The following is a 56,979-nucleotide window of genomic DNA, read 5'->3' on the forward strand; positions in this document are numbered from 1 at the left end:
ACTTCCGAGAACATGACAGAAATCATTTGCGAACAGCAGCCGGTACATACAAATGGGCCGACTACCAGAACGTTGCACGCACCCCAAAGTCAGCATCGAGCCTCACCCGGCCATTGTGATTTTGCGCTGCGCGCGCACGCAGCGCAACAATACGACATGAACGAAAAACTCAATGCCGCACCGTTGGGAAAGAGAGGTATTACGTTCGGCGCAGGTTGGTCATAGTGATACGAACCACATTCTGATGGGACGCGATTTTGACCAGTGTATGCAATCATCTGGCGCTGCATTTCACAACGTTGTCTTCTTCTTGCTTGCGCAACACTTAAGATGGTTCGGAGCAGCTTGTTAAGCAAGGAATATCCACTTCAACCACCCATATCAATGGCGGCCTGAGCGCTATGTGGCAGCACAAACGGGGCCATACCGACCGGCGTCTTGTTAACTTGAAGCCTGCACCCATATGCTCGGGAGAGGATGCTATCCGTCATAGCCTCTGTGGGATGTCCCTCCGCAAGAATACCCCCTTCGGTCATAACCAAAACATGATCGGCGAACATACCAGTCAGGTTCAAATCGTGCATGACGGCGACAACTCCCCCACCTGCACGCGCAAAGGTGCGCGCGATGGTCATGACCTGCAGCTGATGCGCGATATCGAGAGATGAGACGGGTTCGTCTAAAATCAACCAACGCGGCCCATCCGCAGTTGTGGGTTCCCAGATCTGAGCAAGTACGCGGGCCAATTGCACGCGTTGCTGCTCACCGCCCGACAGTTCTTGATAGTACCGATGTGCATAGCTCTGCAGGCCCACCCGCGCCAGAGCCGCTTGGGCACGGCCCTCATGCTCACTGCCCAAGCCAGAAGTGAGGCCGATCCGAACCACTTCAATTGCGGTGAATGGGAAGGCCAAGGTTGAAGCCTGTGGTAGAACCCCTCGCATTGCAGCAAGTTCCCATGGCTTGGCCTGCGCCACTTCGGCACCGTTCAACTGAATGCTGCCGTTGTAAGGCAAATCGCCACAGATCGCCTTTATTAACGTGGATTTACCAGACCCGTTTGGACCAACGATGGAGGTCAGCGCGCCGGACTGCAAGTCCATCTCAAGACTGTGCAAGACTTGTTCACGCCCATAGTTCACGGACAGCGCGCGGACGTTGAGCGTCATAAGTCCACAATCCCGCGCTGCCGCAAAAGGATCCATAGAAAAACAGGTGCGCCAAGGACTGCCGTCACGATGCCTATGGGCAGTTCCGCTGGTGCAATGATAACCCTTGCAATCACATCAGCGAGAATAAGAAGCAGCGCGCCCAAAAGGCCTGCATTGATTAGAAGCGGACGGTGATCGGGGCCGGTACCCAGGCGCAGAAGATGCGGCACCACGATGCCTATGAAACCGATGCCGCCAGACACAGCAACTGCTGCCCCTGTGGCTGCCGCAACTGTAAGAATGGCAAGGTTTTTTACACGTTGCACGTTTAGACCGATATGCGCCGCCGTCGCTTCACCCAAAGCTAAACCATTCAATCCGCGTCCGAGGACGCAAGCGGCAAGAACCGAGATAAGAATGATAGGCCCTGCCGCCACAACCTTGATCCAACTGGCACCCCCCAAAGATCCGAGCCCCCAAAAGGTCAGGTCACGCAGCTGTCGGTCATCAGAAATGTAGACAAGAATTCCGGACAGTGCACCAGCCAGTGCTCCAAGCGCGATCCCGGCCAGCAGCATGGTCGCGACCGAGGTACGCCCATGCAGTGTCGAAACTCGATACAAGACCATCGTGCTGGCCCAACTGCCCAGAAACGCAGCCACCGGAACCAATTGATCTCCTACTGCAGCGGCAAACCAGATCGGCGCCAGGCCTGCCAAAACAATTGCTGTGATCGCACCCAGCCCCGCACCGGCGCTGACACCCACGAGACCAGGGTCAGCCAGGGGGTTGCGGAAGAGGCCCTGCATGACAGCGCCGCCCACAGCCAGAGCAGCGCCAACCAACATGCCAAGGACGAGGCGCGGGGCGCGAATGTCCCACAGCACGATGGCCTCCATCTGGCTGAGCGTCTCACCCCGGGCCAGTTTCAACAAGGCGGGCCCCAGTGCGACATCGGTGGCACCGACCGTTAAGCTGAAGACACCTGCGACAAGCAGCGCACAGGACAACCAAACATGCAATTGCCGGGCGCGCGCAACACGGCTGTGAGGTATATGACCCGCAAGTGACATGCGCCTAAGATGGGTAAAGTGCTCGGTTCAGAGTAGTGACCGCATCCGCAGTGCGGGGCCCAAAGCCGAGCAGGAAGAGACCATCCATACGTACAACGTTCTTTGTTTTGGCCGCTGGTGTAACCGACAAGGCTGGAAGGCCAAACAACTCTTCATCTGTTGCGGAATGGTCGCCGCTACGATCCATCATCAGTATTACGTCGGGGGCTGCAGCGCTCACTGCTTCGTCAGACAAAGGCTTGTAGCCTTCAAAGCTGGTGACGGCATTCACCCCCCCAGCCATCCGGATGATACCATCTGCACCCGTGTCTGTGCCGGATGCCAGAATGCGCCCGCCTTGCGTGGACAGGATGAACATGACACGTGCTTTGTCATCACTGCGCTGCGCAGCCCTGTCGAGTGCAGTATCAAGCGCGGCTCGGGTTTTGCTGGCCAAAGCAGTAGCCTGATCCCTTACACCAAGCGCAGCGCCCACTGTTTCAATTTTTTGCAATATGGCGTCTGCATCATACCCTTCCGGTACTTCTGCGAATTCAACCGAAGCCGCACGTAGGATATCGATCACCTCGGGCGGCCCGGCGCCTTCAGCTGATACAATGAGGTTTGGCGCAAAGGACAAAACGCCCTCGGCAGACAGGCGTCGCATATACCCAACATCTGGCAACCGCTGGGCCTCAGCCGGGAATGTTGAAGTTGCATCACGCGCAAGCAAACGGTGCCCTTGCCCCAAAGCAAAAATGATTTCTGTAACATCGCCCCCGATGGCAATGACATCTCTTGCTTCCGTCGCCGCCCAAAGGGGTGATTGAGCAGCTCCCATCGCAAGCGATAAACTCACAAATGTACGACGGTCCATCACGCAGGGACCTCTTGGAGACCGTTGACGATAGCGCGGAAAGCTGGACGGCTATCCCTCCCTTCTTTGGGCACGCCGAAAATCTGGAAGATGAGTGACCCATTTTTGTCAAATGCCTCAACTGATGTCGCGGTCCCGCGTTGCGTCGGCTTATCGACAGCCCAAACCTCCGACACGTGATCGCGACGCAGATGCAAGTTGAAGCCCGGATCCATCACGTTCTGCCAGGGGCTCATGGGTCTCAGCGTATGTAACGCACCCGTATGAATCTGTATGCAACCGCGATTGCCTACAAACAACATCACTTCGGTGCCGGAGCTTTGCAGATTGGTGAGCAGTGCATCTACTGCCTCTGGCGCGAGTTTCCGGACAAATGGGCGGCCAGCAGCCCGATAGGCACCAAGGCGGTTCATCTTGAGTTTGGATACAAGGCGCAGGAACTGATGCGTGTCCGTCATCCGCCTCCATTCCTTGCGCAGGACGTCGACCTTGTCCTTCGCAATCTTGGCAGGTTCGGCGGGCAGGCGTTGCGTGAATTGTTCTTTTGTAGATTGATTGTCGGATGCCAGCGTTTCCGTCATCTTCTTGAACGCGTCGTGGTTTGATCCGCCCCGCAAAATGATTTTGTGCACCGCGTCACCGGCGCCATCAAACACCTGAATGCTGCGCCGTGGGCCTGAGTCGCTGTCCCGCTCAACCATAAAGGCGTGCCTCCAGTAGCTGGGAAAGATACGCAAATCAATGTCTTCGGTCAGGATCATCGCAGCGTGCTGGCCCGGGTGATAGTTGTCGTAGATACCTACTTTCTCATGCACACATGACGCATTGCGAGTGAGTGCCATCACCTCGCTCAGCTGTGTCGCCGCGTTCATGATGACATCCGGATGCGCGTCAATGCGGGTCACACCCATACCGCAATATGCAGCAACCAATGCCGCTTCGCTTATTCCAAGTGTTTCGGCAAAATCCCGTTCTCTGAGTTGAGGTGACTCAGCGCGGCGATCACGGATGTCTTCCGGAGAGAGTGTCACATCTTGCACGTCGCCTAATCCCGCTCAAATAGAAGAGTACTTGCATACGGCTGGGCCAGATGGCGTGGCTAGGGTGCAGTTCTTGATTAAATTAGTCGGATTGTCGTCACGGCGCAATGGTATGACGCAAAAATTCTTTACTTCTTTTGTCGGGATATATATCCATGACGCCGACGCGCGCCCCACCCCCGATTTGGCAGGCCCCGTGCTGCCAATTGGGATGGAAAGTGGGGAATTCTATGCAGAGACGCATTCTTGGGGGCGTGGCAATATTGGCCGCGTGCGCAAATTCAGTTCAAGCGCAGGAAGAGCCATTTGAATTGCCGCCTTTGGTCCTCGGCACTGCTCTCAGAGATAACCGTAACATCCTTGATACGCCGGTCGCCGCGACGGTGATTGAGGGTGAAGAGCTCGAAGAACGACAAGCGGATACTTACGAAGAACTGATAGGTGATGTCCCCGGGGTTCTGATTGGGGGCGGTCCGCGCGGGGTTGCACAAGAACCGAACATCCGCGGTTTTCAAGATGAACAAGTTGTGTTGCGGCTGGATGGAGGACGGTTGAACTTCAATCGCGAACACAGCGGCCGCTTCTTTTTTGATCCTGATATTGTGCAGCGTGTCGAGGTGGTCAGAGGCGGCGGATCGACATTGTTTGGATCCGGAGCGATTGGTGGTGTTATTGCAGTTGAGACAAAAGATCCGTCCGACCTACTGCGCCCAGGTCAGACCACCGGCGCGCGCCTGCGCTTTGGCTATACAGACAACGGTGAAGTCTACAGCCCCAGTACGACGCTCTATGGAGATTACGGCGCCTTTGATGTGCTGGCGTTTCTAGGTGGACGTGAGGCAGGCACGGATCAAGATGACGGTGATGGCAACAACATACTGCGATCAGAGGTGGATGCATTCAACGGCTTGTTGAAGTTCGGATTTGAACCGAACGAAGATCAGCGGTTCGAACTGAACCTTTCCTACTTTGAAGATGATGGGCGTATCCCGCCAAACGCCAATACCATTGCCAATCTTGATCCGGACAGTGGGAATGATTCTGACCGTTCGTCCGAGATCTTTACCTACAGGCTGTCTTGGGATTGGAACCCAGACAACTCAGACCTGATCGATCTGTCTGTATTGGTGTACGGCAATACGCTTGAGATACAGGATGACCGCGTCCGGGATGGCCGCGCCGACTTTACTGAATATGATACGATTGGCTTTGAGGTTGTGAACCGGTCTCGGTTCGACCTCGGCGTCCCGGTCAGCTTGGTATACGGGGTCGAGGCGTTTCGCGACGAGCAGACTGGGACGCGCAACGGTGCAGCAAGAACACAGTTTCCAGATGCAGAAGCGACCACTATTGGTGCGTTTGCTGAAGCGACATTTGGTGTAACGGACCGTTTAGACCTTATCGCCGGCCTCCGTTTTGACAGCTATGACCGTGATGTCGATGATCCGGCATTGGCAGATGTGGATGACGATTTCTTCTCGCCCCGCATTGGGTTCAGTTTCCGACCGAATGACAACTGGCAGGTTTTCGGCAATGTCGCACGCGCGTTCCGTGCGCCGACCCTAACCGAACTCTACAATGATGGGGTGCACTTTGCCTTTGATGAAATCCCGCTTGGCCCACCGGGAACTCCACTAACTGAAATCACGAATAACTTTGTGCCAACTCCGGACCTGGAACCGGAGGAATCGACGCAAATCGAGATTGGTACACGTTTCGAGAAAGCGAATATGTTCCGACCGGGTGACGTGTTGCGCTTTTCGGCAAATGCCTACTACGCCGATGTCGAGAACTTCATCGACACGGTGGTGACAGGACCGGATTTCTCGCGCCTTGCACCACCCAATCCGACCACGGCGTTGGGTGACACGTTCCAAAGGAATGTGGACGCCGAGCTGTATGGCTTCGAGGCTGAGGTAGATTATGACGCGGGCAATTGGTTTGGCGGCTTGGCACTGTCCCTTGCGGAGGGGAAATCGAAAGAGCCAGGCGACGAACTGGGATCAATTCCGCAGTCTCGTCTGATCGCGACACTCGGTTATCGCCCGACAGCAGATTGGACCGTCGGTGGTCGTGTGACCTTTGCCGGTGATCAAAATGATGTGGCTGCAGGAGGGCGTGCGGGAGATTCATACACAGTGGTGGATTTGTTCGGGTCATGGGCACCGTCACAAGGACCATTTGAAAATGCAGTATTCCGCGCAGGCATCGATAACATTTTTGACGAGCAGTATACGATTTTTCCCAATGAGCTGCCGCAGCCGGGGAGATCAGTTAAGGTGTCGGCGACGTTTGAATTCTGAATTTGAACCACATGCCGATCGGGAGGGTGGGCAGCACCTGCTCTCCCGTCCTCATTTCGTTGCGCAGTTGCCAGGTGGCTCAACTTCTGCAGTTGAAGTATCTTATTAATTCTGTCAGGTATTATTTACCCAGCTGGAGGTACGATGCTGTCCTGCCCGGTAGAACTGCGATGCGAAGCCGTTGAGCGTGCTTCGAAACCGAAAGCTGGACAAATGACGATTCTAAACGACTTGCTGCGCATAGATGCAGCTGCACGTGAATACGGGTGCGGGTTGAAACCCGGAATGCGTGAGGCCCTTGCGGCTGATCTTCGGTGGCCAAGCAAAAGGGCCGCGCCTGTTCCTGTTGCGCCAGTTGATCCTGACGGCTTCTCGGAAAACGTGGTGCGGTTGGGACCATCCCCAGAGACGCGGGAGGAGAAACAGGCATGAACTTGACGGCACATGTGGCCGGTCGAAATGACCTTGATGCCCACAGTCTTGGCCTGGACGAATTTGAGCGGGGGCTGTTGGCGGTGTCCCGCTATTTCTTTCTTTGCCGTGCAGAACCCGACCGTCAGGCGTGGCAAGTTGCTTTTTCCGTCGCGGTCGAACGCTGGGGGCCGGATATCGGTTTGCCGGTGGCCTTTGCGGCATCCAAGCTGGTGCGAGCGCTGGCCGATTTGCGGCCGGATTTTGACAGCCTTGATCCATTTGAAACCGAGGCCCGAACTCGCGTGAGCAGTGACGAAGCGATGATGATGCGGATGCTTCATCACATGCGCCGCGATCAAACGTCCGATGCAAGAGATGCCGTAGATGCCCTGACGCGCGGCTGGATGGACCCGCATGTGATCCGTGCTGGTTTGGCGCTGGCATCGCGGTTCGCGGCCGGAGTGTCGGAGCGTCGACGCCCCGCGCTACGTTTGGTCCGATAGGCGTCTTTTGCTTCTTGCCGGGTCGGCCTACGCCGCAAACAGTTTCAAGATATGCCCTTTTTCAGAGATGCATTTAGGTGCGGCACACAGGTTGTCCGCGCAACAGGGTTGGCCGCATGGTCTGGCGGACTGGGAGCAGATGTTTCGCTTGGGCCACGGGCGTGTGGCGCTGCTCAACGGTCAGGTCGTGGGAACTACTCTGTGGTGGCTGCATGATCGTGCTGCGACCCTTGGAATGGTGATTGTAGATCAAACGCAGAGAGGACGGGGGATTGCCGGCAGCCTTGTAGCGGACGCGCTGGATCGTATCGGCGATTTGCCCGTGATGCTGACTGCCACAGATATGGCCAGGTCCGGCTACGCTCGGCTAGGTTTTAGAAAAACCGGGATGGTGGACACCTTTCGCTCGATCCCCAACGTTGTACAAAGCCCTGATGCCCGTATTGATGCATTATTCGACGATGACGTCCTTGCGCTGGACGCCTTAGCGCGCGGATGGGCCAGGGAAGCTGTTCTGCGCAGCTTCATGGCACATGGGGCGATCTGTTGGGCTTTGAAAAAGGCGGGGCGTCTGGTGGCGTTTGCTCTGGACCGAGAGTTGGGTTCGGCGCGGATTATTGGCCCACTTGTTGCCCCAGATGTCGAAACAGCTGAGGCTTTGGTGCGTCACTGTATTTCGGTGCATCCCCGCGTTCAGGTGCGCATCGATAGTAATCCTGTGCTGGGCTTGAGTGACCGATTGAGTGCCCTAGGCTTGAATAAAGTAAGCTGGGGAACGGTGATGGTGCGCGGTACCACACGAGCGAAGCCGAACGGCGCGCCAATCTTATTTGGACTCGCGAGCCAAGCGTTCGGTTGATCAAATGGCTTTAGTGCAGTGTCGCAGAGCTGGACACGCAAGTGGGTCCAGCCAAGCAGGGACGTTAGTCCCTTTTGACCTGCAAAAAGTATGACAGGTAAGAAGGGCGCTGTCCTGGCGACGATCATACTGATTTTCGTGCCGACCCAAAAAGCTTGCCAACCGTTTCGGCTGATGCGTCATCATAGGATGACTACCGTTTGGTTCATTTCGCAGTAACGTTGATCAAACATGGATAGATGTCGGATTTCTGTCATCTGGGCACGTTTGACTTTGCCAGCTTAGTCGCAAGATCCACGGATCAAATCGGAGTCGTCTGCAACCGGCATCAGCATGTCCATCAACGCAAAACATGCCGACACAGACGGCCCGTCGTCGATTGCATGGGAGACCTGTCTGACCAAGAGTGTCCGAGCCGCATCGTGCCCTGCCAATGAAGCGCGCTCAAGATACTGCAAGCCCTGTTCCTTTGTGCGGGTGTCGCACCCGTGTTGGTACATCCGTTTGCCAAGATGAGCCATCGCCTCGACGTCTCCATTCTCTGCCAAACGTTGTACCGGGTAGTCAGCAAAGCCATTGCAGGATTGGACTTGAGCACCCGTTAGAGGCCATTTCATTGCGCTCGCGATCACAAAGATTGTGATCAAGAGCATCATACGCTTCGCCACCGACCTGGAGGTGCGATTCAAACCACCGAGCAGCATCCGCTCTGGATGTTCCGAGGTGTTTTTCGGCAGGACCAGTTGTGGGATCCTTAAGGAGCACCTGGAAACTGTGTTTGAAGCCAAAGGGGTCAGGCGACCCACAGAACTGGCTGCGATTGCAAAAGGTGCGCGTGAATACCCAAGCCTCGTTCGACGCACATGTGTTGTCCCCATTCCTTGCTCCTATGCAGATGCAAATGGGGGGTGCCTGGCGATCGCTGAGAATCCCCTTGGGAACAAGTGAGCATTTCCGCGCCGCGCAAGCAATGCCCCAAGACTTGTCACATTGGGGCTTCACCTTGTTTCGAAAATCGTTAATGAACAGCGCAGATGCAGGGCATCTGAATTCATTCACATTGAGTACCCAGCTGGTTGCAAGGCGCTCACTCTTTTTCTGGGAGTGGCCAAATGGGGCGCATATCTACACAAACTATTACCGGGGTTCTGGTCGCAGACCAACGCAAGGATCAGGTGCTGCTTTTGCAAGACCTGGACGGCGATGGAACCGCGCGGGGACAGGGCGAAACCACAGTCTTTTTTGATATGGACAATGCCAGCGGGCTCGACACACCAACGAACAACGTGTTCACGGTCCATCAGGCCGATGATAAATCCGTCTATATCGGCGACGGAACCACAGACGCGATCTATCGCTTGGTCGACAACAACGCCGACGGCGACGCACAGGACGCAGGCGAAGCGGCAGTCTGGTTCTCGGCAGACAACGCAGGCGGCCTGTCGACGGTGACGCCCAATGGCATTGCCGAAGGCACAGATGGCGCGATCTACATCTCAAACGCTGGCACGACATCGGCACCGCAAGACGCGATTTACCGGACGGTCGACCTGAACGGAGACGGCGACGCGAACGATGCCGGAGAGGCGACTGTGTGGCTCGATCTTCAGACTGTGATCGATACATCCGTGCCCTTCGATCTCAGCTTTGACGGTGACGTGGCCTATCTCAACGATTTGGCGGGAACTGGAACAGATGTCATCTATCGCATCGAAGACACAAACGGTGACGGCACCATTCAGACGGACGAGGTCACCAACTTCATCTCGGGCGACATGAGTTTCGGCGCGCCCGTGGACATTTCCAGCGCCGTGTCGGTCGATGGCTCGCTCTACACTCTCACATGGTTCCCGGACGGGGACGAACAGCTGAAAATCTACCGCCTCAATGATCTGGATGGGTCGGGTCAGATCGACAACGTGTTTGAAGCGGTCGAAGTTTGGAACGCAAGCGCCATGCCAGACGGCATTGCGGCCGAGATCGGTTTCTCTCTGGCGACAGATGAGGATGGCGGCCTGATCCTTACGGCCAACAGCTTTGCCGGGGATGCGAATGTGGTCCAATTGACGAACCTAAACGGCGACGGAGATTTCTTTGATGCCGGCGAAACGGCGATCTTCGGATCGGACCAGTATGACGACCAACTGATCCGCCCACGCGCAGTCGAAGCCTACGAAGGTGAAGCCCAGATTGTGGCCAGCACCGTGGGCGCGGGCAACCACTTCTCCGTCTTCCTCAGGGACGGTGTCCTCTACAGTTCCGGCGAAAACGTGGTCAGCCAGTTGGGTAATGGAACCACCGGATTTGACGTGAAGGCACCGTTGCCAGTTTCTTTACCTGAAGGGTTTGATGCTCAAATCACCTCTGTTGCGGGCGGACTGCTGCACACCACCTTCTTGACCGATGACGGCGATGTGTACGCCTTTGGCTTCAATAACCGCGGCCCGCTGGGTGTCGGGGACGAAGAGGCACGCACTATGGCTACAAAAATTGATGCGCTGGACAACGTTGACGTCATAGGAATCGAAAACGGCAATGGCACATCCTTTGCCATCGCGGCGGATGGCACGCTTTACGGCTGGGGCAGCAACACGAACGGACAGCTTGGTACAGGGGATCAGGAAGAACGTCTTGTTCCCACCGAAATCAGCGCATTATCCAACGAAACCGTCGTTGCTGTATCCGCAGGCGTGACCCACACGCTGATCCTGACGGCAGATGGTGAGGTCTATGGCTTTGGCGGCAACAACGACAATCAAGTCAGTCCGTCTGAAGACCGCCGCGTGACTGAACCAACACTTATCGAAGGGTTGCCGGAAAACATCGTGGCGGTCTCAGGTGAAGGGCGCACGTCTTACGCAATCACCTCCGATGGCCGCGTCTTTGGCTGGGGCGAAAGCCGCGACGGGCAGTTGCTGCAGGGCGAAGACAACGGCGATGGCACGTTCACGCCAAATCCCGAAGATGTGGCTGAACCGATTGAGCTGACAGGATTGCCCGAAGGTGTGATTGATATTCAAGGCGGCGCGCGGTGGTCTGTCGCGCTGACCGAGGATGGCGATGTCTATGCTTGGGGCCCGAATGACGAAGGCCCAACTGGCGGGTTGGATGGCGATCCGGCAGCAGAAAGCGATGTCAGCTTCTTGCCGACGCTGATCGTCGAACTTGATGATATTAACATTGTCGAAATCCAGACCGGCCCCAACTCGATCATCGCAGTAAGCGATACTGGCGCGATCTTTACGTGGGGCTCCAACTCGGATGGGCGCCTTGGCTTCTCCTCGGATGGCTCTGTATATACCCCGCGCCAAGTGGACTTTGACGCCGACGCTGCGCCGTTCCTGCTGTCTGCCGTTCCATCAGACAATGGCCGTGATGTGGAAAATGACGCGGCGCTCACGCTGACGTTCACGGAAGAGGTAGAGGTGGGCGAAGGTCTGATTACGCTGGTCAATCGCGATACGGGCGAACGGATCGAAATCGACGTTACCGACAGCCGTCTGGTCAGCTTTGATGGTGACACCGTGACCGTCACGCCGCCCTCTCACCTTGACACCGACGCAAGGTACGCGGTCGAGATCGAGGACGGCGCGTTTTTGGACGATCAAGGGCAAGCCTTTGAGGGCATTGATGAAGGAGATACATCAACCTTCAACTTCACCACCTCCGAAGAGGCGGCAGAGTCGGAAGATCGCTATCGCGGAACCTTCGACGACGATCTGTTGCGCGGCGGCGCGGACAATGACCGCATCAATGGACGTGCAGGCGACGATCTGATTTCGGGTGGCGAAGGCAACGACCGTCTCAGCGGGGGCTGGGGCAATGACGAACTGCTTGGAAACGCGGGCCGTGATCGCCTGAACGGTGGCTGGGGCCGCGACACGTTGGATGGTGGCATGGACAATGACCAGCTGAATGGCGGTTGGTCAGACGACCTGCTATTCGGTGGTGAGGGCGACGACCGGCTGAACGGTGGCTTTGGGGACGACACTCTGGATGGTGGTACTGGCGACGACCGGATGACCGGCGGCTTCGGTACCGACACTTTTGTCTTCAACGGTGGAGATGATCTGATCCAAGACTTCGAAATCGGTTTTGATTGGTGCTTCTTCAGCCGCCCCTCCGATCAGATCGTGATAGACATCGAAGGCGCTGACGACTTTGACGATATTGTCGTCAGCGCAAGTCAGTCAGGACGTTCCGTGACATTTCAGTTTGGTGAAGAAGACAGCCTGACGTTGCGCAACATTAAATTGACGGATCTGGACGCCGACATGTTCAGCTTCGTCTGACAAACAAAAGGCTGGAGCCGCATGCGCGGCTCCCGTCTGCAATTGGCTACTGTGCTCTGGTAACGTGAGTCATGGTTGATTTCAGGCTTCCCAAACAAAGTGCATCAGACAAAAACACTGGTGCTTCGAAAGATAGAAATTACAGCCCTCACAGAACGTGGGACAATCGAGTTAACAAAGGCTGGTTTTACTGACTATTCTGCAGTCAGGCTGCCGTTCATCTATTTTCTGCAATTTTCAACGTTACTTTTCGGATAAGGCAACGGGTCACTGAAGTGTTCTGTAAGTCGGTCATTCCCAATCCATTGGCAAGCAAGCCTGTGTAACTATTGCTCCAATGTCTGCTTAACCTACTCATCACCGAGTGTTCCACACACCCAGCGAAAGCCCGATTTCCGCCCGCCCTTTTGGGGATGTCGTCCCTACGCGCCTGCGACCCTGTCGAATTGTGTTGCACTTGCTGCCCCCAACCCTTGTCAGGAGCAGATTTCAAAAAACAAACGCCCTAAGATGCGCCAGTTGGAAAAATGTCTAAATCTCACGTTGTTAAAGATCAGTTTGGCGACACCTCTCAGGAGCGGTCATTCAACCAGCCTGCAGCAAGGGTCCGGTTTTGAGCCCATCTTGCAAAATTGCTGTAACGCAGCGAATGTCCGAATGAAGAGTTTGGAGGTCGGACGATGATTTTGGAAATTCGCCACTACACGCTTAAGGCGGGGCGACGAGAAGAGTTCATCGAGTTCTTTGAAAAAAGTAACCGGCAGGCGCTTCGTGACGCGGGAATGCTGGTCTTCGGACCGCTTCGTGACCTCGAACATCAAGACAAAGTTCATTGGATTCGAGCCTTTGCGTCAATCGAAGAGCGTGAAAGGCTGAAAGGCTCGTTTTACGATGGCCCCGTTTGGAACAAAGAAATTGAGCCGGTAGCGATGTCTATGATTGATCAGATGGTGGCAGAACTGACGGAAACGACAGCAGATTTCCAAACCTTTGACGGCAGCAAAGCTCTAGCGTGATGCAGTCATTTCAGTTTGAAAACTAAGTGACTACTCAGTCCGCGATGCCGTTAGCCTTCAGACTGCAGATATTCCGCAGACAACCACTTCTACTGAGATAGATCGGCTTCCAGCAAATCTCAGCTGCCATATTCTACTTTTGCAGAATTTCATGAGGCGGCCTATGATTTTCAAAGCAAATTCAGAAACCTAGGTTCAATGCTATGATGGGTCATCCAAAGTTAGCGGCACTTGCGGTCTTGATCAGTGGCAACCGAGTGCTTCTCGTCAACAGGCGCAATGAACCCGACGCGGGACTGTGGGGGTTTCCGGGAGGGCATGTCGACTTTGGCGAAACCGCAATGGAGGCAGCTTCCCGAGAACTTCAGGAGGAAACTGGCATTATCGCGCGGCCGCTGCGGTATCTCACAAATGTGGATGTCATTGTCCGCGATGCAGAGGGCGGCATTCAGTTTCATTTCCTTCTTGCAGCTGTGAAGTGTGAGTACCTTTCAGGCCATCCAAAGGCTCAAGATGATGTAAGCGATGCGCAGTGGCAACCGATTGAAGATGTTTTGTCCGGCAACCTTGAATGCAGTGAACATGTCGATGATGTCATTCGGATTGCGACGTCTAAATGATCTGTCCTTTGCCACCACAAAGGTCCTAAGCTTTTTTGCAAACTCGTTTTGGAGGTTTCGATGATTGGTGAAGTGAATCTGTTGGCCATAATGCTAGCCGCACTTGCCGCCAGCCTGAGCCCCGGACCTGCGTCGCTGGCCATTGCTGGGACGTCGATGGCACGTGGACGTAATGCGGGTCTTTTCCTGACCGCAGGGATCATGGTTGGATCGCTGGCCTGGTCTATTGCCGCCGCACTTGGTCTGGGAGCAATTATGCTCGCAAACGCTTGGGTGTTTGAAGTCATTCGCTACGCTGGCGCCGCTTACCTGATCTTCCTGGCTTGGAAGTCCGCGAAGTCTGCATTGTCCAAAAAGGTAATTATAACGAAGACCGTTGGCGGTGGTCCAAAAACCCTGATCGCGAGAGGGGCAGCTCTTCACATCACAAACCCCAAGTCGATCTTGTTTTTCGGGGCGCTCTATTCACTCGGCATGCCGCCTGATGCAAGTGCCGTCCAGCTGGCGATTGTTGTGGCCGCCGTAGGTGTGCAAGCGACGGTTGTCTACGCAGGTTATGCGATCCTCTTTTCCGCGCCCTCAATGACACAACTCTATGTGCGGTTGCGCAAATGGTTTGAGGGCGTTTTTGCGGTAGGTTTTGCATTTGCAGGCTTCAAGGTCATCACCGCGCGCTTGCAGTAAAGTTGTCGAACAGTTGGTTCAAAGGCCACCCGCGACCGTCAGAGTCGTCCCCGTGACGAACTTCGATTGGTCTGAAGCCAGCCATAACGCCGCTTCGGCAATGTCTATTGGATCGGCAATGCGCCCCAGCGGTGTCATCGCGGCAATACCAATGACCCGGTCGGGATTGCCATTTGCCGCATGTATCGTTGTGTCAGTCGTACCAACTCTGATTGCATTCACGCGGATACTGGCAGAGGCGAGCTCTTTGCCCGCCCCGATCGTTAGCGTTTCAATCGCGCCCTTTGATGCCGCATAGTGAACGTACTCATGCGCACTGCCAAAAACGGCGGCTTGCGATGACATGTTAACAATTGTGCCGCCCGCACCACCATGCGCCGTCGACATGCGCTTGATTGCTTCCTGAATGCAATAAATCGGACCAAAAACATTCGTTTCAAAGGTTTGAGACAAAGCCTCGGAGGAAAGATCTTCCATGAGTGTAGAACTGCCGATGATACCCGCATTGTTTATGAGACAGGACACGACCCCAAGGCCTTCATCGCATCGCTTAAAAAGGTCCGCGACACCCTCTTTGCTTGAAACATCGGCCTTTGCGATCAATGCCCGTGCACCAGAAGCTTCGCAGTTATGCGCAACGGCCTGTGCACCTTTTTCGTCAGCCAGATAGTTAATGCAAACATCATAGCCGTTCTTAGCAAACAGCCTTGCGACCTCTGCACCGATCCCTTTGCTGGCTCCTGTCACAAGAGCAATGCGCCTGTCCGCCATAGCTAACCCTTTTCATCATCTCTGGACTGAAGCAGCTCGACCTCAACAAAAGCACATTCGAAGTCGTTACCGTTGATCACATCATGTTCCACACCGATTTCGCGAAAATAAGGGACACCATTTCGCATCTCGGCTTTGACGCGTTCACAATGGCCTAGATCAATTTCCAAAAATCCATCAAACAGAGGGATGACGACATAGTCATATGCATGTCGGTGCCAACCAGTGTTGTCGCCGCGTTGTTTAAACCGCCATTCCGTTACGCGAACACGATCATTATCAATCGTCACAGTTGGTGTAGCTGATCCTTTATCAGAGCACATTCTGGTTCCTTACTTTTGTTTCATCGCAGCGCGCGAATAGTTCGGCCTGCAAACTCCCGATTTTGATGGTAAACGCCCCGGTAATGGGCGCGAAATCAGAAACCTCCTCCGGTGCATGGATCATTGCAGGCGATGCACTAGCCGCGAGGCTCACCGCAACATAGTTTGTGATGCAATGGACAAGCGGCTCTTTCGCGTGCAGCGATGTTAAAGTGGGGTTGGGTGTCACGCTTTCTTTCCTTTTCTCAACAAACGGAAAGACGCGACAGGCATGTTAAGCCTGATGTTGCCTCCCTCCGCCGGCATTATCCGGTTCAGGTTCGAAGGGTGCATCTCAGCCTTGTGGCGCCCCTGACAAAAGTGAGCGTACGCCTAAGAGAAGCGACGTCAAACATTTATTGGTTTGCTGATCTGCCCAAGCCTCTGATCCATCGACATTCTTGAGTGCATGCCGCCGTTGGCCATTGGGGTTGCAAACGCTAGGCCTCTAGGTGGCGAAATCTGACTGAGCGCCCAGAGTGACGGATGCTGCTATTTGCATGAATGACAGCTTTCGCTGAAAGCAGGCTAAAGAGCGGGATCGCTCAGTCGTGAAAACATCTCGCTGGGTCGCTGACGGATGAGAATATGTAACCGCAAACGACGAGCCTCTGTGCATTCTAGAGGGAAATGAAATGTGGAACTCATCAAAATTCGGCAAGCGGCTGGGAATTGAACATCCAATCGTACAAGCGCCTATGATTCTTCAGAAACCGCTCGTTGCGCTCGCTTCGGCAGTATCCAACGCAGGGGGGTTGGGATCGTTAGGATGCGCTGAGATGTCTGTAGACGAGCTTGGCCAGCGTATCGCCGAAATGAAGCATTTGACGGTCAAACCCTTTAATCTAAACTTCTTTCTACATAGCCAACCAACATTCGATCCCGATCTGGACAAACAAGCCCGTGCGCTTGTAGCTCCGTTCTATCAAGCCCTTGGATTGGACCTTCCTGACAACGCCTCGGGGACAGAAGCAGAGACGTTTAACACCGGCAAGCTCGACCTGCTGATTGAACAAGTGCCCGCGATGGTCAGCTTCCACTTCGGTTGTCCCAATCCCACGGATGTCGACAAACTCAAAGGCGCAGGCATTGTGGTTGCGGCGACTGCAACGACAGTCAAAGAAGCAATTGTATTAGAACGCGCAGGTGTTGACGTCGTCGTGGCACAAGGGTGGGAAGCGGGTGGTCACCGAGGGTCCTTTGTCTCAGACTACGAGGATGTCGGCATTGGCACCCTTGCTCTTGTTCCGCAAGTCTCTGATGCGGTTGATTGCTTGGTAGTCGCGTCGGGAGGCATTGCAGACGGGCGCGGAATTGTTGCTTGCCGTGCGTTGGGCGCAGATGGTGTATGGATGGGCACAGCGTTCCTTACCTGCACTGAAACGCCTATCTCTGACGTTCACCACAACGCACTCATGGTCGCGGCGGATGAAGACACCCATTTGTCACGGGCATTCTCAGGACGGCCTTGTAGGGCGCGAAGGACACGCTATTCCACACAGCTGGCCCAAGGGCGGCCAGAGTTTCCGGCATTTCCACTGATGTACAACTACAGCAGCCCGATCAAACGTCATGGAATTGCCGAAGAAGATTTGGAGCATCAGTTTTTGCTGTATGGCCAAGCCGCTGCTTTGAACAAGGAGAGGAGCGCAGAACAGCTTATCAAGGCGCTAGTAAAAGAAGTACAGGACTTGGTTACTACAGCCTCAATTTAGCATCGGTGGGTCGTTTCCTCGAACTCCCAAAAGCAGTCATTGGCGCAGGCGCAGCGAAAGCTCAGTTTGTCCCGCGCAGCGGTCACTCAAGAGCCGAAGATGAATGTCCGCTTCGGGGCCGGTAGCGTCTGTCTGGCCCCGTGTTTCTGCGCCATCGACTTGGCGTTTATCTGATAAAATTTCCGGCGCTGGCGGGCGTATTCCGAGCGCATAATGTGACTGGATTTGGTTGTTTTGTCTAAGCCAGAGATTGATGGCGAGCTGGGCTTGTTTGGCGCTGTGGAGCCACTCTGCATTCGGAACTTCCCAACGTTGGCCCAGTAGAAGCGACCCGTCTTATAGATTTGGAGCGGCATGCCTCGACTCCTTCAAAAATCTTGTCGATCCCCCAGCTCCATATGCCGCTAGATCGTCCCCTTCGAACACCAGATGCCGGAACCATCATCCGAAGCCTTATCCGCAATAAACATGATGATCTGCTTGCGCGTCGCACTCCCAAACTTCTGTTCCGCAAATGCATTTGCCATCCGACAGCTCATCGGAAGCCCCCAAAAGCCGCGAGCACGTGCGAATTTTGTATAGGTTTTATAAGAAGTTTTGGTCGTTTTCGGAGAATTCGGCGGAAAACGAAACGGGTGTTTCTGCACGCTTCCGCAGAACCCCTTGCAAATAAGCCATATTTCTCAGGCGGTTTTGGCGACCCCGGCAGGATTCGAACCTGCAACCTGCCCCTTAGGAGGGGGCTGCTCTATCCAGTTGAGCCACGGGGCCTTGTCGGACTCAACTACTGTTTCGAACGCATCTTGTCACCCTTTTCAACAAGCTTCGGGTTGTCCAAATGCTTGAATCTTGTTCTGTTTTGAAGGTAACTCAGGGGAAACATAGAAAGGACCGTCCTTGACTGATCGCCCTGCCCGCCCGCTGACGCTGCGCGACGTATCGGCTGCGTCCGGCGTGTCTGAAATGACTGTAAGCCGCGTATTGCGCAATAGAGGCGATGTGTCTGAAGCGACACGGAAAAAAGTGCTCGAGGCGGCAAAAACGCTTGGCTATGTCCCAAATCAGATCGCCGGTTCACTGGCTTCGCAACATGTCAACCTCGTGGCCGTCATTGTGCCATCGCTCAGCAACATGGTGTTCCCCGAGGTTTTGACCGGCATCAACCAGGTACTTGAAGATACACCACTGCAACCCGTCTTTGGCGTCACCGACTACATGCGCGACAAAGAAGAGCGTGTTCTGTACGAAATGCTATCATGGCGCCCGTCCGGCGTCATCATTGCTGGTCTTGAACACTCGGACGCCGCGCAGGCTATGCTGCGCAATGCCGGTATCCCGGTGGTTGAGATCATGGATACCGATGGCAATCCTGTGGACAACATGGTCGGCATTTCACACCGGCAGGCCGGGTTGGACATCGCCAAAGCCATCCTGAAGCAGGGGTATTCCCGCATCGGTTTCATGGGCACGTCCATGCCGCGTGACCACCGCGCGCGCAAACGGTTCGAAGGGCTCACCGAGGGCCTCGCCAAAGCGGGGATCGAGATTGAAGCCCGCGATTTCTACGAGGGCGGGTCTGCGCTGGCCAAGGGTCGCGAGATGACCAAAGCGATGTTGGATGCCAACCCGGATCTCGATTTTCTGTACTACTCCAATGACATGATTGGGGCGGGCGGGCTGCTCTACCTTTTGGACGAAGGGATCGACGTGCCCGGGCAGATTGGTCTGGCTGGCTTCAATGGCGTTGAGTTGTTGCAAGGGCTTCCACGTCAATTGGCAACCACGGACGCCTGCCGCCTTGAGATTGGGCGCGCTGCAGCCGAGATCATTCGTGATCGGAATGCCGAAGGCGCCGACCCTGCCCCCAAGCACATCACGCTAACGCCAACCATTTCCTATGGCGACACACTGCGCCGCGCATTGCGGACGTGACGCCGTTCACGCTGACCAATACGCAGGCACGGCGCGTCTTTCTTGATCGTCATGCCCTTTCAGAGACACCCGGTGGACCAGCGCACGGGGCTGCCCTGCATGATCTGATCACGCGGCTTGGATTTGTCCAGCTCGACAGTATCAACACCGTTGCCCGCGCGCATGATCTGATCCTGTTTTCGCGCAAGCCGAGGTATCGCCCCAAGAACTTGAAGACCCTTTATGAACGCGACCGCCGCCTGTTTGAACACTGGACACATGATGCAGCGGTCATCCCGGCGTCATTCTATCCCTACTGGCATCTGCGCCGCGAACGGGACACCGCCCGGCTACGCGAACGGTGGAGCGAATGGCGCCGCGATGGGTTCGAGGAAAAATTTCAACCGGTTCTGGACCAGATCCGAGAGCACGGCCCTTGCTGCTCTGGCGACGTGGGCGACGGCGAAAAACGTGGTTCGGGTGGCTGGTGGGATTGGCACCCGTCCAAGACAGCCCTTGAATACCTTTGGCGCAGTGGGGCCCTGCAAGTCGTCAAGCGAGAGGGCTTTCAGAAGTACTACGATCTGACCGAACGGGTACTTGATGCCCATACCATCGGAAACGCCCCGGATACCGAAGAAACCATCGACTGGTGTTGCCGCGAGGCGTTAGACCGGCTGGGTTTCGCCACGCATGGTGAGTTGGCCGCGTTCTGGGATCACATCAGCCCGGCAGAGGCAAAGGACTGGTGCGTATCGGCGCTGGCATCTGGGCGGATCATACAGGTGCAGGTGACCGGCGTGGATGGTACGACCCGTCCGGCATATGCATGGCCCACATTGCCGGACGACTCCTCCTTGGAACAGGTTCCGACGTCCCGGCTGCGCGTCCTCAGCCCGTTTGATCCGGCCCTGCGCGACCGTAAACGGGCTGAGCGTCTGTTCGGTTTCGCATACCGAATCGAGATCTTTGTGCCTGAACCGAAGCGGACCTATGGCTACTATGTCTTTCCGCTGATGGAGGGTGATCGCATTGTCGGTCGGGTCGATATGAAAGCCCATCGTGCCGACGATATCTTGCGCGTGCGCGCGCTGTGGCCGGAGCGCAAGGTGCGTTGGGGCAAGGGACGGCAAGCCGCGTTCGAGGCCGAGCTCGACCGCATCATCAAGCTGGCGCGCGTCAGTCAGATCGCCTTTGATGATGGCTGGCTGCGCGCGGCGCTTTAGCGTTGCGCCCATGGCTCAAGCCTCTAACGTGCACGCCATGACAACCTTGAGCACATATAGTCCGAAGGTCCGTTCTGTCGGACTTGATGGTGTGCTTGTGACCTTTGGCGACACGGCCACAGACGAGGCAAACCGCGCGGCCATCGCCTTTCGCAGCGCAGTGGATGCACAGGGCTGGTCCGAAGTGTCAGAAAGCAGCAGCACGTTGGTGTCAGCCTTCTTTCGCATAGATCTGGCCGAACATCGGTTCGAGCAGCTTTCGGATCGGTTGCAGTCTGTATTGGCTACCCGAGATTGGTTCGCTGCATCCTTGCCTGAAGGACGCGCTTTATGGACTGTTCCAGCGGTGTTTGGCGGCGCGCGCGCACCGCAGTTTGACGAAGCAGCAGAAGCAGCCGGACTAAGCAAAGTTGACGCACTGCGCGACCTGACTTCGACCCGGTTGCGTGTCCTGACGCTCGGGTTCGCTCCGGGCCAACCCTATCTCGGCACATTGGGCGACGCGTGGAACATTCCCCGGCAAAAGGAACTGACGCTGAATGTCCCCGCTGGGGCACTGGTTGCGGCGGTCCGCCAGATATGCCTGTTTGCCAAGGACACACCGACGGGGTGGCGACATGTTGGGCAATCGGCCTTTGCATGTTTCCGTCCCCGCGGGGACACACCCTTTCCCTTAGCGCCCGGGGACGAAATCCAGTTTGCAGACATTTCTGCGGTCGAGCTGTCCCGCATTGAAGACACCGTAACGAACGGATCAGGCGGGGCGATCCGGACGGAGTTGGCATAGTGGCCGCGCTGCATGTCCGCCAAGCTGGCCCCGGCGTTGCGGTACAGGATCTTGGCCGCACCGGGTTTCTGTCCAAGGGGCTGACACGTGGCGGTGCCGTGGACAGGTTGGCCGTGCATGAGGGTGCCGCGCTGCTGCGCCAAAACCCCGACCTTGCCGTTCTGGAAATGGTCGGTACAGGTGGCACGTTCGAGGCAACAGAGGACATGCGCATTGCTCTGACAGGCGCAGAGATGACGGCCCATATTGACGGCGCGGCGGTTGCATGGAACGCCAGTCATGCGCTTGCAAAATCAAGCGTCCTGAACATCGGCCCAACACGAACCGGGACCTATGGGTACCTGCATGTCGGTGGGGGATTTGATACTAAACTGATGCTTGGATCACGCGCGACACACCAGTCCTGTGGTCTGGGAGACCTGGTTACGGCGGATGACACCCTGCAGGTCGGGGCGGACCGCGGTGGTGACGCTGGTCTTACTCTGCCGCGCGACACCCGCTTTGACGGTGGCTCCATACGTATTGTTCCCAGCATGCAAACTTCTGATTTTGCGCAGGAAACGCGGGAGAGCTTCGAAGCGACCACATTCCGCCGTGACCCACGCGCCAATCGCCAAGGCATCCGTATGGACAGTGATGGCGACGGGTTTGCCACGCCCAAGGCGCTGAGCATTGTAAGCGAAGTCATCGTACCGGGTGACATTCAGATCACGGGTGACGGCACCCCGTTTGTCCTGATGGCGGAAAGCCAGACGACCGGGGGCTATCCGCGTATCGGGACCGTATTGTCCTGTGACCTGCCGCGCGTGGCTCAAGCGCCTGCAGGGGCCGCCTTGCGGTTCCAGTTTGTGAGCCTTGAAGAGGGTGCCGCAATCGAAGCGCGTGCACGGGCCGCGTGGGCTGCATTACCCAAGGCCGTGACCCCCTTGGTGCGCGATCCGGCGACATTGCAGGACTTGCTCAGTTACCAGTTGATCGGCGGCGTGGTCTCCGCCACGGATGCCCCATTGGACAAAGGATAAGGATATGGAAGTCGACCTGAACGCCGATATGGGCGAGAGCTTTGGCCCTTGGAAAATGGGTGACGACGCGGCCCTATTGAACACTGTCACATCAGCCAATATCGCCTGCGGGGCGCATGCAGGTGACCCGGACGTGATGGCGACAACAATGGGCATCGCGCTGGAACGTGGCGTTGGCATAGGCTCGCATCCGGGCTTTGCTGACATTCAGGGGTTCGGGCGGCGGAGAATTGATATGCCGTTGAAATCACTTCAGAATTCCATCCGGTGCCAAGTGGGGGCGACGCTGGGTATGGCCAACGCCCTTGGGGCGAAGGTGCGCCATATCAAACTGCATGGCGCCTTGGGCAACATGACGTCCGAGGACGAGGACATGGCGCGGGCCTGTTATGAGGCCGCTCTTTCCGCGCATCCTGACGCCATCATCATGGTGCTCGCCGCAACGGCCCAAGAGCGTGCAGCGCGGTCAATTGGCGCGACATTTGCCTGCGAAATTTTTGCCGACCGCGCCTACAATGATGATGCCACGCTTGTGGACCGGCGCAAGCCGGGGGCCATCATCCATGACGCTGACATCGCAGGGCAAAGAATGGTCGAGATGGTGAAGGCGCAGGCCATCATCACCGACACCGGCAAGCGGATCGAGACGCCTATCGATACGATCTGCTGTCACGGGGACACGCCCGAGGCGGTCGAGATCGCAGCCTCGGTCCGTCGGACGCTAGAGGCGGAAGGGATCACTGTAAAAGCCTTTGACGGGCGCACCGGGTAACGTACGCGCAACAGCTGTGCACCGGTTTGTCGCTGCTAAGCGGCGCATACGGGTTAAGGCCATGAAAACAAGGAGGATGAGCGATGCACCGGGCGTACAACCCCTGTGCACCCCCCGTACACCGCCGCAGCGCAGAAACTGCGAAACGGGATGGGTTAACGCAGCGCGCGGTCCACTTGGTGAACAGATCGTTAAGGGTACTGTCGGTCACGTAAGGCGCACCTGTGGTGCGCCCCGCACGTCAAACCAGTTCGGAATCCGTCATGATCTCGACCAGCGCCGGGCCATCGACGTCCAACGCCTTTTGCAACGCCTCTTCGATCTTGTCTGACGTCACGACCTTTTCACCATGTGAACCGCAGATCTTGGCAAAGGCGGCGAAGGACGGGTTGTGCAGGGATGTTTCCCAGACCGGCCATTCACCTGACTTCTGCTCCTTGGTGATCTTGCCCAGCTCGCCGTTATGCAAAAGTACGTGCGTGATATCCATGCCGTATTTGACAGCGGTGGTCAGCTCCATCGCGTATTGACCGAACCCGCCATCGCCCGAGATCGAGATGATCTTGCGCCCCTTGAGCCAGTCGAAATCCTGTGTTGCTGCCCACGCGCCCATCGCCGCAGGAAAGCCGAACCCGATGGAGCCGAGATAGCCGGACATCAGAACGCGCTGGCCCTTGGTCTCGAAATAGCGACCGAAGGAATAAGTGTTGTTGCCGACATCCACGGCGATGATGGCATCTGCAGGGGCCACGCGGGACAGGGCATCGAAAATCGCGAAGGCGTGGATGCCTTTCGCGGTTTCCTCCTCCATACGGGTGCGTTTTTCCTTACGCCAGATGTCCCAGCGTTCGGCAAGTTCGGTCACCTGATCATCGGCGTCGGCGGGACGTGCCAGTTGCGGTGCAATGGCTGCGCAGAACTCACCGATTTCCGACCAGATCGGCAGGTCTACAGGGTGGAATTTGCCCAGCTGCATTCGTTCGAAATCAACTTGGATGATAGGTTTCGATGGCTCGATCCCTGTGTGGTTCGAGAAGGACGTACCAAGGGTCAGGATGAGGTCCGCTTCGTTCATGAACCACGAGGCGATGGGCGTGCCCGAGCGGCCCAGAACCCCGGCTGCGTTGGGGTGACTGTCAGGCAGCAACCCCTTGCCCTTGAACGTTGTCAGCACCGGGGCACCAAGGGTTTCCGCGAGATTGGTGATTGCCGCCATATGATCCCAGGCGCCATGGCCGATCACGAAAATCGGGCGTTTGGCTGCGTTCAGCAGCTTCAACGCATCGGCCACATCCGCATCGGATGGTTTGACCACAGCCCGCCCCATGCGCCCATCCGGCATGGACGCCGGGGCGTCCGACGGGTTTGTCTGCATATCATCGGGAAAGATCAGGTGCGCCACATCCCTTTCGACCAGCGCATTCTTCATCGCCAGTGACACCAGTTCGGCGTGTTTTGACGTGCTCAGCACGGTCTGGCTGAACCGGCTGACGGCGTCAAAGGCCGAAGACAGGTCAATGTCCTGAAACGCGCCCGGCCCAAAGACCTGCGTTTGCACCTGACCGGTGAGGGCCAGAACAGGCGCGCGGTCCACCTTGGCATCCCATAGACCGGTCAGCAGGTTTGTCGCCCCCGGTCCCGCGATGGTTAGGCACCCTGCCGGATGCCCGGTCAGCTTGCCGTAGGCTGACGCGGCAAAGGCGGCCGCCCCTTCGTGGCGGATACCCACATATTTCATCTCGCCCGCCTCGACCCGCATGCGGATCGCGTCGGCCAGCCCAAGGTTCGAATGGCCCACCATGCCAAAGACGTGCTTCAGGCCCCAATTGACCATGCTTTCAGCCATCTGATCACTGACGGTGCGCACATGCGGCGGCTCGGGCTCGAGGCCAACGAAAATCTCATTCCCTTCAATCTTCAGCGGGTAGAGCTTCTGCCCTGTATCCTCATGCCCGCCGGGAGGAGCGCCTGTGAGTGGATCAAAGTCCCAGCCGTGCCACGGGCAGCGGATCCAGCATTTGCCGCCTTCGCCCCGCTCGATCGATCCTTCGCCCAACGGACCGCGCTGGTGCGGACAATGATTGTCCATCGCGGCCCACTGCCCATCGAAATGGGACAGGCAAATAGAGACAGTCCGTGCGGTGACCGTCTTCACCCGCCCTTCCGGCAAGTCGGATGTTTGCCCAACTCGGATCCAATCAAGCGTTTCAGTCATGCTATCCCTCCTGTCGGCGCAATCAGGTCGATCCATCGCCGTATGCCTGGTCAGGCTGACACAGAAACGTTTTGGGATCACATCACATTTTTCCGCACCCCTTCAGAGGCAGCGGGCAACCAATGTGGCAATGGCCGCTTCGAAGCGGCTGGCGTCCTGTGCCGCCCGCGCGACGATCTGCGCCCCTTCAACCTGTGCCATGGCGGCGCCGGCTTCTGCCCTTGGATCGGACACATGCTGCACGGTGCCATCAGCCTGCCCAAGGCGGAACACCGTTTCAAGCCACGCCGTGACATCGCGGTGGAAAGCGGCAAGTTCGGCAATGCTTGTCGCAGGGAGCGCGGTTTGTGTCACTGAGAGCGCGACACAGAGGCAAAGGCTGCGCCCGCCGTCAGATGCTTGCCGATACAGGTTCAGGAACTGCAATAGGCGTGCGCTGGCCGTGGATTCTGCTGCCGAAATGGCGTGGAGCTTGTCCATGAACACAACCCGGTAACGTTCCATCAATGCAAAAGACAGATCGGCCTTGGCCGGGAAGTGGTAGTGCACGGACGCCTTTCGGATACCCGCGCTTTCGGCAAGGTCTGCGAAGCTGAACCCGTCAAATCCGCGCCGACGCGCAAACTCTTCAGCCTGGTCCAACAAGGCGTTGCGTGTATCCATTTATCTACCTACTGGTCAGTTTCATAACTAACTTATTTCTTTGTAACAGAAAATCAATAAGGCTAACACCCTTGTAGAACAGACAAATTCACCTACCTAATGGAAGGTAACCGCAATGGAGACCGAGTATGGAACTGAATGCTGACTTCACGCAGCCCGTGCGCATCTTGAACGCAGACAATCCTTGGCGGGCTTCACCCTCCGCAGGGGTCGAGCGAAAAATGCTGGATCGCATTGGGGACGAGGAGGCACGTGCGACCACAATTGTACGGTTTGCCCCCGGCAGCGCCTTTGCTCCGCACACCCATGATGGGGGCGAGGAGTACATCGTTCTGGAAGGCGTGTTTCAGGACGAAGCGGGTGACTTTCCGGTCGGCACCTATGTGCGCAATCCACCGACATCGCGCCACACGCCCAGCTCAGCGCCCGGGGCCACCATCTTTGTCAAACTGTGGCAGTTCGACCCCGAAGATCGGCAACATGTCCGCATTGATATGAACACGGCGGAAACCGCTGTGGATTCATCGCGGGATGGCGTATCCACAGTGACCTTGTTCGAAGATGCAAATGAGCGTGTGGCCCTGGAGGTTTGGGCGCAGGATGCGTCCCATGTGTTGGAGGCCAAAGACGGGGCCGAGCTGTTGGTGCTGGACGGAACGGTGACCGACAGTGACTCCGTCATGGGCGCGCGTGATTGGCTGCGCCTGCCCCCCGGTGGCCAAGCCACCATCACCGCAGGATCGGAAGGCGCGCGGCTTTGGATCAAGACCGGCCATTTGCGCCAGATGATTGACGGGTGACGAACGCGCTAGTCATTGGCGCAGGGCTGGCCGGTTTGACGGCCGCGCTGAGGCTGCATCAGGCCGGTCATGATGTGACCGTTCTGGAAGCCCGGGATCGCGTTGGCGGGCGGGCCTTGAGCCTGCCGGTCGCGCAAGGCGGTATTGATCTGGGTTCGGCATGGATATGGCCCGCTTATCAGCCTCGGGTCGTGGCGCTGCTAAAGGAATTGGGCCTCACGACGCTGGCCCAATATGAAGATGGTGATTTCATCTATGAAGCGGCGGCGCAAACACAGCGTGGCGCGTTTCCGAAGCGCTACAGTGATGCCGCACGTATTCGTGGCGGGGTGCAGCGGCTTGCCAAAAAGCTGGCGGTCACCCTGCCTCAAGGAACCATTCGATTTGGGCAGGTGGTGCGTGCCATCGACTTGGCGCATTGCCCGCACGTGGAGACCGAGAGCGCGACTTGGGACGCTGAGGTCGTAGTCTGTGCGGTTCCCGGACCCATCGTGTCCACGTGGGATATGACCCCAGCGTGGTCTCCGGAGGTTTCCCAAGCACTCACCCAATGGCCGACCTGGATGGCGGCACATGCAAAGCTTGTTGCGCTTTATGACAAGCCGTTCTGGCGCGACGCCGGATTGTCCGGCGGTGCGGTCAGCCATGTCGGGCCGCTGTTTGAGGTCGCAGATCAGTCTGACCCCGAGGCCAACTTCTTTGGTCTGTTTGGCTTCGTGGGTGTTCCGTTTGACGAACGGCAGGATCGCGAGATGCTAGTGGAGCAATCACTGGCCCAACTGTCCCGGCTTTTTGGACCACAGGCGGCTCAACCAACGAAGGTCGAGATCATGGATTGGGCAGCAGAGCCGTTCACCGCGACACCATTCGACCAGACCCCGCCGAATGGACATCCGCCATATGGCGCGCCGGCATTGTCGCACCCCGTCGCAGATCGTCTGATCTTTGCCGGGGCCGAGGTGTCACAACGGAACGGCGGATTGATCGAAGGCGCGATTGAGACAGGGGAAAGGGCCGCGGCGAAGGTCAGCCCGGCATTGGTGAGCTAAAGGCGCAGGTCGCTGTCAGTGACATCGAACGCCGCCTTCATGTCGAACAGAACGCCCTTTTCAGCCAACAGCCCCCGCAGAGACGCAGCCCCCCGTCCGACCAGTTCGTCATGGGGCACAGCCAAGATCACCGCATCGTAGTCCGCCTGTTCTGGTAGCTTGGTCAGCAGGTCAAGCCCATGCTCTTGACTGACTTCGTCCGCATCAGCCCATGGGTCATGAATATCAGTCTCAAGCCCATAGCTTTCCAACTCTCCCAACATATCGACGACCTTGGTGTTGCGGATGTCTGCGCAGTTTTGCTTGAACGTGATCCCGAGGATCAGAGCCCGCCCCCCGTGAACGCGCGCCTCGCGCTTGATCATTGCCTTGACCAACAGGGAAACTGCGTGCTGCGCCATACCATCGTTGATCTCGCGCGCCATGCGGATGATGTCGGGGATGTGCCCTGCCGAAATCGATTTGTCGATCAGATAGTAGGGGTCGACTCCGATGCAATGCCCCCCAACCAGCCCAGGCGTATAGCGGTTGAAATTCCACTTGGTGGCCGCTGCATCCAGCACGGCGGACGTGTCGATGCCAAGGTGTGAAAAGACGATCGAAAGCTCGTTGATCAGGGCAATATTCACATCGCGCTGCGTGTTTTCGATGACCTTGGCCGCCTCGGCCACGCGGATGGATGGCGCGAGGTGGGTGCCAGCCGTGATGATGGAACCGTAGAGCGCGTCGATCACGTGCCCTGCCTCAGACGTTGAGCCTGAGGTGACCTTGGTGATCTTGGGCAGCGGGCGATCCTTGTCGCCGGGGTTGATCCGCTCGGGGCTATAGCCCGCATAGAAGTCGGTGTTGAGTTGGAGACCGGATACTTCCTCGACCAGTGGCAGGCAGTCTTCCTCGGTCGCGCCGGGATAGACGGTGCTTTCGAAAATGACGATGTCGCCGCGCTTGATCACCTGCCCAACGGTGCGGGAGGCCGCAAGCAGCGGGGCGAGGTTGGGTTGGCGATGGCTGTCGATTGGGGTCGGGACGGCAACGATGTAGACGTTGCAGTCCGCGATGTCTGAAAGATCGGTGGTGTAGGTCAGGTGGGTTGCAGCGCCCAGATCGTCCACCTCGCCGGTGCTGTCCGTGCCGTCCCGGAGGCCCGCGACACGTTCAGCATTCACATCGAATCCGATGGTGGGGCGTTGTTTGCCCAGTTCGACGGCGAGGGGCAGGCCGACATAGCCCAGCCCAATCACAGCCACGCGCATTTGGTCGAGGGTTGGCAGGGGAGCTTGGGTCATGGTCTGCGCCTTTGTCTTGCGATCCCCTGCCTAGCGGGCTGGGCGGTACAGCGCAATATAGGCGCGCCGAACACCGGTCAGACCACGATCCTTGCACAATCCGGTGAGTGGAGCGGCTGTGGACTTCTACCCAACCGCGACCAGTGTTCCCGACCCCGCGGCTGATTTGATCGCCTCGATCACTTGAACCGCGCGCAGGCCGTCAGCAGCACTGACAAGGGGCAGCGTATTGCCCGCAATGACCTGTGCAAAATGCTCGATCTGATCCTTTAACGGGTCCGACAGGGACAGCGGCACACGTGTCTGATCCATGGGCGCCCACCAGTCCGGGCCATCCTTCTGCGTCCACAGGCTAAGATTGGGCAGCGACAGCGCGCCCTGTGTTCCACCGATGAGGTAGCTGGACTGGTCCGTTTTGGGATAGACTGGGTTTTCACCTGCTGTCAGCTCCCAACTCCATGGCCCAAGGGCCACGTCAGACAGGTTGATGGTGCCCAGCGCACCACTGGTAAAGCGCAAGGTGGCAACGGTCACTTCTTCGGCTTCGGCCCCTCGCACCGCGTTGCTTTCCATCGCTTGCACATGGGTGATAGGGCCGCAGATATACATCAGCAGATCAATGTCGTGGATCAGGTTGATGAACAGCGGCCCGGCCCCAGCCCCCTGCCGCCACGCCTGGGCATAGTAGCTGTCGGGTTTCGGCAGCCAGCAGGTGCCTTGCACGGTTGTCACCGTGCCAAGCGTACCGTCCGCAATGATTTGGTGCGCTTTGGCAACGAGCGGATTGTGGCGTCTGTGATGGCCAACGAGGACAGGAACTTCGGCGGCCGCGGCCGCCTGTACAACTTGTGCGCCTTCCTCGGCTGTACCGGTCAGGGGTTTTTCAATCAGTATCGGACAGCCCCCATCAATCAGCTCAAGAGCCATCGAGGCGTGCAGGTGATTGGGAACCGCCAGAATGACACCATCGGATTGCGCGGCAAGATCTGACAAACTGCTTGCGCGTGGCCAGGGCACCTCTTCCTTAAGAGCGGGGTCAAAGACGGCAGAGACCGTAACCCCTTGTGCACGGTCGATTGCGTCCAAATGCTGACGCCCGATCAGACCGACACCTGCAACACCGATGCGCATTATGCCTGCCCTGCCGCGACAGTGGCCATGATCCCCCGCAACTCTGCAAGTCCACGCATCCGTCCAATCAGGGGATAGCCCGGCAGACTGTCACGCTCCCTGTCCATCAACAATTCCTGGCCGTGATCCGGGCGCATGGGGATGGCGTGGTCGCTGCGCCCTTGCGAGCGGCGGCGGGTTTCTTCCGCCATGAGCGCCGTAACCGTTGCAACCATGTCGGTGTCCCCCTCAAGATGTGCTGCTTCAAAGAAACCGGGGCGGTCCGGGTCGGGGGATGGCAGGCGTTGGGTATTGCGCAGATGTGCGAAGTGGATGCGCGGGCCGAGGCGGCGCACAAATTCGGGGGCATCAAAAGTTTCGGCCACGCCGAGTGATCCCGTGCATAGGGTTGCGCCACTTGCCTGTACGTCCACGGCCTTTAGCACCGCTTCATAGTCATTGGTCGAGGACATGACACGGGGCAGGCCCAGCAGTGAAAACGGCGGGTCGTCCGGGTGACAGCACAGGCGCAGGCCAAGCTGATCGGCCAGAGGAGCGACCTCGGACAGAAAGTCGATCAGGTGGCCACGCATTTTCTCAGCATCTATGGCATCGTATGTCGACAACCGTTGCTGTACGTCATCCAGTGCCCAGCCATCATTAGCGCCGGGAAGCCCTGCGATGACTGTGCGACTGAGCCGTGCCTTGTCTGCGTCATCCATTCCGGCAAAGGCTTCGGTCGCGTGGGCCTGCACTGCGTCCGAATAGTCGTCGAAAGCACCAGGACGCTTCAGAATGAACAGATCGAAAGCTGCAAAATCCACCAAGTCAAACAGCATAGCCGTGCCGCCGTGAGGCTGTGCAGCATGGGTTTGGGTGCGCGTCCAGTCGAGGATCGGCATGAAGTTGTAGCAGATGGTGCGAACCCCGGCCTGCGCAAGCGCGGTCATACTGGCCTTGTAGCTGTCCAGATGCTTGGCGATGTCTCCGCTTTGTGTCTTGATCGTCTCTGACACTGGCAGGCTTTCCACCACTTCCCATGTCAGGCCCGCCGCTTCGATCATCGCCTTACGATCCTGGATCGCTTGCGCAGTCCATTCCACACCGGGAGCGAACTGGTGCAAAGCGGTGACCACGCCGGTTGCCCCGACTTGCGGCAGGTCGGACAATTGCGTGGGATCATCGGGCCCAAACCAACGCCAGCATTCGATCATGGCTGCCATCCCCCCCGCATTGGATGATCCGCTTGTAGCGGCAAAGCAATCCGCGTTCCCTCACGATGCGCGGCATAGATCGCGGTTACCAACTCGATTGAGGCTGCCCCCTCGCTCAGAGTGACGGCAGCGTTCGGGGTGTTGTTCAAAGCCTTGCCCACCTCTGTCAGGAACCCGGCAAATCCGGGCATGTTCCGTGGTGCCGCATTACATATCGCGTCCACCTCGTTCTGCCGTTCAGGATCGCGCGCCCGGAACTGCCAAGTGCCTTCAGCTGGAGCATACGGATTCGTATGTGACGTTGCGGTCAGATGTTCATACACCAGCCGCAGGCGGGTTTCATCTGATGCAGCGCCGAGGGTAATGCTGCTGGTCGCCAACGCACCGCCTTCCAGCTCAAAGATCAAGGCGGCTGTATCCTCCGTCTCGATCGGGTTGACGAGCGTGCCAAGGCGGGCTGTTACTCCGATGATTGGGGTCATGAACTTCCCCAACAGATCGTGAGCGTGGATTGCATGGCCCAATACCGCACCCCCTTGCTCACCAGCCCAGGTGCCGCGCCAAGGGATGGCGTAGTACTCGGCATCCCGGTTCCAATGTGTTTCCAGTGCGGCCGTGCGCGGCGCCCCAACAAGACCCCCCTGTTGCAGCGCGCGAAGCTGATCGAATGCAGGGCCAAATCGATACTGAAACACCGGAAACACGGACTTGCCCGAGTCCTTGGCGGCGTTGGCCATGGCATCTACCTGCTCCAATGACGTGGCCAGTGGCTTTTCGCAAATCACGTGCTTGCCCGCCTCGAGTGCCGCAATCGCAACAGGCGCATGCAAATGCGGCGGCAGGCAGATGTCGATGACATCCACATCCGCAAACAGCGCATCTTCGATAGAAGAGAGAGGGGTGATATCATCACCGCAGAGCGCAGCACTGCGTTTGGTGTCCTGATCCACCAGGTGCGTCACGACAAACTCTTCAAGCTGATCATAGGCCGCAAGATGCTGTGCACCGATCCCGCCGCCTAGAATTGCCACGCGGATCATGCGACCCGCCCTTCGGCCATCGCCTGTGCCTGCAAGGCAAGCTCCATCACCTTGAAGCAATGCGCCTGCGTCATCGCAGTTTCGGTTCGGTGGGCTATGTCATGGGCAAAGCGCTCGAAGTAGGGCAGGCCAGCATCACGCGCGTCTATGGTTTCGCACCGGTCACCGTTAACCAAGACAAGGTGATCCGTCCCTTCGCGCCCGCTTACGTCCAAATATTTTCGCAACTCAATGTACCCTTCAGTGCCCAGCAAGGTCAGGCGTCCATCACCCCAATTGGGCAACGCATCGGGCGTGTACCAGTCAACGCGGATATAGCCCGATGCGTGATCCGAGCGCAGTGCGACTTCTCCGAAGTCCTGCAAACCGGGATCATCCGGATTTGCATGGTTTGCGATGTGCGCCATCGTCACCTGCGCCTGATGCGAGCCTGTAAAATGCAGAAACTGGTCAATCTGGTGCGAGGCAATATCGGTCAGAATGCCACCGTACCGCTCACGCTGAAAGAACCATTCAGGACGCGTCGGGCGGTTCAGCCGGTGCGGCCCGAGGCCCGTTGTGTGCACCACACGCCCGATAGCCCCTTCCCGGACCAACTGATCGGCAAGCGTCACGCAGGGCACTTCGAACCGTTCGGAGAAGTTGATGGACCAGATGCGGCCAGTTTCGGCCACACATGCCTTGAGCGCCTTTAACTGCTCCATCGATGTGCAGCCCGGTTTGTCAGTCATCACGTCATGTCCGGCCTGCATCGCCCGAATGGCGGTGTCGGCGCGGTCACCGGGGATGTTCGACACCAGCGCTAGGTCAGCCCCAGCCGCAAGTGCCGCGTCCAATGTGTCGAACCGGTGCAAGTCGGGGAACCGCTTTGCGTACCCGGCCAAAGGCTGCGGATCGCCTTCGGTCCAGAAGCCAAGGCAGCGGGCCCCGATGGCCTGCATGTTTTCCGTCATGCCGTAGATATGGCGGTGGTCCAGCCCGAGGGCGACAAAGGTAAGTGTCATTGTGTCACTTCAATCATGTTGGATGTACGGGCCGCGCGTTCCATTGCGTCGATCACGGCGTGGACATGCAGGGCTTCGGCGGGTGGAGCAAGAGGTGCGTGTTTGTCCTTGATGGCCGCGACGAAATCCTCAAGCAGTGCCTGATGCCATGCGTGGGTGAAGGCCATCGGATCAGCGCCACCGCCTGTATCAGCACCGCCATCCGGGGCAATCGTTTCCGTCTGACCTGACAGCCAATCGATGCGCAAACTATCACCTTCCAGATGCGCGTGGGCTTTTGTCGTTGTCAGTGTGACACTTTCAGCCCCGCCGGGATAGGCGGTCGTGGTGGCATTCAGTGAACCAGATGCTCCCGAGCGGAATGTGAGCAGAGCAGCGGCAATATCCTCGGCCTCCATCCTGTGCAGTGGGCTGGTTAGCATCATGGCCTGTAACTTTGCGACGGGCCCCGCCAACCAAAGCGCCAGATCGAGCGTGTGTATCGCCTGATTGATCATCACGCCGCCGCCATCCCGCGCATAGGTGCCGCGTCCTGGCGCATCATAATAGGATTGATCGCGCCACCACGGGACGCGCATATCCACATGCACGATGTCGCCAAGTTCATCCGCATCAATGCGCCGTTTCAGCGTTTGTGCAGCCTCCCGAGTACGGTGCTGAAAGCAGAAGCCCAAGGGCACATCCGCTTGCGCATAACACTTAATCACCTCGCCTGCCGCGGCCAGCGTGCGCTCAACCGGCTTTTCCATAAGCGTGGGGACACCGGCCTGCGCCAGAGCACCTGCATATTCCAGCCGAGTATCGGGGGGTGTGATGATAATGGCCATGTCCGGTTTCGTCGCCAACGCCGTTTGCGCATCGGTGTATGGTGCGACGTCGTATCCCAGAAGCTGTGACGCCTCAGTACAGAAGGCCGTGGTGCGCGTCTCGTCCCGGCCCAGAACGCCCATCAATCGCGCGCCCGCGCGGTTATCACGCAAGGCCAGAACATGGGTCTGGGCGACCATCCCAGCCCCGATCATCAAGACGTTCATTGCTGTCCTCCCGATCAGTAGAGTGGCGGCATTTTGCACATGCGCCAAGGGGCATTCGTGCTAGTCTGCGGAAAAAGGAAAGGGGCAGGCATGGCGCTCGAACTGACAGGCAAGGCGGCAGCGATTTACGACGGGATTCGGCAGGCACCCATCGTGTCGCCACATGGTCATTGCGACCCTGCGTGGTTTGCCGAAGACAAGCCTTTTGCTGATCCGGCCGAGCTGCTGGTTATTCCCGATCACTATGTATTTCGGATGCTCTATTCGCAGGGTGTTCCGCTTGAAAAGCTTGGGGTTGGTGTGCCGGTCGCGGATCGCGATCCGCGAGAAGTCTTTCGGCTGTTTGCAAAGCACTGGCACTTGTTTTTGGGCACACCAAGCCAGCTCTGGATCGAGTATGTATTGCGTGAGACGCTAGGCTGTGACCTGTCGTTGAATGTCCAAACCGCGGATGCAATTTTTGACCATGTTGATGCTTGGTTGGCGAACGCTGCCAATCGCCCACGCGCTCTGTTCGACCGGTTCGGAATAGAGGTTCTGGCAACTACGGATGCGGCTCTCGACCCGCTGACGCACCATCAGGCGATCAAGGACAGCGATTGGGCTGGACGCGTGGTGCCGACTTTCCGGCCAGATGCGTTGTTGAACCCGAGGGCGCCCGACTGGGCATCGGGCCTGATGTCACTGGGCGCAATGACGAAGCAGGACACGTCGACCTACCATGGCTTCCTAGCCGCGCTACGCGAACGGCGTGCCGCATTCAAGGCGATGGGCGCCACGGCGACCGATCATGCAATTGAAGTGCCTCAGACCATCTGGCTGGATAACCCGGCTGATACCTATGCAGCACTTGTGTCCGGGGACATGTCACAGGCGGATGCGTTCCACGGTCACATGTTGATCGAGATGGCGCAGATGTCGTTGGATGACGGGCTGGTCATGCAGTTGCATGCTGGCAGTCGGCGCAACACCAACCGTGCGCTGTTTGAACAGTTTGGGCCGGATAAAGGCGCGGACATCCCCATTGCCGTCGATTGGGTGCGTGGCCTCGAACCTCTGCTCAATCGCGTCGGCAATGATCCGCGGTTGACCCTGATCCTGTTCACTCTGGATGAAACCACCTATGCCCGCGAACTGGCACCCATGGCCGGGCATTGGCCGTGCCTGCGCATTGGCCCGCCCTGGTGGTTCCACGACAGCGCTGCTGGCATTGCCCGCTACCTGGATCAGGTGGTCGAGACGGCTGGCTACTACAACCTTGCCGGGTTTAATGATGATACCCGAGCTTTCCTATCCATCCCTGCGCGGCATGATCTTTGGCGACGGGCGGTTTCACTGCACTTGGCGGCGCAGATCGAGCGGGGGTATTTCGGTGCCAATACCGCTGGTGATCTGGCGCGTCTCCTTGCCACCGATTTGGCCCGCAGCACATATAGGCTGGACTGACTGATGCTGCATATTCTTCACCTTGGTGTCGGCAATTTCTTCCGCGCCCACGCGGCCGCTTACACGCAGGACACACCGGGTTGGCAGATCACTGGCGTCAGCTTTCGCTCACCTGCCATCCGCGACGGATTGGCGGCACAGAATTACGACTACGACCTCGTTGTGAAGGATGCAGACGGTACGGTGATCAAGCCGATCACGTGCATGTCTGACATGCTGGTCGCTTCGGAAAACCCGGTTGCCGTGATCGGTACCGTCGCCTCTGACCGGTTTTCCGTCATCACTCTGACGGTGACGGAAAAAGCGTATTGTCTGGCTCCGGACGGGCAGCTTGATAAGGCCTCAACCGAAGTTCAGGCAGACCTGCAAGGCACGGGCACAACAGTGGTCGGCACGCTGGCTCGGGGCTTGGCCCGGCGTAATTCACCCGTTACCGTCCTTTGCTGTGACAACTTGCCTGACAACGGATCGAAGCTGGAGCGTGCTGTTCGGGATTTCGCCACTGCGGCCAAATTAAATTTGCCCGACGCGATCACATTCCCATCCTGCATGGTTGATCGCATCACTCCAGCCACAACGGACACGATCCGCACAGAGGCTGACGACCAGATGGCAGTCCCGACCGAGAGCTTTACCGAGTGGGTCATCGAAGATCGCTTTGCCGCCGGGAAACCGGACTGGCCTGGCGTACAATGGGTCGACGACGTGGCCCCGCACGAAATGCGCAAGCTGCGGATGCTGAACGGGGCGCATTCATTCCTTGCCTATGCGGGGGCGCTGCGGGGTTACACCTATGTGCACGAGGCGATTGCAGATCCCGAGTTGCGCCGTACAACGCAAGACCTGATGCGCGAGGCGGCGGAAACGCTGCCGGAAAGTGTTCAGGGACAAGCAGGGGCATATGCTGACGCCTTGATCAAACGGTTCGAGAACCCCAACCTGCACCACCAGCTTCGGCAAATCGCGATGGACGGAAGCCAGAAACTACCCATTCGCATTCTGGCAACGTTGGAGGATCGGGGCACATCATCCAGCCCATCGCTGAAAGCTGCACTCGACGCCTGGATCGCTTTTGTTCAGGCAGAAGTCGCAGCCAATCACGTGCTGGACGATCCGAGAGCTGAGGCGCTTACTGCAGCTTGCCAGTCTGCGGACCCGGACACTGCGCTACGTGCTTTGATCGGAGCCTAGCGCGGCAGGATCGCACCACGGTGCGCGATGACACGTGATGCCAGATCGTGGCCTGCGCGCAGGGCAACATCTTGCGGTTTTCCGGTGAGAGCAGCCGCCAGATAGGCACCGTTGAAGCTGTCGCCTGCTGCTGTTGTGTCCACTACTTTTGACGCTGCTGGATATGTACCGGAAGTGCCGGTCTCAAGGCAAAGCGGTCCGACCTCACCGCGCTTCAATGCACCCGAGCGGCCCAGCGCAAGAAATCGTGCCATGACCGCTTCGGCGGTTTCGCCGGTCAGTTCCATCTCGTCATCAATGGACGGCAGCGCAATGTCGCAAAGCACCCACATCGCCGCGATCACCTCGCGCGCTGAATCCTGATCTTCCCACAGGCGTGGTCGATAGTTGCTGTCAAAAGCGACGCGTCCGCCCCGCTGCCGAAATCCTTGCAACCAATCGATCAAGGCCGCACGCGTGGTCGCAGGCATGATCGCGAGCGTGATGGCGGATGTGTAGATCACATCATAAGGTTCCAGGACGGAAAGGTCCTGGCCCTCAGGAGTTCTGAACACCTGACGTGCTGCAGAGGTATCGCGCCAGTACGTAAAGCTGCGTTCGCCCGCTGCATCAGTTGTGATGGCGTAGAGGCCCGGTGTCCCATCGGGATCACGTTCAACGGCATGCGTGCCAATATCCTCCGCCGTCATCGCCGCGACGATCCGGTCCGAAAAAGCGTCTGTGCCAAGGCGGGTCACATAGTCGACCTGCAATTCCGGTGCCTGGCGTTTGAGGTAGATCGCCGTGTTCAACGTATCGCCCGCCACGCGCACCGCAGCCTCTGCATTGTCCATCGACAGCTCAATCATCGCCTCGCCTATGGCCGCTATCTTCATGCCTTGTCCTTTCGTGCCGTGCGCTGCCAAATGATCAAGCCGGAGACGACAATGATCGCCGCGCCAACCAGCGTCCACCCGTCCGGCACATCGCCAAAGACAAGGTAACTTGCAAGCGCAAGATACAGCAGGAAGCTGTAGGTGTAGGGCATCAAAGTATTGGCTGGGGCGTAAGCGTGCGCGCGAGAGAAAATCTCGTGCCCCGCCCAGCCCCAAACGCCAAGCCCGATCATCAGCGCCCATTGCAGCCATGTGTCCGGCGCTGTCCACACCATCCAAGCCAAGGGGGCGAGCGCCACCGCGCCAAACGCGCCCATCCAAAACTGCATCGTTTCTGCCGCAACCACGCCGGAAATCTTGCGCGTAATGATGGAGTAGAGCGCCAATGAAAAAGCGTTGTAAACGTTTAGAAATGCAATCGCGTGAAAGCTGGCGTCAAAGGGTCGGATCACAACCAAGACGCCCGTGAATCCAAGAATAATCGCAAACCATCGCCAAGGGCCGACCCGCTCACCCAGCAAGGGCCAGCTCAGAAAGCACACGATGATCGGTGCCGAAAACATGATCGAGCCAACCACTGTCAGCGGCAGGTAATTCAGCGTGATGAAGTTGAACAACGTGGCCGAGGCCAGCAAAAACCCCCGCAGCAGCACCAACCCCATATGCTCGGACTGGAAGTTTGACCACCGCACACCCTTGCGCAAGAGCAGAGCGGTTGAAATCAGGAAATGTGGAAAGTACCGCATGAAAGCGAGTTGGAAGGCGGGCAACCCCGCCAACAGCAGCCACTTCACCGACGTGTCGATGAGCGTAAAGAACGCGTAAGCCCCCAGCGTCATTGCGATGCCGAGGGCCGCGCGATCCTCCGTCGGATGGGCGGCGATTGCCACTCTTAGCCTTTGAACTTGTCAGCAAAGAAATCAACCTGCAGCGGCACCATCTCTTCCTCGCGCCCGGCGTCGATGGACCCGCGCAAACTGTCGAGCGTGCTGCCAGACATCATCGACTGCACGCCCGCGTCACTGCACATCTGGGCATAGTAACCTACATCCTTGGCTGCGTTCTTGATTGAAAAGGCAAGCTGCTGATCGTCCCCTTGAAGCGCATAGGCGGTGACAAAATCCATCATCCCTGACTTCAGCGGCCCAGCGGACATGACGTCATAAAGACCCTGCCGGTCGACCCCCATCACATCGGCAATCGCGTAGCTCTCGGCCATCGCATTGGCACAAGCCTGCGCATAGAAGTTGTTGATCAGCTTGATCGTATGCCCGGTGCCCAAAGCCCCAAGGTGAAAGACGTTCTCGCCCAGATCGTCCAGCACTGGCTTCACCTTATCAAAAGCCGCTTTGTCGCCGGACCCCATCAGGTTCAATAGCCCGTCCTTGGCGTGCATCGGCGTGCGGCCTATGGGGCAATCCAGCATCGTGCCACCTGCTGCCTCAACTTCCGCTCCCAGCGCCTTAGTCGACGCGGGCAAAGAGGTGCCGAAATCAATCACCACCGCGCCCGGCTTCAGCCCGGCAATCACACCGTCATCGCCCCGCAGCCGTGCCTCGACATTGTCTGAGGTATCCATGCACAGCATCACGATGTCGGATCCTTCGGCGACAGCCTTCGCGGTGGTCACCTCGGTCGCGCCACGCTCCACCGCGCGATCCACAAAGGTGCGGGTCCGGTTCGCGATCACCACCAGGTCATAGCCCTGATCCTGCAACCTCCCCACCATGGCCCCGCCCATCAGGCCGAGACCGATAAATCCGATTGTTGGTTTGCTCATGTCATGTCTCCTTGGCGGGGATGGTGTCGAAGGCGCGCGTCTTGAGCCCCTTCTGAATCTCATAGATGGAAATAGGAACGTCCGGCTGAGGCTGCGGGATGCGGATCGGGATGTCCTTCAGACGTGGAGTCAGCGTCGGCGCGCCACACAGCATCCGTGTGTTGTAATCCTCGATCCCATCCCACTTGGTCATGCTGCCCATGATAGGAAAGGCATCCGCCGCCATCATCTCGTAAAAAAGAATGCGCCGCGCCCGGTCGCTCGTGTTCAGGGCTGAGCCATGCACGATCCGCCCGTGGTGAATACTGATCGACCCCGCAGGGCCGGTCAGCGGCACGGCATCTGCCATATCCAGCCCGTTCTCCTCGGGCAGCATCGCTCCAGCAAAGACACCCTCCACATGGTGATCATAGACCGGCCCCTTGTGCGAGCCGGGGAACACCATCAGCGGGCCGTTCTCCTCGGCCATGTCGTCTATACAGATGCCAATGGCTAGGATGTCGTCGTTCGTATGCGGGTAAAACGCATAGTCCTGATGCCACTCGACCGCAGCCCCGTAGCCTGCCGATTTCATGTTCAGCTTGGTGGTGTGCAGGCGCAGGTTCGGCCCGATGAGATCGCGGGCCGGGGCGAGTACATGATCGGAATACATCAACTCGTTGAAAACATCCGATATCGTGTGAGGCAGCTTGATCCGGCGCAGGCGCGGGTCATCTGCGGTGTGGCTGTCTTCCAGATCTAAACGGTCGTTGCTCTCGGTCATCGTGGCCGCTTCTGCCTCGAACCGCGCAATCTCATCCCTGATCTTGGTCAGCCAATCGTCGGGTATCCGGTTCTCAAACAGCAGATACCCATGCTCTTCGTAATGCGCCTTTTGGCCAGCTGTCAGACATTCCATCACATCACCGCTCCGATTTGCCAGGGCACGAACTCATAATCGCCCAGCCCCTGCGCCTCGGACTTCGACATCTCGCCGGAAGCGACACGCAAGAACAGCTCGTAAATCTCGCGGCCCTTGTCCTCGAGCGAAACGCCATCGCTCAGCATCGCACCCGCGTTCACATCCATGTCCTCGATCATCCGACCAAACATCTCCGTATTGGTCGCAACCTTGATCGTCGGCGCAGGCTTCGAACCAAAGGCCGATCCACGCCCGGTGGTAAAGCACACTAGGTTGCAGCCCCCGGCGATCTGCCCCGTTACACTCGCCGGGTCATAGCCGGGTGAATCCATGAAGGTGAAACCACGCGACCGCACGATGTCGGCGTATTTGTAAACGCCGGTCAGCGGCGTGGTCCCGCCCTTGGCCGCAGCGCCCAAAGACTTCTCCAGAATGGTGGTCAGGCCACCGGCCTTGTTGCCAGGGCTGGGGTTGTTGTCCATCGATCCCTTGTTGCGGGCGGTATAGTCCTCCCACCAGCGGATCAGATCAATCAGACGTTCACCCGTCGCCTGATCCACCGCGCGGGCGGTCAGCAAGTGCTCCGCCCCGTAAATCTCCGGCGTCTCGGCCAGCACACCTGTACCGCCCTGTGCCACCAGCAGATCGGTGGCATATCCAAGCGCAGGGTTCGCGGTAATCCCTGACCAAGCATCCGACCCGCCGCATTGCAGGGCAACTTTCAATTCGGACGCCGGGCACGGCTCGCGCACCGCCTGATTGGCCAGTGGCAACATGGCCGCGACCTTTTCGATCCCCTTTTCGACCGTTCGACGCAGCCCAGCCACGGACTGGATGTTCATCGTTTGAAACAGCGGCCCCTGCCTCAACCCGTAGGCTTCGAGCAACCAGTCGATCTGGTTCATCTCGCACCCAAGACCGACCATCAGCACACCGGCATGGTTGGGATGCCGGGCATACCCCCACATCACCCGCTGCAGAGCTTCGAACCCGTCACCGCTGTCGGCCATGCCGCAGCCTGTCCCGTGCACAAAGGCGACCACCCCATCGACATTGGGATAGCCCGCCAGAAGTTCAGGTGTGAAATGGGCAGCGATCATCCGCGCGGCAGTGGCGGAACAGTTCACCGATGTAACAATCGCGATGTAGTTCCGCGTGCCAACCTGACCGTTCTCGCGACGGTAGCCCATAAACGTATCACTGCCGGGCGCTGGGTTTGCTGGTCTTAGGTTCGTCGCAAACTCGTAGGCGACATCGGTTCCACGAAACTCCACGTTGTGAGTGTGCACGTGATCACCGGCCGCGATGTCCTGGGCCGCATAGCCGATAACTTGTGCATATTTGCAGATCGGCCCACCCTGCGCGATATCCCGCACTGCAACCTTGTGTCCGGAAGGGATCAGCGCGCGCGTGAGAACGTCCTCGACAGCCACGCCAACTTCCAGTGCGCGGGTGGCGGTAACAACGTCATCAACGGGATCAAGACGAATGAAATCCATGGCCTATGCGCAGACCGGGCTGTCTGCGTCCCAACGGTGAATAGGAATATGTGACTTTGCGGCAAGACGATCACGGGCTGCAAACCATACATCACGCCATACCCGCCAATCGCGAAGCTCAGTCTCTGGCGCGGCGCGGCTGCGAGCAGCGAAACTCGGGAAATGGTCCCGGCCGGTGGGCTGGCCGGTCACATTGTACCTTAGGTCAAAGGACCAGCGAAATCTGTCGGAACGGTTGGGCAGCGAAGCATGGGACACCAATGGGTGAAACAACACCACACCGCCAGCGTTCACAGGCAGCGGAACAGCCGAGGACGTATCCAGATGCGCAGGCGCGATGGCTGTCTGCACTTGCGGGCAATGGGGCAGTAACCCGTCGTCGATCCCCGGCACAACCTGCAAACAACCATTCTCAACAGTCCCATCGGTGATCGCGACCCAAGCGGTCACCATATCCGTTGTATCGGCGTCTTCATGGCCCACGCCCCGATCCTGATGCCAGTCGGTGGACGTGATATGCGCCCGTACTTCATCCGCAGCCAATTGAGGGCTTGGCGGCTTGATGCGCACATGCTGGATCGGGTTTGACGTGATTTCAGGACCGAGAAGACATTCCACAATGTCGAGAAGGCGGGACTGCACAACCAGATCAAAGATCGCAGGGCCAAAGTGCATGGGGCAATGCGCGTCGATCTCTCCGCCGGGCAGACTGATATCCATGGGTTGGAACCAATCGCAGCCCGCTGCATAGGATGCGCTCAGCTTGTCCCAGAAATCCATGTCAGTGCCGTCCGGTACCCGCCCCTCTGTCTGCCAACTTTCATAGAGTTTATCCAGCAGATCAGAATATTCCGCGCGCACAGCATCCAGCACCGGCGCGGGGATGACATCGTCAACGACCAGAAAGCCTTGGTTCTGAAACTGCGTGACTTGGGCTTCGGTCAGCATGGCATCGCTCCTACAACAGGATGGATACGATAGGCGGCCAGATCAGCAGCACCGAAAGCGCAATCAACTGGATGCCGATAAAGGGCAGGAACCCTTTGAAGATGTCGGTCAGCTTGATGTGCGGCGGTGCGACAGATTTCAGGTAGAAGGCCGCAGGGCCAAAAGGTGGCGACAGGAATGATACCTGCATGTTCATACAGAACACCACACCAAACCAGATCGCCACGTGGCGCGGGTTCAATTCGCCAAACAGGCCAATCTCGTCAATGGGCAGCTTCAGCACGATGGGCAAGAACACCGGGATGATCAGCAACACGATCCCGACCCAATCCATGAACGCGCCCATGAACAGCAAGATCACCATCATCATCAGGATGACCAGCATGGTGGGCAGTTCAGACCCAACGATGAAGTCAGCCACATAGGTCGGACCGCCAGCAATGGTGTAGGCACCGGCCAAGGCCGTCGCACCGATTGTCACCCAGATGATCGTTCCTGTCGATTTGAGGGTCCGCATCAGGGATTCCCAGACAAGATCAAAAGACGCCTCACCTCGGAAAATCGCGATTATGAACACGGCCATGGCACCCATGCCCGCCGCTTCGGTGATGCCCGTGATCCCACCATAGATCGACCCCATGACTACCCCGATCACAACGATGGGCGGGACCAGTCCCTTGCCCATCGACCAGCCCAAAGCCGTTCGGGCGCGGCCGAATACGCCGAAAATCAGCGCCAGCGAGATGGCCAATGTCACACCGAAATAGGTGATGAACGGCGCCGTGCCGAAGCGCGCCTGCTCACCCGTTGCAGCAGCATTCGACCCGGAAAACTCGAAGAACATGGCGCGCAGCATCAAGGCTGCTGAAAAACCCGCAACCACAACTGTCAGGAAAGCAAAAAACAGCATCGTCTTGTCCCGACCCTGCGGCTCACCTTCAACGGGATCTGGCAGTGGCGCATCCTGAGGCCGCAGTTGCGTCCGGATGATGATGTAGATGATGATGAACGATGCCAGCATGAAACCGGGGATGAAGGATGCCGTGAACAGCGCCTTGATCGAAGTTTCAGTGATCAGCCCGTAGATGATCAGTACTATGGAGGGCGGGATCATTGTCCCAAGAGACCCGGATGCACAGATCACACCGATGGCGAGGTTCTGGTTGTAACCAAGCCGCAGCATCTGCGGCAGCGCGATCAGGCCCAGCAGCACAACCTCGCCCCCGATGATACCGGACATGGCGGCCATGATCACAGCCATGATGGATGTCACGATGGCGATGCCGCCGCGTGTGCGGTTCAGCCAGACGTTCAGGGACGAATACATCTCTTTCGCGATCCCGGAGCGTTCCAGCAGTGCCGCCATGAAGATAAATAGCGGAATGGATATTAGGACATAGTCCGTTAAGAGCCCGTATATTCGTTGGGCCAAAATATTGAGCGGCCCTGCCCCGGGCCGCCCGGTCAGAATACCATCCCCGAAAGTCCATGGGGCCAGCAGCAACTCCGGCTCAAACTTCATGACCAGCACGCCCACAGCCAGAATGGCAGAAGCAAGGCCCAAGGGCATCCCGATGGCGAGGAGCAGGATCAGCCCCAGCATCAGGACAAGCGAAATAGTACCGATATCCATGGGCTTAGTCCTTTGTCGACACGTGTTGGCCGGTCACGTCGAGGTCTCCGACGCCTTCATTTCCGACCTGCGCCTTGATGCGCTCAATCTCTTCTTCATCGAGGTCTTCGCCGCCGTAGTGCACTTCCTCGGCGTTCCAGTCAGAGATCAGGTTGATGACAGCCTGAATGGCAACCATGCCGACGACGAACAGCACCATGGGCTTCATCGTGGCAGGGATGGGCGGGTCAAAAGCCGTGCCGAAGGTTTCCCAGCGATAGAACTTGTCGAACGCCTCTCCATAACCGCCGTAGATCAGGAAGAACGCAAAGGTGACGATAAGCAGGGTCGAGATGGTGTCGAAAATCCGCTGCAACCAACGCGGGACCGCGTCGTACAGCAAAACAATGCGAATGTGGCTGCGTTGCTGCATGGCATAAAGGCCAGCGCATAGAAAAACGAAGCCTGCGAGCCATAGGCTGAGTTCATTCGCCCAAAGTGTCGGCGCCTCGAATATGTAACGCAGGACGACCTCATAAAGCATCACGCTGGTCAGAAGCACGATCAACATCATGGTGACGCGCCCGATAAAGACCGCAAGGCGGTCCGCGGCACGCCAGCTTTCAAATTCCATGCCCGCGCGCTGCACCGTGCGGACACCAAGATATCCAAAGGCGAGAACGCCGATTGCGGCCAGCCAGTCCACTATGTCGGCAAAGCCGCCAAACAGCCCCCCCATATTGGGCGTCACGTCGTTGCGCTTGAACAAGGCAGACAGTTTGTCGAATTGGGACTCGTCGGTCGGGGGATAAAAGTCGAGCGTAAAGGCTGGCATATGCCAAACCACCCAGCCCGCACAAAAAATGAATGCCAATGGCACAAGCCACTCTATCGGAGTGCCGGAGCGCACCTGCATTTCAAAGTCCCCCTATGGTGTGAAAAAACCCGCACGCATCTTGCCGTGATTTGCAGCGGGTGACTTGGGGCCCCGCGTGACGGGACCCCAAAATATCGCTTACTCGGAAACGAGACCCAGCTGTCCCAGATAGGTCATGTGCGCTTCGACAAGCGCCTTGGCTTCAGGCGTGTCGGCAAACTCGGGCCATGTGGCTTGTGCTGCGGCACGGAACTTGGCCAGTTCTTCAGGCGCCCACTGGCTCAGCGTCACGCCTTGCTCCCGCAGCTGTGCTGCCGCTTCAGCGTTCTTCTTCTCGAACGTCAGTGCGGTGCGCAGCGCCAGAGCTTCCATGGCAACCTTCATGATGCGCTGATGCGACTCAGGCATCGCGTCAAACACGGCCTTGTTGCACGCCAGGTGATCCGACGGCATCGAATGGAAGCCAGGGAAGTTGGCATACTTCACGATGTCATACAGACCCAGGCCCACGTTGTTGGCCAGACCCGAAGCATCCGCACCGTCGATGATACCGGTCTCAAGCGCGGTAAAGATCTCGGTGAAGTCCATCACGATGGGCGAGGCGCCAAGTTTTTCAAAGATTTTGGTTTCCATGCCGGGAGGCGAACGGAATTTCCAGTCCTTGAAGTCGGCAACCTTCTCGATCGGCTTGGACGAAGCAAACGATTCCTGACCGTAAACCCACCATCCGATCAACTCCATGCCGTACTTGTTGTAAAGCGGCGCCGCGGCTTCCTTGCCGCCACCGAAATACAGCCAGCTCAACTGCTGATAGGGGGTTGAGTAACCGCCCATGATGTCGCCCACGAACTGGAAGGCCGAGTTTTTACCAGTCTGGTAACCGCCGCCAGTCATGTCGCAGTCGAGAATGCCGGTTGCGGCCGCGTCGAATGTTTCCACCGACTTGACGACAGACGAGCTGTAGAACATCTCGACTTCGATTTCGCCGCCGGACATTGTTTGAATGTCTTCAATGTACTGCGCAGCCAGCTTGCCCGAAACGGTCTCGGGGGCATAGTGCGTTTGAATCCGTAGCTTGGTTGTTTCTGCCGACGCAGTCAGCGCCGTGGTGGCTGCCAGAGCAGCAACAGCAGCGACCGAAGCCGCCCTCTTCAGAAATGTCATGTCATCCTCCCTGACATTTTATGTATGCGCACTTGGCAGGTTCGACCGCCCACCTTTTTGTGTCGTAACGGAAGGCTATGCGCAGTTGCCCCCATCGGACAACAGAAAAATGAAATTAGGGCTATTTTTGAGATTTTGATAGAATTTCGAGATTTCGTGATTTATCGAAGATAACACGTCGCGAGTTCAAATACCCATGTCCTACGATACCAATATCTTCGAAACGCTGCGCTATCGCCTTATGACAAATGCTTTTGAGCATGGCCAAAAGGTCCGGGCCGAACACCTAAGACAAGAGTTTGGCTGTTCAGCGAGCACGATTCGCGAGGTGCTGTTCAGACTATCGACTCTGGGCTTGGTCGAGTTTCAGGAACAGCGCGGTTTTCGCGTTCCAAAGAAGTCACGTGAGGTGATTCATGAACTGACACACCTCCGGGTCCTGCTTGAGGCTGAAGGGACTGTGATGTCGATCCGCCGCGGTGGTGTCGCGTGGGAGGCACGGCTGACAGCGGCTCATCACCATCTCAGCCATCTTGAAATGCGGTTGAGCACCGCGACCGATCGGTCACCCTTTGTCGATCTGTGGTTCGGGGCCGAAGCACAGTTCCATGAAACTCTGATTTCTGCTTGTGGATCGCAGACACTGATCGACACGCATCACCGCGTGTATTGCCGGTTCCGGCAGCAGTTGATGGTAGAGGATCGGGATTTCGACTTTATCTCGAACAACATCCGGCACCATCAGCATATTCTGGATGCCGCGATGGCCGGGGACGAGGATCTGACCCGACAAAAAATTCACGATCATCTGGCGCGGCACTTAGTCGATGCGGATCTGAGCGAACCAGCCTGACACACCAATACGCCCGGGACACTTTGATCACGCCCCTTCGCAGACCAGAACAACATTCCAGTGAAGGCCGTTGCGACAGCGGTGCTGACGCAACCACGTTTTGCAAACATGTTTGCCCGCCTGGACCAATGTGCGCGGGCTAGCGGCGGCCTAGTTCTTCCTCGATGTACACATCAACTATCTCGCGGAATGTTTTCTCTGCCTCGAAACCCAGCGCAGTCGCGCGATCCGGCGCAAAGTTTCGCGGCCAGCCCTCGACAATCTTTGCCACGGCTTCATCCCGACGCGGCTTGATCAATGCCACGACGTTATTGCCAGCAACGTCCCGCAGTGCTTCGATTTGTTCTGCCACGGTGCAGCTAAGGCCCGGCAGATTCAGCGACCGCCGACCGTCAAGCTGCCCTGTATCGAGCGTTGCCGCATGCGCAAGGAAACCGGCAGCAGACCGTGGGGACGCATGCCAATGCCGCACAGTGTCGTCGACCGGCAGGATTGCCTCCAATCCGTTTAGAGGCTCGCGAATTATCCCCGAGAAAAAAGAAGATGCCGCCAGATTTGCCTTACCCGGACGCACGCAGATCGTGGGCAGCCGCAACGACATGCCGTCGATAAAGCCCTTGCGCGAAAAATCCTGCACGAGCAGCTCGCAGGCTGCCTTTTGCGCACCGTAACTTGTTTGCGGCGACGTCAGGAATTCATCCCCGATCTTGTCCGGGTATGGCCCACCAAAGACAGCAATGGATGACGTGAAAATCAGCCGTGGCACATATGCCCCACCAGTGGCGCGATGCTGCGCCCTCAATCCTTCCAGGAAATGCCACATCGGCCACAGATTCGTCTGCCACCCAAGGTCAAAATTCGTCTCAGCCTCTCCCGACACGATGGAAGCAAGGAAGAAAATCACGTCGAACCGTTCGGCTGCCAGCGCTGCCCCCTCGGCCAAAACAGACAGGTTACCCACGCGCTTGTCGTCTCCCACCGCGTCGTCGGCAAACCCCAAGTCGTGCAATGTCACTTTGAAGTCGCCAAATCCCGGCAAACCTTGTGTCTCCAGCCGCTTGGCCAGCTTCTGACCAACCATGCCACCGCCGCCAAGAATCAGAATGCGTTTCATTTGCGCGCTCCCTGCCGGGCCCTCAACTCAAGATACAGCCCAGAATGATCCCGATCCGCACCGTCCATATGATCAACGAAATGGGCAAAGCGATCCCGGACGTCCTGCACCATGGGCAAGGTCACTCCGGCGGACGATGCCTCGACCAAGACGTTGTCTAGGTCCTTCAACTGAAACTTCGACAGTCCACCAGGCTCGAAGTTGCCAGTTGTCATGCGTTCCCCATGCTGTTGCAGGATGGTGCTGTCGGCAAAGCCGCCCTTTAACGCTGCGCGCAACGCGACGGGGTCCGCGCCGCCTTCCTCGGCCAGCAGCATCGCTTCGGCCACCGCACCAATGGTTACGGCCACAATCGCCTGATTGCACAGTTTTGACAGTTGTCCCGATCCGGTTGGGCCAACATGCACCGGGCGCCCCATCGCTTCAAAAATCGGGCACGCACGACCGAAGTCGGCAGCTTCGCCCCCAACCATGATGGCAAGAGACGCCACCTCGGCCCCCTTGGTTCCGCCCGAAACGGGCGCGTCCAGAAATCCGACGCCCGCCTTTGACAGCAGCGCTCGGGCCTCGCGGGCCTCTGCCGGTTTGGTTGATGACATGTCGATCCACAACGCGCCCGCGGAAAGGCTCGGCGACACCTCGGAAATGACTGACAGCACCGTGGGGCCATCGCTCATCATTGAAATGACAATATCCGCCCCGGTCACAGCGGCATTCGTGCTGGCCGCGACCGCTGCACCCTCATCCGCGAGTGGTTCCGCCTTTGCCTGAGTTCGGTTCCACACTGTGACAGGCACTCCGGCCCGCGCCAAATTCCGCGCCATGGGAAAGCCCATCAACCCCGTGCCCAACAGAGCCACATTCTCGAACGCCATGACTTTCCTTTCAAAATTTTCGTGACGTCTGGTCAACGCCCGCACCTTGTCCTACGCTAACAGCAAAACGCAGACCTGCCGTCTGCGCAACACCTGATCCGATACGGGGGGAGTACATGGGCCGTCTTGACGGAAAGCGCGCACTTGTGACTGCAGCAGGCCAAGGCATTGGCCACGCCAGCGCATTGGCGATGGCAGAAGAGGGGGCGAAGGTCTTTGCCACCGATATCAACGCCGATGCTCTGAGCACACTTGACCACGCAAATATCGACGCATTCCCGCTCAATGCGCGTGATGCAGCCAGCATTCGGGACGGGGTGGCCAGGGCCCAGCCCGACATCCTGTTCAACTGCGCGGGTTTCGTCCATCACGGCACGATCATGGACAGCACGGATGATGAATGGGACTTTGCCTTCGACCTGAACGTTCGGTCGATGTACCGCACCATCCGCGCTGCCCTGCCGGGCATGCTGGAACGCGGCGGCGGGTCGATCATCAACATGTCTTCGGCCTTGGGCTCCATCATCGGCGCCCCCAACCGCTTCATCTACGGCACAACCAAGGCCGCCGTTGTTGGCCTCACCAAATCCGTGGCCGTTGACTATATCACACGAGGCATCCGCTGTAACTGCATATGCCCCGGTACCGTCGAAAGCCCAAGCTGGCACGACCGCGTCAAGGCACTCGGCGAACAGCTTGGCAGCTATGACAAGGCCATGGAACAATTCGTTGCCCGCCAACCCATGGGACGCGTTGCCAAAGCCGAGGAAATCGCCGCCCTCGTCGTGTACCTTGCCAGCGACGAAAGCGCATTCACCACAGGACACACCCACATCATTGATGGAGGCTGGTCAGGACAATGACCAAAAAGAAGATCGGAATAGAAGACCTGCGTTCCCGCAAATGGTTCATGAACCCGGACAACCCGGAGATGACCGCACTGTATCTGGAGCGCTACCTGAACTACGGGCTCACGCGCGAAGAACTGCAATCTGGCAAGCCGATCATCGGCATCGCGCAAACAGGCAGTGACCTGTCGCCTTGCAACCGCCACCACATCGAACTGGCCAAGCGGGTCCGCGACGGCATCGTGGCTGCAGGCGGCACCTGCATCGAAATCCCAGTCCACCCGATCCAGGAAACCGGCAAGCGCCCCACTGCAATGCTGGACCGCAACCTCGCCTACCTGTCGCTGGTCGAAACCCTCTACGGCTACCCACTGGACGGTGTCGTATTGACCATCGGTTGCGACAAGACCACGCCGGCCCTCCTCATGGCCGCCGCCACCGTGAACATCCCCGCCGTCGCCCTGTCGGTCGGCCCCATGCTCAACGGCTGGTTCCGCGGCGAACGCACCGGCTCCGGCTCAATCGTCTGGCAAGCGCGCGAGATGATGGCGCGGGGCGAGATCGACGGCGAAGGGTTCATGGAACTTGTCGCCTCCTCCGCCCCATCCGTTGGCTACTGCAACACCATGGGCACGGCGACGACCATGAACTCGCTGGCCGAAGCGTTGGGCATGCAACTGCCCGGTTCGGCCGCCATTCCGGCCCCCTATCGCGAGCGCAGCCAGATCAGCTACGAGACCGGCAAGCGCATCGTCGACATGGTGTGGGAAGACCTGCGCCCCTCCGACATCATGACGCGCGAGGCGTTCGAGAACACGATCGTCATCAACTCTGCTATCGGCGGGTCGACCAACGCGCCCATCCACTTGAACGGCGTGGCCAAGCACCTCGACGTGCCACTGAACAATGACGACTGGCAGAAACACGGCCACCACGTGCCGCTTCTGGTGAACCTCCAACCCGCAGGCGAGTATCTGGGCGAAGACTATCAGCACGCGGGCGGCGTCCCGGCAGTCATTGGCGAGCTGATTGCTGCAGACCTCTTGCCCCACCCCGACGTGATCACCGCAAATGGCAAGACGATGCGCGAGAACTGCGCACATCTGCGCAGCGAAAACACCGAAGTGATCAAACCCGTCTCGGACCCGCTGAAAGCGGAAGCCGGGTTCATCAACCTCAAGGGCAACCTGTTCGACAGCGCGATCATGAAAACCTCGGTCATCTCCGAGGAGTTCCGCAACCGCTACCTGTCCAACCCCGACGACCCCGAAGCCTTCGAAGGCCGCGCCGTGGTCTTCGACGGCCCCGAAGACTTCCACCACCGCATCGACGACGAAGCCGAAGGGATCGACGAAAACTGCGTCCTCTTCATGCGCGGCGCGGGCCCCAAGGGCTATCCCGGCGGCGCCGAAGTTGTGAACATGCGCGCACCCTCCTACCTGCTGAAAAAGGGCATCCAGGCGCTGCCCTGCGTCGGTGATGGTCGGCAATCCGGTACATCGGGTTCGCCGTCGATCCTCAATGCGTCGCCCGAGGCGGCAGATGGCGGCGGCCTCGCCCTTCTCGAAAACGGCGACCGCGTCCGGATCGATCTGAAAAAATGCACCGCCGACATGCTGGTGGACGAAGCGACCCTCCAAGCCCGCGCCGAAGCGATCATGGCTGCAGGCGGCTATAAGGTCCCTGAAAGCCAAAGCCCGTGGCAGGAGATCTTCCGCGACTATGTTGGTCGTTTTGACGAAGGCATGACCCTGCGCGGCGCCACCAAGTACCAGGACATCTCGCGCCGCCACATGCCGCGCGACAACCACTAGGAAAGCGCAGCTTGAAAGATTCCTTTGATGATTGGCCGCCGCATAAAAGCGAAGATGTTCGCGAATACTGCGCACGACTAGAGGCCGCCGGATTCGAAGAAATGTTTCTAAGGAAAGCAGCTATGCATCATGATTTCATGAACTTCAGCGAAATTGGGTGGGCGCGTTTCAATGCGTTCTTCAGGGATTTTCCAATATCGCGCCTGCGCCATGTCGCATTGCTGCAAGAGTTGGCACCAAACCGCACCGAGTATTCACTCGGCTTGAAGGTGGCTAAAAATCTCGGTTTGGACAAAGAAGCAGCAAACGCACTTGTCAAAGAATTCCGCTCCAAAGAGCCCGTTGAATGGCGGTCTACATTTTAAGCGTCACAAGAGGACACAGAATGAAACTCGTAAGATACGGTGACGCAGGTCACGAAAAACCCGGCCTCATGGACGGCGAGACGCTCCGCGACCTCAGCGGCCACATCGACGACATCCACGGCGCCACGCTCGACGACGCCACCCTCGACAAGCTCCGCGCCATCGACCCGGCCACCCTGCCTCCTGTCGACGGTTCGCCAAGGATCGGCCCTTGCGTCGGCAATATCGGCAAGTTTCTTTGCATCGGTCTGAACTACTCCGACCACGCCGCCGAACAGGGCCTGCCGATCCCCGAACACCCCATCCTGTTCTTCAAGGCGAACTCCGCCATCGTAGGCCCCAATGACGACGTGGTCATGCCGCGCGGCTCACAACGCACCGATTGGGAAGTCGAACTGGGCGCCGTCATCGGCAAGACGTGCAAATACGTCTCCAAGGACGACGCGCTCGACTACGTGGCGGGCTACTGCATCGTTAACGACGTGTCCGAACGCGAATTCCAACAGAACCTCACGGGTCAGTGGACAAAGGGCAAATCCTGCGACACCTATGGACCTTCGGGTCCGTATCTCGTCACACGCGACGAAATCGAAGACCCGCAAGCGCTCGACATGTCGCTGTCGGTCAACGGCAAGCGGATGCAGACCGGGAACACATCGACCATGATCTTCTCCGTGGCCGAGATCATCGAACATCTCAGCCACCTCTTCACCCTGCACCCCGGCGACGTGATCAGCACCGGCACGCCCCCCGGTGTGGGCGACGGGATGAACCCCAAAACCTACCTCAAGGTGGGTGACGTGATGGAGCTGGAAATCGCAGGCCTCGGCACCCAACGGCAAGAGGTGAAGCAAGATGCCTGATCTTCTGCAAATCGGCGGTATCACGGACGACATGCGCGACCGTCTGTCGGAACGTTTCACCATCCACCAAGCCACCGGCGACTACCCGGCTGATGCGATCACCCATATCGTGACCAACGGCCATGACGGCGTGCCCGCCGACATCCTCGCCAAATGCACGAACGCCAAGGTCGCCGCCAGCTACGGCGTGGGATACGACGCCATCGACACTGGCGCTTGCGTGGCACGCGGCATCATCGTCACCCACACGCCCGACGTCCTCAACGCCGAAGTCGCGACCACAGCCGTCATGCTCATGCTCACCAGCTTCCGCAATTTCCTGTCGGATGAAGCGCACGCCCGCTCCGGCAACTGGGAAACCCAAGGCAACGCCCCGCTGTCGCGCAGCGCCGACAACCGGCGCGTTGGCATCCTTGGCCTCGGCCGTATCGGGCAAGCCATCGCGGACAAGCTCAAGGCGTTCGACGCCGAAATCCACTACCACACACGCAGCGAAAAGGACGTGCCCTACACCTACCATGCCAACCTCGTGGACATGGCAAAGGCCGTCGAGGTGATCATCTGTATCACCCCCGGCGGCCCTTCGACCCATCACATCGTCAACGCTGACGTGATCGAAGCTCTGGGACCGGAGGGCACCCTCATCAATGTTTCGCGCGGTTCGGTGATTGACGAGGCGGCAATGGTTTCCGCCCTGCAATCAGGCAAACTCGGCTACGCTGCATTGGACGTGTTCGAGGAAGAGCCGAAAATCCCTGACGCACTCAAGACCATGTCCAACGTGGTCCTGCTGCCCCACGTAGGCAGTGCTACACATGAGACGCGGGCAGCCATGGGCGCCTTGGTGGTCGATAACCTGATCAGCCATCTCGACACCGGACGCGTCCTCACGTCAGTCCCGGAAACCGCGCATCTCAATGGCTAAGATCACCGATGTCAAAGCCCGGCTATTCGCCGTGCCGCTCGACGAAATCCTCGTTGATGCCAAGCATGGCGATCACAGCCATTTCCATCTGATCACGGCCACGGTCTTGTTGGACGATGGGCGCACGGGCACCGGGTATACCTACAACGGCGGGCGTGGCGGACACGCAACGGCGGCAATGATCACCCACGACCTCGCGCCATTCCTGATCGGGCAGAACGCGGAGAATGTCGAAGCGCTGACTCATACCATGGACGAACACCTGCACTATGTGGGGCGCGGCGGCATCCTGTCCTTCGCCATCTCCGCCGTCGACATTGCGCTCTGGGACGCACGGCTCAAAGGCACAGGGCAGTCTCTCGTTCAGGCCGCAGGCGGCGTATCTGACCGTTGCAAAGCCTATGCAGGCGGCATCGACCTGGGCTTTGACCTGCCCAAGCTATTGGGCAGCATCCGGGGCTATCTCGCGCGCGGGCACAACGCAGTCAAAATCAAGATCGGCCAACCGACCGAGGCCGAGGACGTGGAACGGATCAAGGCCGTCCGCGATCTCATTGGCCCCGATATCACCTTCATGATCGACGCGAACTACTCGATGACGACCGATCAGGCGATCGGCCTCGCCAACGCGGTCAAGGACCAGAACATCACCTGGTTTGAAGAGCCCATCGAACCCGACCATTTCGAGAGCTTTGCCCGTATACGGGAAGCCACAGGAATGGCGGTGGCCCAAGGCGAGAACCTGCACACGATGCACGAGTTTCGTCGCGCCTTACCACATGTCGATTTCATTCAACCCGACGCGTCCAATTGCCTGGGCATCACCGGATGGCTGCAGGTGGCAAAGATGGCTCAAGAGGCTGGTGTCCCTGTCTGCAGTCATGGAATGCAGGAACTACATGTATCATTGGTCTCCAGCCAACCACATGGTGGTTGGCTCGAAGTGCACAGCTTTCCCATCGATCAATATACAACCCAACCGTTGGTGATCGAAAATCACCTTGCCGTGGCGCCACAGCGTCCGGGTATCGGGGTGACCTTTGATTGGGGTAAACTGGGACCGCATGAAGTGATGATGTAGGACTATGGCCAACGGATGCCGGGACAACTGGCGTTTCAGCTGATGATGCAGAACCCCGAACATCGCCCGAAAAAGATGCGGACTGCCAGCGACCATCATCGACGCATTGAGCGTGTTGTCGATGTGATCCGCAACCACCCCGAACACCCGTTCACGGTCAAGGAGCTTTGTAAGCAAGCAGCGTTTTCCGAGTTTCATTTCCATCGCGTTTTCAAAGCTGTAACCGGAGAAACCGTGGCGCAGTGCATTATCCGTCTGCGATTGGAGATGGCGACCAGCGCCCTGATTTATCGACGTCGAACTTCGATCACTGACATCGCGCTGACATGTGGGTTTTCCAGCAGCGCAAATTTCTCCAAGGCTTTTCGGAAAGCCTATGATTGCTCGCCAACACAGTATCGGCGTAATCACCCTGCTGACTTCAGACTCCGCAGGATAGGAAAAGTCAAACGAACAACACCCGTTTATCCAAGCGACATGAGCGTCGATATCGAAATCAGGACCGTGCCGCAGCGCAGAGTAGCAAGCCTCCGGCTAGTTGGCGCGTACACTCATGCCAGCATCAGCGGCTTGTACAGTGATCTGGCCAAGTGGCATCAATCTGCCCTTGGGCGACCTCCACCGGACGAGACAATCAGTATCACTTGGTCCGATTCTGCCTTGGCAGATCAGGACACCTGGCGTCTGGATGCCTGCTATGAGGTTCCCGAGGGAACGAACGCAACTGGCCAAGTCATGCTACGTACCCTCGCAGGGGGACGCGTTGCATGCCTGACAACGGCGATACCAGAAACAAAAATGCATCGCATCTCGGAGTGTTGGGATTGGTTGTTTTCTGACTGGTTGCCAAAATCTGGCTACGAGCCCGCCAATCAACCTGCCTATGAGGTGTATTGCCGGGCGCGGGCGCAAACTGGTTTCGATGTCACGCTTTGTCTTCCCTTGGCAAACAAATGCGGAGCATGACCATGAGCAGCACCTACAAACTCAACCCTATCGGACAATGCGAGATGATCGACGGACAATTCGCAGTGCGATTGACACCCAATGTCCGGCTTGGCCTGAAAGGATTGCACGGCTTCAGCCATGCCATCGCCCTGTGGTGGGCCCATGAAACAGACAGTCAGGAACAGCGCGCGCGCCTGACCATCATGTC

General features: G+C 58.0%; 55 protein-coding genes, 1 tRNA gene and 1 riboswitch (1 of these 57 only partly in view). Of the genes, 28 read left to right on the forward strand and 28 right to left on the reverse strand.

Annotation, left to right across the window (positions count from 1 at the left end):
- A partial coding sequence (locus IE087_RS23455) for a hypothetical protein (RefSeq protein ID WP_229801206.1) occupies positions 1-225 on the forward strand: 225 nt, incomplete at its 5' end.
- A gap of 143 nt (positions 226-368) precedes the next feature.
- On the opposite strand, the gene IE087_RS00005 is transcribed toward IE087_RS23455, so the two are convergent.
- The 4 genes from IE087_RS00005 to IE087_RS00020 are packed head-to-tail and all read right to left on the reverse strand — an operon-like array spanning position 369 to position 4,120.
- The gene (locus IE087_RS00005; protein WP_189366885.1) at positions 369-1,169 is read right to left on the reverse strand and encodes a heme ABC transporter ATP-binding protein; all 801 of its coding nucleotides are present in this window, start codon (positions 1,167-1,169) and stop codon (positions 369-371) included.
- On the reverse strand, positions 1,166-2,224 hold the full coding sequence (locus tag IE087_RS00010) for a FecCD family ABC transporter permease (RefSeq protein WP_189366886.1): 1,059 nt from the start codon (positions 2,222-2,224) through the stop codon (positions 1,166-1,168). Before IE087_RS00010 ends, IE087_RS00005 begins: the two co-directional genes overlap by 4 nt.
- A gap of 4 nt (positions 2,225-2,228) precedes the next feature.
- Positions 2,229-3,080, reverse strand: coding sequence for a heme/hemin ABC transporter substrate-binding protein (locus IE087_RS00015; RefSeq protein ID WP_189366887.1), 852 nt, complete (start codon positions 3,078-3,080; stop codon positions 2,229-2,231).
- A complete protein-coding gene (locus IE087_RS00020) occupies positions 3,080-4,120 on the reverse strand; it encodes a hemin-degrading factor (RefSeq protein WP_189366888.1) in 1,041 nt (346 codons plus the stop codon). The genes IE087_RS00015 and IE087_RS00020 overlap by 1 nt, the downstream gene beginning before the upstream one ends.
- A gap of 230 nt (positions 4,121-4,350) precedes the next feature.
- On the opposite strand from IE087_RS00020, the gene IE087_RS00025 reads away from it, so the two are divergent.
- The 4 genes from IE087_RS00025 (at position 4,351) to IE087_RS00040 (ending at position 8,199) form a co-directional block, all read left to right on the forward strand.
- On the forward strand, positions 4,351-6,423 hold the full coding sequence (locus tag IE087_RS00025; RefSeq protein WP_189366889.1) for a TonB-dependent hemoglobin/transferrin/lactoferrin family receptor: 2,073 nt from the start codon (positions 4,351-4,353) through the stop codon (positions 6,421-6,423).
- 213 nt (positions 6,424-6,636) lie between these two features.
- The gene (locus IE087_RS00030) at positions 6,637-6,855 is read left to right on the forward strand and encodes a hypothetical protein (RefSeq protein WP_189366890.1); all 219 of its coding nucleotides are present in this window, start codon (positions 6,637-6,639) and stop codon (positions 6,853-6,855) included.
- Positions 6,852-7,340, forward strand: a complete 489-nt coding sequence (locus IE087_RS00035; RefSeq protein ID WP_189366891.1) for a hypothetical protein — start codon at positions 6,852-6,854, stop codon at positions 7,338-7,340. Before IE087_RS00030 ends, IE087_RS00035 begins: the two co-directional genes overlap by 4 nt.
- Before the next feature lie 91 nt (positions 7,341-7,431).
- Positions 7,432-8,199, forward strand: coding sequence for a GNAT family N-acetyltransferase (locus tag IE087_RS00040; protein ID WP_189366892.1), 768 nt, complete (start codon positions 7,432-7,434; stop codon positions 8,197-8,199).
- A 281-nt stretch (positions 8,200-8,480) separates the two neighbouring features.
- On the opposite strand, the gene IE087_RS00045 is transcribed toward IE087_RS00040, so the two are convergent.
- A complete protein-coding gene (locus IE087_RS00045) occupies positions 8,481-8,816 on the reverse strand; it encodes an SEL1-like repeat protein (protein ID WP_229801207.1) in 336 nt (111 codons plus the stop codon).
- 495 nt (positions 8,817-9,311) lie between these two features.
- Here IE087_RS00045 and IE087_RS00050 point away from each other — a divergent pair, with 495 nt between their 5' ends.
- From IE087_RS00050 to IE087_RS00065, 4 genes are all read left to right on the forward strand, one after another.
- Positions 9,312-12,491, forward strand: a complete 3,180-nt coding sequence (locus IE087_RS00050; RefSeq protein WP_189366894.1) for an RCC1 domain-containing protein — start codon at positions 9,312-9,314, stop codon at positions 12,489-12,491.
- A 680-nt stretch (positions 12,492-13,171) separates the two neighbouring features.
- Complete coding sequence (locus tag IE087_RS00055; RefSeq protein ID WP_189366895.1) at positions 13,172-13,507, forward strand: NIPSNAP family protein; 336 nt, start codon at positions 13,172-13,174, stop codon at positions 13,505-13,507.
- A gap of 206 nt (positions 13,508-13,713) precedes the next feature.
- Positions 13,714-14,127 carry an NUDIX hydrolase gene (locus IE087_RS00060; RefSeq protein ID WP_308425430.1) on the forward strand — a complete coding sequence of 138 codons (414 nt, stop codon included), beginning with the start codon at positions 13,714-13,716 and terminating at the stop codon, positions 14,125-14,127.
- A 60-nt stretch (positions 14,128-14,187) separates the two neighbouring features.
- On the forward strand, positions 14,188-14,811 hold the full coding sequence (locus IE087_RS00065) for a LysE family translocator (RefSeq protein ID WP_189366897.1): 624 nt from the start codon (positions 14,188-14,190) through the stop codon (positions 14,809-14,811).
- 18 nt (positions 14,812-14,829) lie between these two features.
- Here IE087_RS00065 and IE087_RS00070 read toward each other — a convergent pair whose 3' ends face one another.
- The 3 genes from IE087_RS00070 to IE087_RS00080 are packed head-to-tail and all read right to left on the reverse strand — an operon-like array spanning position 14,830 to position 16,134.
- On the reverse strand, positions 14,830-15,582 hold the full coding sequence (locus IE087_RS00070; RefSeq protein ID WP_189366898.1) for an SDR family oxidoreductase: 753 nt from the start codon (positions 15,580-15,582) through the stop codon (positions 14,830-14,832).
- A gap of 2 nt (positions 15,583-15,584) precedes the next feature.
- The gene (locus tag IE087_RS00075) at positions 15,585-15,905 is read right to left on the reverse strand and encodes a cupin domain-containing protein (RefSeq protein ID WP_189366899.1); all 321 of its coding nucleotides are present in this window, start codon (positions 15,903-15,905) and stop codon (positions 15,585-15,587) included.
- Complete coding sequence (locus tag IE087_RS00080; protein WP_189366900.1) at positions 15,895-16,134, reverse strand: hydroxyethylthiazole kinase; 240 nt, start codon at positions 16,132-16,134, stop codon at positions 15,895-15,897. Before IE087_RS00080 ends, IE087_RS00075 begins: the two co-directional genes overlap by 11 nt.
- A gap of 45 nt (positions 16,135-16,179) precedes the next feature.
- Positions 16,180-16,268: riboswitch (TPP riboswitch) on the reverse strand.
- Between the two features lie 311 nt (positions 16,269-16,579).
- Here IE087_RS00080 and IE087_RS00085 point away from each other — a divergent pair.
- Positions 16,580-17,659, forward strand: coding sequence for an NAD(P)H-dependent flavin oxidoreductase (locus IE087_RS00085; protein WP_268244621.1), 1,080 nt, complete (start codon positions 16,580-16,582; stop codon positions 17,657-17,659).
- 694 nt (positions 17,660-18,353) lie between these two features.
- On the opposite strand, the gene IE087_RS00090 is transcribed toward IE087_RS00085, so the two are convergent.
- Positions 18,354-18,430, reverse strand: a tRNA-Arg gene (locus tag IE087_RS00090).
- 126 nt (positions 18,431-18,556) lie between these two features.
- Here IE087_RS00090 and IE087_RS00095 point away from each other — a divergent pair.
- From IE087_RS00095 to IE087_RS00115, 5 genes are read left to right on the forward strand one after another with little or no spacing between them, the layout of a single operon-like run.
- Complete coding sequence (locus tag IE087_RS00095; RefSeq protein WP_189366902.1) at positions 18,557-19,591, forward strand: LacI family DNA-binding transcriptional regulator; 1,035 nt, start codon at positions 18,557-18,559, stop codon at positions 19,589-19,591.
- The gene (locus tag IE087_RS00100; RefSeq protein ID WP_189366903.1) at positions 19,588-20,796 is read left to right on the forward strand and encodes a winged helix-turn-helix domain-containing protein; all 1,209 of its coding nucleotides are present in this window, start codon (positions 19,588-19,590) and stop codon (positions 20,794-20,796) included. Before IE087_RS00095 ends, IE087_RS00100 begins: the two co-directional genes overlap by 4 nt.
- Positions 20,797-20,833: 37 nt before the next feature.
- Entirely contained in the window at positions 20,834-21,583 is a 750-nt protein-coding gene (locus tag IE087_RS00105; protein ID WP_189366904.1) for a 5-oxoprolinase subunit B family protein, read from the forward strand.
- Positions 21,583-22,605 carry a 5-oxoprolinase subunit C family protein gene (locus IE087_RS00110; protein ID WP_308425409.1) on the forward strand — a complete coding sequence of 341 codons (1,023 nt, stop codon included), beginning with the start codon at positions 21,583-21,585 and terminating at the stop codon, positions 22,603-22,605. Before IE087_RS00105 ends, IE087_RS00110 begins: the two co-directional genes overlap by 1 nt.
- Positions 22,606-22,609: 4 nt before the next feature.
- The gene (locus IE087_RS00115) at positions 22,610-23,377 is read left to right on the forward strand and encodes a LamB/YcsF family protein (protein WP_189366905.1); all 768 of its coding nucleotides are present in this window, start codon (positions 22,610-22,612) and stop codon (positions 23,375-23,377) included.
- A gap of 241 nt (positions 23,378-23,618) precedes the next feature.
- Here the strand turns inward: IE087_RS00115 and IE087_RS00120 are convergent, their stop codons facing one another.
- The gene (locus IE087_RS00120; protein WP_189366906.1) at positions 23,619-25,592 is read right to left on the reverse strand and encodes a thiamine pyrophosphate-binding protein; all 1,974 of its coding nucleotides are present in this window, start codon (positions 25,590-25,592) and stop codon (positions 23,619-23,621) included.
- 102 nt (positions 25,593-25,694) lie between these two features.
- Complete coding sequence (locus IE087_RS00125; protein WP_189366907.1) at positions 25,695-26,255, reverse strand: TetR/AcrR family transcriptional regulator; 561 nt, start codon at positions 26,253-26,255, stop codon at positions 25,695-25,697.
- A gap of 128 nt (positions 26,256-26,383) precedes the next feature.
- On the opposite strand from IE087_RS00125, the gene IE087_RS00130 reads away from it, so the two are divergent.
- Together IE087_RS00130 and IE087_RS00135 are read left to right on the forward strand one after the other, a co-directional pair.
- Entirely contained in the window at positions 26,384-27,055 is a 672-nt protein-coding gene (locus tag IE087_RS00130) for a cupin domain-containing protein (protein WP_189366908.1), read from the forward strand.
- The gene (locus IE087_RS00135) at positions 27,052-28,104 is read left to right on the forward strand and encodes a flavin monoamine oxidase family protein (protein WP_189366909.1); all 1,053 of its coding nucleotides are present in this window, start codon (positions 27,052-27,054) and stop codon (positions 28,102-28,104) included. The genes IE087_RS00130 and IE087_RS00135 overlap by 4 nt, the downstream gene beginning before the upstream one ends.
- Here IE087_RS00135 and IE087_RS00140 read toward each other — a convergent pair.
- From IE087_RS00140 to IE087_RS00165, 6 genes are all read right to left on the reverse strand, one after another.
- The gene (locus IE087_RS00140; RefSeq protein WP_308425410.1) at positions 28,101-29,390 is read right to left on the reverse strand and encodes a nucleotide sugar dehydrogenase; all 1,290 of its coding nucleotides are present in this window, start codon (positions 29,388-29,390) and stop codon (positions 28,101-28,103) included. The genes IE087_RS00135 and IE087_RS00140 overlap by 4 nt on opposite strands.
- Before the next feature lie 126 nt (positions 29,391-29,516).
- Entirely contained in the window at positions 29,517-30,521 is a 1,005-nt protein-coding gene (locus IE087_RS00145; RefSeq protein WP_189366910.1) for a Gfo/Idh/MocA family protein, read from the reverse strand.
- A complete protein-coding gene (uxuA, locus tag IE087_RS00150) occupies positions 30,521-31,714 on the reverse strand; it encodes a mannonate dehydratase (protein WP_189368282.1) in 1,194 nt (397 codons plus the stop codon). The genes IE087_RS00145 and uxuA overlap by 1 nt, the downstream gene beginning before the upstream one ends.
- Positions 31,711-32,754 carry a Gfo/Idh/MocA family protein gene (locus tag IE087_RS00155; RefSeq protein WP_189366911.1) on the reverse strand — a complete coding sequence of 348 codons (1,044 nt, stop codon included), beginning with the start codon at positions 32,752-32,754 and terminating at the stop codon, positions 31,711-31,713. The genes uxuA and IE087_RS00155 overlap by 4 nt, the downstream gene beginning before the upstream one ends.
- Positions 32,751-33,758: a Gfo/Idh/MocA family protein gene (locus IE087_RS00160; protein ID WP_189366912.1), complete on the reverse strand. Its 1,008-nt coding sequence runs from the start codon at positions 33,756-33,758 to the stop codon at positions 32,751-32,753. Before IE087_RS00160 ends, IE087_RS00155 begins: the two co-directional genes overlap by 4 nt.
- Entirely contained in the window at positions 33,755-34,792 is a 1,038-nt protein-coding gene (locus IE087_RS00165; protein WP_189366913.1) for a Gfo/Idh/MocA family protein, read from the reverse strand. The genes IE087_RS00160 and IE087_RS00165 overlap by 4 nt, the downstream gene beginning before the upstream one ends.
- Positions 34,793-34,882: 90 nt before the next feature.
- On the opposite strand from IE087_RS00165, the gene uxaC reads away from it, so the two are divergent.
- Both uxaC and IE087_RS00175 read left to right on the forward strand, forming a co-directional pair.
- On the forward strand, positions 34,883-36,238 hold the full coding sequence (gene uxaC, locus IE087_RS00170; protein ID WP_189366914.1) for a glucuronate isomerase: 1,356 nt from the start codon (positions 34,883-34,885) through the stop codon (positions 36,236-36,238).
- A 3-nt stretch (positions 36,239-36,241) separates the two neighbouring features.
- On the forward strand, positions 36,242-37,429 hold the full coding sequence (locus IE087_RS00175) for a mannitol dehydrogenase family protein (protein WP_189366915.1): 1,188 nt from the start codon (positions 36,242-36,244) through the stop codon (positions 37,427-37,429).
- On the opposite strand, the gene IE087_RS00180 is transcribed toward IE087_RS00175, so the two are convergent.
- The 9 genes from IE087_RS00180 to IE087_RS00220 form a co-directional block, all read right to left on the reverse strand.
- Positions 37,426-38,304, reverse strand: a complete 879-nt coding sequence (locus tag IE087_RS00180) for a sugar kinase (protein ID WP_189366916.1) — start codon at positions 38,302-38,304, stop codon at positions 37,426-37,428. The two genes, IE087_RS00175 and IE087_RS00180, sit on opposite strands and share 4 nt — an antisense overlap.
- Positions 38,301-39,194: a DMT family transporter gene (locus IE087_RS00185; RefSeq protein ID WP_229801208.1), complete on the reverse strand. Its 894-nt coding sequence runs from the start codon at positions 39,192-39,194 to the stop codon at positions 38,301-38,303. Before IE087_RS00185 ends, IE087_RS00180 begins: the two co-directional genes overlap by 4 nt.
- A 2-nt stretch (positions 39,195-39,196) precedes the next feature.
- On the reverse strand, positions 39,197-40,084 hold the full coding sequence (locus tag IE087_RS00190; protein ID WP_229801209.1) for an NAD(P)-dependent oxidoreductase: 888 nt from the start codon (positions 40,082-40,084) through the stop codon (positions 39,197-39,199).
- Between the two features lies 1 nt (position 40,085).
- Positions 40,086-40,982 (reverse strand): phytanoyl-CoA dioxygenase family protein, encoded by an 897-nt coding sequence (locus IE087_RS00195; RefSeq protein WP_189366918.1) that lies wholly within the window; start codon positions 40,980-40,982, stop codon positions 40,086-40,088.
- Positions 40,982-42,484 (reverse strand): UxaA family hydrolase, encoded by a 1,503-nt coding sequence (locus IE087_RS00200; protein ID WP_189366919.1) that lies wholly within the window; start codon positions 42,482-42,484, stop codon positions 40,982-40,984. Before IE087_RS00200 ends, IE087_RS00195 begins: the two co-directional genes overlap by 1 nt.
- Positions 42,485-42,487: 3 nt before the next feature.
- Positions 42,488-43,432: a phytanoyl-CoA dioxygenase family protein gene (locus tag IE087_RS00205; RefSeq protein ID WP_189366920.1), complete on the reverse strand. Its 945-nt coding sequence runs from the start codon at positions 43,430-43,432 to the stop codon at positions 42,488-42,490.
- Positions 43,433-43,442: 10 nt separating this feature from the next.
- Entirely contained in the window at positions 43,443-45,065 is a 1,623-nt protein-coding gene (locus IE087_RS00210; RefSeq protein ID WP_189366921.1) for a TRAP transporter large permease, read from the reverse strand.
- Between the two features lie 4 nt (positions 45,066-45,069).
- Positions 45,070-45,960 carry a TRAP transporter small permease subunit gene (locus tag IE087_RS00215; protein WP_189366922.1) on the reverse strand — a complete coding sequence of 297 codons (891 nt, stop codon included), beginning with the start codon at positions 45,958-45,960 and terminating at the stop codon, positions 45,070-45,072.
- 99 nt (positions 45,961-46,059) lie between these two features.
- Positions 46,060-47,085 (reverse strand): TRAP transporter substrate-binding protein, encoded by a 1,026-nt coding sequence (locus IE087_RS00220; RefSeq protein WP_189366923.1) that lies wholly within the window; start codon positions 47,083-47,085, stop codon positions 46,060-46,062.
- Between the two features lie 196 nt (positions 47,086-47,281).
- On the opposite strand from IE087_RS00220, the gene IE087_RS00225 reads away from it, so the two are divergent.
- Positions 47,282-47,938 (forward strand): GntR family transcriptional regulator, encoded by a 657-nt coding sequence (locus IE087_RS00225; RefSeq protein WP_189366924.1) that lies wholly within the window; start codon positions 47,282-47,284, stop codon positions 47,936-47,938.
- A 139-nt stretch (positions 47,939-48,077) separates the two neighbouring features.
- Here IE087_RS00225 and denD read toward each other — a convergent pair whose 3' ends face one another.
- On the reverse strand, positions 48,078-49,052 hold the full coding sequence (gene denD / locus IE087_RS00230) for a D-erythronate dehydrogenase (RefSeq protein ID WP_189366925.1): 975 nt from the start codon (positions 49,050-49,052) through the stop codon (positions 48,078-48,080).
- Positions 49,049-49,927, reverse strand: coding sequence for an NAD(P)-dependent oxidoreductase (locus tag IE087_RS00235; protein WP_189366926.1), 879 nt, complete (start codon positions 49,925-49,927; stop codon positions 49,049-49,051). The genes denD and IE087_RS00235 overlap by 4 nt, the downstream gene beginning before the upstream one ends.
- A gap of 116 nt (positions 49,928-50,043) precedes the next feature.
- On the opposite strand from IE087_RS00235, the gene IE087_RS00240 reads away from it, so the two are divergent.
- The 8 genes from IE087_RS00240 to IE087_RS00275 form a co-directional block, all read left to right on the forward strand.
- Complete coding sequence (locus IE087_RS00240; RefSeq protein WP_189366927.1) at positions 50,044-50,790, forward strand: SDR family oxidoreductase; 747 nt, start codon at positions 50,044-50,046, stop codon at positions 50,788-50,790.
- On the forward strand, positions 50,787-52,589 hold the full coding sequence (locus tag IE087_RS00245) for an IlvD/Edd family dehydratase (RefSeq protein ID WP_189366928.1): 1,803 nt from the start codon (positions 50,787-50,789) through the stop codon (positions 52,587-52,589). Before IE087_RS00240 ends, IE087_RS00245 begins: the two co-directional genes overlap by 4 nt.
- Positions 52,590-52,600: 11 nt before the next feature.
- On the forward strand, positions 52,601-52,954 hold the full coding sequence (locus IE087_RS00250; protein WP_189366929.1) for a hypothetical protein: 354 nt from the start codon (positions 52,601-52,603) through the stop codon (positions 52,952-52,954).
- 20 nt (positions 52,955-52,974) lie between these two features.
- A complete protein-coding gene (locus IE087_RS00255) occupies positions 52,975-53,817 on the forward strand; it encodes a fumarylacetoacetate hydrolase family protein (protein ID WP_189366930.1) in 843 nt (280 codons plus the stop codon).
- Positions 53,810-54,742, forward strand: coding sequence for a 2-hydroxyacid dehydrogenase (locus tag IE087_RS00260; protein WP_189366931.1), 933 nt, complete (start codon positions 53,810-53,812; stop codon positions 54,740-54,742). The genes IE087_RS00255 and IE087_RS00260 overlap by 8 nt, the downstream gene beginning before the upstream one ends.
- The gene (locus IE087_RS00265; protein WP_189366932.1) at positions 54,735-55,823 is read left to right on the forward strand and encodes a mandelate racemase/muconate lactonizing enzyme family protein; all 1,089 of its coding nucleotides are present in this window, start codon (positions 54,735-54,737) and stop codon (positions 55,821-55,823) included. The genes IE087_RS00260 and IE087_RS00265 overlap by 8 nt, the downstream gene beginning before the upstream one ends.
- 75 nt (positions 55,824-55,898) lie before the next feature.
- Complete coding sequence (locus IE087_RS23755; RefSeq protein WP_373296483.1) at positions 55,899-56,789, forward strand: AraC family transcriptional regulator; 891 nt, start codon at positions 55,899-55,901, stop codon at positions 56,787-56,789.
- Between the two features lie 2 nt (positions 56,790-56,791).
- A protein-coding gene (locus IE087_RS00275) for a TrmO family methyltransferase domain-containing protein (protein ID WP_189366934.1) crosses the window boundary here: on the forward strand, positions 56,792-56,979 show its start. It continues 292 nt past the right edge of the window; the window shows 188 of its 480 coding nt (coding positions 1-188); the start codon lies at positions 56,792-56,794; its stop codon lies beyond the right edge, outside the window.

This window comes from Tateyamaria omphalii, assembly GCF_014651375.1.
Classification (GTDB): Bacteria; Pseudomonadota; Alphaproteobacteria; order Rhodobacterales; family Rhodobacteraceae; genus Tateyamaria; species Tateyamaria omphalii.

Excerpts from the sequence above, each read along its gene's own strand:
- IE087_RS00190 (WP_229801209.1), bottom strand. The coding sequence starts at position 40,084 with ATGAGCAAACCAACAATCGGATTTATCGGTCTCGGCCTGATGGGCGGG.
- IE087_RS00245 (WP_189366928.1), top strand. The coding sequence starts at position 50,787 with ATGACCAAAAAGAAGATCGGAATAGAAGACCTGCGTTCCCGCAAATGG.
- IE087_RS00045 (WP_229801207.1), bottom strand. The coding sequence starts at position 8,816 with ATGAAATGGCCTCTAACGGGTGCTCAAGTCCAATCCTGCAATGGCTTT.
- IE087_RS00035 (WP_189366891.1), top strand. The coding sequence starts at position 6,852 with ATGAACTTGACGGCACATGTGGCCGGTCGAAATGACCTTGATGCCCAC.
- IE087_RS00240 (WP_189366927.1), top strand. The coding sequence starts at position 50,044 with ATGGGCCGTCTTGACGGAAAGCGCGCACTTGTGACTGCAGCAGGCCAA.
- IE087_RS00085 (WP_268244621.1), top strand. The coding sequence starts at position 16,580 with ATGTGGAACTCATCAAAATTCGGCAAGCGGCTGGGAATTGAACATCCA.
- IE087_RS00165 (WP_189366913.1), bottom strand. The coding sequence starts at position 34,792 with ATGAACGTCTTGATGATCGGGGCTGGGATGGTCGCCCAGACCCATGTT.
- IE087_RS00065 (WP_189366897.1), top strand. The coding sequence starts at position 14,188 with ATGATTGGTGAAGTGAATCTGTTGGCCATAATGCTAGCCGCACTTGCC.
- IE087_RS00115 (WP_189366905.1), top strand. The coding sequence starts at position 22,610 with ATGGAAGTCGACCTGAACGCCGATATGGGCGAGAGCTTTGGCCCTTGG.
- IE087_RS00180 (WP_189366916.1), bottom strand. The coding sequence starts at position 38,304 with ATGAAGATAGCGGCCATAGGCGAGGCGATGATTGAGCTGTCGATGGAC.
- IE087_RS00155 (WP_189366911.1), bottom strand. The coding sequence starts at position 32,754 with ATGATCCGCGTGGCAATTCTAGGCGGCGGGATCGGTGCACAGCATCTT.
- IE087_RS00130 (WP_189366908.1), top strand. The coding sequence starts at position 26,384 with ATGGAACTGAATGCTGACTTCACGCAGCCCGTGCGCATCTTGAACGCA.
- IE087_RS00070 (WP_189366898.1), bottom strand. The coding sequence starts at position 15,582 with ATGGCGGACAGGCGCATTGCTCTTGTGACAGGAGCCAGCAAAGGGATC.
- IE087_RS00215 (WP_189366922.1), bottom strand. The coding sequence starts at position 45,960 with ATGCAGGTGCGCTCCGGCACTCCGATAGAGTGGCTTGTGCCATTGGCA.
- IE087_RS23755 (WP_373296483.1), top strand. The coding sequence starts at position 55,899 with ATGCGGACTGCCAGCGACCATCATCGACGCATTGAGCGTGTTGTCGAT.
- IE087_RS00255 (WP_189366930.1), top strand. The coding sequence starts at position 52,975 with ATGAAACTCGTAAGATACGGTGACGCAGGTCACGAAAAACCCGGCCTC.
- denD (WP_189366925.1), bottom strand. The coding sequence starts at position 49,052 with ATGAAACGCATTCTGATTCTTGGCGGCGGTGGCATGGTTGGTCAGAAG.
- IE087_RS00140 (WP_308425410.1), bottom strand. The coding sequence starts at position 29,390 with ATGACCCAAGCTCCCCTGCCAACCCTCGACCAAATGCGCGTGGCTGTG.
- IE087_RS00060 (WP_308425430.1), top strand. The coding sequence starts at position 13,714 with ATGGGTCATCCAAAGTTAGCGGCACTTGCGGTCTTGATCAGTGGCAAC.
- IE087_RS00005 (WP_189366885.1), bottom strand. The coding sequence starts at position 1,169 with ATGACGCTCAACGTCCGCGCGCTGTCCGTGAACTATGGGCGTGAACAA.
- IE087_RS00195 (WP_189366918.1), bottom strand. The coding sequence starts at position 40,982 with ATGGAATGTCTGACAGCTGGCCAAAAGGCGCATTACGAAGAGCATGGG.
- IE087_RS00105 (WP_189366904.1), top strand. The coding sequence starts at position 20,834 with ATGACAACCTTGAGCACATATAGTCCGAAGGTCCGTTCTGTCGGACTT.
- IE087_RS00125 (WP_189366907.1), bottom strand. The coding sequence starts at position 26,255 with ATGGATACACGCAACGCCTTGTTGGACCAGGCTGAAGAGTTTGCGCGT.
- IE087_RS00120 (WP_189366906.1), bottom strand. The coding sequence starts at position 25,592 with ATGACTGAAACGCTTGATTGGATCCGAGTTGGGCAAACATCCGACTTG.
- IE087_RS00075 (WP_189366899.1), bottom strand. The coding sequence starts at position 15,905 with ATGTGCTCTGATAAAGGATCAGCTACACCAACTGTGACGATTGATAAT.
- IE087_RS00145 (WP_189366910.1), bottom strand. The coding sequence starts at position 30,521 with ATGCGCATCGGTGTTGCAGGTGTCGGTCTGATCGGGCGTCAGCATTTG.
- IE087_RS00200 (WP_189366919.1), bottom strand. The coding sequence starts at position 42,484 with ATGGATTTCATTCGTCTTGATCCCGTTGATGACGTTGTTACCGCCACC.
- IE087_RS00265 (WP_189366932.1), top strand. The coding sequence starts at position 54,735 with ATGGCTAAGATCACCGATGTCAAAGCCCGGCTATTCGCCGTGCCGCTC.
- IE087_RS00050 (WP_189366894.1), top strand. The coding sequence starts at position 9,312 with ATGGGGCGCATATCTACACAAACTATTACCGGGGTTCTGGTCGCAGAC.
- IE087_RS00160 (WP_189366912.1), bottom strand. The coding sequence starts at position 33,758 with ATGACACTTACCTTTGTCGCCCTCGGGCTGGACCACCGCCATATCTAC.
- IE087_RS00205 (WP_189366920.1), bottom strand. The coding sequence starts at position 43,432 with ATGCTGACCGAAGCCCAAGTCACGCAGTTTCAGAACCAAGGCTTTCTG.
- IE087_RS00220 (WP_189366923.1), bottom strand. The coding sequence starts at position 47,085 with ATGACATTTCTGAAGAGGGCGGCTTCGGTCGCTGCTGTTGCTGCTCTG.
- IE087_RS00025 (WP_189366889.1), top strand. The coding sequence starts at position 4,351 with ATGCAGAGACGCATTCTTGGGGGCGTGGCAATATTGGCCGCGTGCGCA.
- IE087_RS00010 (WP_189366886.1), bottom strand. The coding sequence starts at position 2,224 with ATGTCACTTGCGGGTCATATACCTCACAGCCGTGTTGCGCGCGCCCGG.
- IE087_RS00225 (WP_189366924.1), top strand. The coding sequence starts at position 47,282 with ATGTCCTACGATACCAATATCTTCGAAACGCTGCGCTATCGCCTTATG.
- IE087_RS00235 (WP_189366926.1), bottom strand. The coding sequence starts at position 49,927 with ATGGCGTTCGAGAATGTGGCTCTGTTGGGCACGGGGTTGATGGGCTTT.
- IE087_RS00210 (WP_189366921.1), bottom strand. The coding sequence starts at position 45,065 with ATGGATATCGGTACTATTTCGCTTGTCCTGATGCTGGGGCTGATCCTG.
- IE087_RS00030 (WP_189366890.1), top strand. The coding sequence starts at position 6,637 with ATGACGATTCTAAACGACTTGCTGCGCATAGATGCAGCTGCACGTGAA.
- IE087_RS00015 (WP_189366887.1), bottom strand. The coding sequence starts at position 3,080 with ATGGACCGTCGTACATTTGTGAGTTTATCGCTTGCGATGGGAGCTGCT.
- IE087_RS00055 (WP_189366895.1), top strand. The coding sequence starts at position 13,172 with ATGATTTTGGAAATTCGCCACTACACGCTTAAGGCGGGGCGACGAGAA.
- uxuA (WP_189368282.1), bottom strand. The coding sequence starts at position 31,714 with ATGATCGAATGCTGGCGTTGGTTTGGGCCCGATGATCCCACGCAATTG.
- IE087_RS00260 (WP_189366931.1), top strand. The coding sequence starts at position 53,810 with ATGCCTGATCTTCTGCAAATCGGCGGTATCACGGACGACATGCGCGAC.
- uxaC (WP_189366914.1), top strand. The coding sequence starts at position 34,883 with ATGGCGCTCGAACTGACAGGCAAGGCGGCAGCGATTTACGACGGGATT.
- IE087_RS00175 (WP_189366915.1), top strand. The coding sequence starts at position 36,242 with ATGCTGCATATTCTTCACCTTGGTGTCGGCAATTTCTTCCGCGCCCAC.